This window comes from Burkholderia sp. Bp8963 (assembly GCF_003854275.1).
Classification (GTDB): Bacteria; Pseudomonadota; Gammaproteobacteria; order Burkholderiales; family Burkholderiaceae; genus Burkholderia.
This window is the reverse complement of record NZ_QTQP01000013.1, coordinates 1-55,891: the sequence shown is the minus strand read 5'-3', so window position 1 is coordinate 55,891 and position 55,891 is coordinate 1. Positions and strand designations below refer to the sequence as shown.

At 61.9% G+C, this 55,891-nt stretch carries 58 protein-coding genes and 5 pseudogenes (1 of these 63 cut by a window edge); 27 read left to right on the top strand and 36 right to left on the bottom strand.

The genetic code is table 11. From position 1 onward, the window contains the following. A protein-coding gene (locus DID96_RS13445; protein WP_124599800.1) for an alpha-keto acid decarboxylase family protein crosses the window boundary here: on the bottom strand, positions 1–804 show its beginning. 927 nt of this gene lie to the left of the window's left edge; 804 of the gene's 1,731 nt are visible here — the first part of the coding sequence; the start codon lies at positions 802–804; its stop codon lies off the left edge, out of view. A gap of 255 nt (positions 805–1,059) precedes the next feature. On the opposite strand from DID96_RS13445, the gene DID96_RS13440 reads away from it, so the two are divergent. Beyond that, positions 1,060–1,746 carry a Crp/Fnr family transcriptional regulator gene (locus DID96_RS13440; RefSeq protein ID WP_124599799.1) on the top strand — a complete coding sequence of 229 codons (687 nt, stop codon included), beginning with the start codon at positions 1,060–1,062 and terminating at the stop codon, positions 1,744–1,746. Between the two features lie 495 nt (positions 1,747–2,241). Here the strand turns inward: DID96_RS13440 and DID96_RS13435 are convergent, their stop codons facing one another. From DID96_RS13435 to DID96_RS13420, 4 genes and pseudogenes are all read right to left on the bottom strand, one after another. Continuing rightward, positions 2,242–3,216, bottom strand: a complete 975-nt coding sequence (locus DID96_RS13435) for an alpha/beta fold hydrolase (protein WP_124599798.1) — start codon at positions 3,214–3,216, stop codon at positions 2,242–2,244. 15 nt (positions 3,217–3,231) lie between these two features. Next, the gene (locus DID96_RS13430) at positions 3,232–3,552 is read right to left on the bottom strand and encodes a hypothetical protein (protein WP_124599797.1); all 321 of its coding nucleotides are present in this window, start codon (positions 3,550–3,552) and stop codon (positions 3,232–3,234) included. A gap of 43 nt (positions 3,553–3,595) precedes the next feature. After that, positions 3,596–4,033, bottom strand: a complete 438-nt coding sequence (locus DID96_RS13425) for a hypothetical protein (RefSeq protein WP_124599796.1) — start codon at positions 4,031–4,033, stop codon at positions 3,596–3,598. Positions 4,034–4,121: 88 nt separating this feature from the next. Further along, positions 4,122–4,253 (bottom strand): annotated as a pseudogene (locus DID96_RS13420) (Tautomerase enzyme); the annotation flags it as partial. Positions 4,254–4,359: 106 nt separating this feature from the next. Here DID96_RS13420 and DID96_RS13415 point away from each other — a divergent pair. The 4 genes and pseudogenes from DID96_RS13415 to DID96_RS13405 all read left to right on the top strand — a co-directional run. Next, complete coding sequence (locus tag DID96_RS13415) at positions 4,360–5,397, top strand: GlxA family transcriptional regulator (RefSeq protein ID WP_124599795.1); 1,038 nt, start codon at positions 4,360–4,362, stop codon at positions 5,395–5,397. A gap of 416 nt (positions 5,398–5,813) precedes the next feature. Continuing rightward, positions 5,814–6,806, top strand: coding sequence for a carbon-nitrogen hydrolase family protein (locus tag DID96_RS13410; protein ID WP_124599794.1), 993 nt, complete (start codon positions 5,814–5,816; stop codon positions 6,804–6,806). 46 nt (positions 6,807–6,852) lie between these two features. Next, a complete protein-coding gene (locus DID96_RS38295) occupies positions 6,853–6,993 on the top strand; it encodes a hypothetical protein (RefSeq protein ID WP_185732254.1) in 141 nt (46 codons plus the stop codon). A 21-nt stretch (positions 6,994–7,014) separates the two neighbouring features. Beyond that, positions 7,015–7,278, top strand: a pseudogene (locus tag DID96_RS13405) (epoxide hydrolase); the annotation flags it as partial. Between the two features lie 359 nt (positions 7,279–7,637). On the opposite strand, the gene DID96_RS13400 reads toward DID96_RS13405, so the two are convergent. After that, positions 7,638–8,411 (bottom strand): hypothetical protein, encoded by a 774-nt coding sequence (locus tag DID96_RS13400; protein WP_124599793.1) that lies wholly within the window; start codon positions 8,409–8,411, stop codon positions 7,638–7,640. Positions 8,412–9,216: 805 nt separating this feature from the next. Between DID96_RS13400 and DID96_RS13395 the strand changes: the two genes are divergently transcribed. Both DID96_RS13395 and DID96_RS39555 read left to right on the top strand, forming a co-directional pair. Next, positions 9,217–9,687 (top strand): intradiol ring-cleavage dioxygenase, encoded by a 471-nt coding sequence (locus DID96_RS13395; RefSeq protein WP_260463887.1) that lies wholly within the window; start codon positions 9,217–9,219, stop codon positions 9,685–9,687. A 373-nt stretch (positions 9,688–10,060) separates the two neighbouring features. Then, positions 10,061–10,630, top strand: a complete 570-nt coding sequence (locus DID96_RS39555; protein WP_124599791.1) for a J domain-containing protein — start codon at positions 10,061–10,063, stop codon at positions 10,628–10,630. Between the two features lie 766 nt (positions 10,631–11,396). Here DID96_RS39555 and DID96_RS13385 read toward each other — a convergent pair. Beyond that, complete coding sequence (locus tag DID96_RS13385; RefSeq protein WP_124599790.1) at positions 11,397–12,335, bottom strand: LysR family transcriptional regulator; 939 nt, start codon at positions 12,333–12,335, stop codon at positions 11,397–11,399. Between the two features lie 97 nt (positions 12,336–12,432). Between DID96_RS13385 and DID96_RS13380 the strand changes: the two genes are divergently transcribed. The 6 genes and pseudogenes from DID96_RS13380 (at position 12,433) to DID96_RS13355 (ending at position 19,534) form a co-directional block, all read left to right on the top strand. Then, positions 12,433–13,446, top strand: coding sequence for a zinc-binding alcohol dehydrogenase family protein (locus DID96_RS13380; protein WP_124599789.1), 1,014 nt, complete (start codon positions 12,433–12,435; stop codon positions 13,444–13,446). Between the two features lie 23 nt (positions 13,447–13,469). After that, complete coding sequence (locus tag DID96_RS13375; RefSeq protein ID WP_124599788.1) at positions 13,470–13,895, top strand: heme-binding protein; 426 nt, start codon at positions 13,470–13,472, stop codon at positions 13,893–13,895. A gap of 208 nt (positions 13,896–14,103) precedes the next feature. Further along, positions 14,104–14,729, top strand: a pseudogene (locus tag DID96_RS13370) (tyrosine-type recombinase/integrase). A gap of 849 nt (positions 14,730–15,578) precedes the next feature. Continuing rightward, complete coding sequence (locus tag DID96_RS13365) at positions 15,579–17,087, top strand: DUF4331 domain-containing protein (protein WP_409333776.1); 1,509 nt, start codon at positions 15,579–15,581, stop codon at positions 17,085–17,087. Between the two features lie 186 nt (positions 17,088–17,273). Continuing rightward, entirely contained in the window at positions 17,274–18,404 is a 1,131-nt protein-coding gene (locus DID96_RS13360; protein ID WP_124599787.1) for a hypothetical protein, read from the top strand. 32 nt (positions 18,405–18,436) lie between these two features. After that, positions 18,437–19,534 (top strand): HupE/UreJ family protein, encoded by a 1,098-nt coding sequence (locus DID96_RS13355; protein WP_260463886.1) that lies wholly within the window; start codon positions 18,437–18,439, stop codon positions 19,532–19,534. 32 nt (positions 19,535–19,566) lie between these two features. Here the strand turns inward: DID96_RS13355 and DID96_RS13350 are convergent, their stop codons facing one another. Both DID96_RS13350 and DID96_RS13345 read right to left on the bottom strand, forming a co-directional pair. Next, positions 19,567–20,193, bottom strand: a complete 627-nt coding sequence (locus DID96_RS13350) for a HupE/UreJ family protein (RefSeq protein WP_124599785.1) — start codon at positions 20,191–20,193, stop codon at positions 19,567–19,569. A gap of 3 nt (positions 20,194–20,196) precedes the next feature. Next, a complete protein-coding gene (locus tag DID96_RS13345) occupies positions 20,197–20,814 on the bottom strand; it encodes a HupE/UreJ family protein (protein ID WP_260463885.1) in 618 nt (205 codons plus the stop codon). 299 nt (positions 20,815–21,113) lie between these two features. On the opposite strand from DID96_RS13345, the gene DID96_RS38885 reads away from it, so the two are divergent. Next, positions 21,114–21,365, top strand: a complete 252-nt coding sequence (locus tag DID96_RS38885) for a hypothetical protein (protein ID WP_260463884.1) — start codon at positions 21,114–21,116, stop codon at positions 21,363–21,365. A gap of 64 nt (positions 21,366–21,429) precedes the next feature. Here DID96_RS38885 and DID96_RS38880 read toward each other — a convergent pair. Next, positions 21,430–21,571 (bottom strand): annotated as a pseudogene (locus DID96_RS38880) (integrase); the annotation flags it as partial. A gap of 106 nt (positions 21,572–21,677) precedes the next feature. On the opposite strand from DID96_RS38880, the gene DID96_RS13330 reads away from it, so the two are divergent. From DID96_RS13330 to DID96_RS13320, 3 genes are all read left to right on the top strand, one after another. Beyond that, positions 21,678–22,022 (top strand): cupin domain-containing protein, encoded by a 345-nt coding sequence (locus DID96_RS13330; RefSeq protein WP_024302566.1) that lies wholly within the window; start codon positions 21,678–21,680, stop codon positions 22,020–22,022. Positions 22,023–22,263: 241 nt separating this feature from the next. Further along, a complete protein-coding gene (locus DID96_RS13325) occupies positions 22,264–22,602 on the top strand; it encodes a hypothetical protein (protein WP_260463883.1) in 339 nt (112 codons plus the stop codon). Positions 22,603–22,737: 135 nt separating this feature from the next. Further along, on the top strand, positions 22,738–24,303 hold the full coding sequence (locus tag DID96_RS13320) for a methyl-accepting chemotaxis protein (protein WP_124599784.1): 1,566 nt from the start codon (positions 22,738–22,740) through the stop codon (positions 24,301–24,303). A 246-nt stretch (positions 24,304–24,549) separates the two neighbouring features. On the opposite strand, the gene DID96_RS13315 is transcribed toward DID96_RS13320, so the two are convergent. Both DID96_RS13315 and DID96_RS13310 read right to left on the bottom strand, forming a co-directional pair. After that, on the bottom strand, positions 24,550–25,257 hold the full coding sequence (locus DID96_RS13315; protein WP_124599783.1) for a pirin family protein: 708 nt from the start codon (positions 25,255–25,257) through the stop codon (positions 24,550–24,552). A gap of 84 nt (positions 25,258–25,341) precedes the next feature. Next, entirely contained in the window at positions 25,342–26,106 is a 765-nt protein-coding gene (locus tag DID96_RS13310; protein ID WP_124599884.1) for an SDR family NAD(P)-dependent oxidoreductase, read from the bottom strand. Positions 26,107–26,243: 137 nt separating this feature from the next. Here DID96_RS13310 and DID96_RS13305 point away from each other — a divergent pair, with 137 nt between their 5' ends. The 3 genes from DID96_RS13305 to DID96_RS13295 all read left to right on the top strand — a co-directional run bounded on the left by DID96_RS13305 (position 26,244) and on the right by DID96_RS13295 (position 28,727). Then, complete coding sequence (locus tag DID96_RS13305) at positions 26,244–27,161, top strand: LysR family transcriptional regulator (RefSeq protein WP_124599782.1); 918 nt, start codon at positions 26,244–26,246, stop codon at positions 27,159–27,161. Between the two features lie 162 nt (positions 27,162–27,323). Next, positions 27,324–28,289, top strand: coding sequence for an alpha/beta hydrolase (locus DID96_RS13300; protein ID WP_124599781.1), 966 nt, complete (start codon positions 27,324–27,326; stop codon positions 28,287–28,289). Positions 28,290–28,322: 33 nt separating this feature from the next. After that, complete coding sequence (locus tag DID96_RS13295) at positions 28,323–28,727, top strand: nuclear transport factor 2 family protein (RefSeq protein WP_124599780.1); 405 nt, start codon at positions 28,323–28,325, stop codon at positions 28,725–28,727. Positions 28,728–29,012: 285 nt separating this feature from the next. Here the strand turns inward: DID96_RS13295 and DID96_RS13290 are convergent, their stop codons facing one another. Next, complete coding sequence (locus DID96_RS13290; RefSeq protein WP_124599779.1) at positions 29,013–29,999, bottom strand: GlxA family transcriptional regulator; 987 nt, start codon at positions 29,997–29,999, stop codon at positions 29,013–29,015. 378 nt (positions 30,000–30,377) lie between these two features. Here DID96_RS13290 and DID96_RS38875 point away from each other — a divergent pair, with 378 nt between their 5' ends. Next, complete coding sequence (locus DID96_RS38875) at positions 30,378–30,707, top strand: hypothetical protein (RefSeq protein ID WP_260463882.1); 330 nt, start codon at positions 30,378–30,380, stop codon at positions 30,705–30,707. Positions 30,708–30,782: 75 nt separating this feature from the next. On the opposite strand, the gene DID96_RS38290 is transcribed toward DID96_RS38875, so the two are convergent. From DID96_RS38290 to DID96_RS13260, 5 genes are all read right to left on the bottom strand, one after another. Beyond that, entirely contained in the window at positions 30,783–30,959 is a 177-nt protein-coding gene (locus DID96_RS38290) for a hypothetical protein (RefSeq protein WP_185732246.1), read from the bottom strand. A 151-nt stretch (positions 30,960–31,110) separates the two neighbouring features. Further along, positions 31,111–31,875, bottom strand: coding sequence for a radical SAM protein (locus DID96_RS13275; protein ID WP_124599778.1), 765 nt, complete (start codon positions 31,873–31,875; stop codon positions 31,111–31,113). Positions 31,876–31,899: 24 nt separating this feature from the next. Continuing rightward, on the bottom strand, positions 31,900–32,469 hold the full coding sequence (locus tag DID96_RS13270) for an exonuclease (protein WP_124599777.1): 570 nt from the start codon (positions 32,467–32,469) through the stop codon (positions 31,900–31,902). Further along, the gene (locus DID96_RS13265; RefSeq protein WP_124599776.1) at positions 32,462–33,151 is read right to left on the bottom strand and encodes a toprim domain-containing protein; all 690 of its coding nucleotides are present in this window, start codon (positions 33,149–33,151) and stop codon (positions 32,462–32,464) included. Before DID96_RS13265 ends, DID96_RS13270 begins: the two co-directional genes overlap by 8 nt. A 174-nt stretch (positions 33,152–33,325) precedes the next feature. Beyond that, positions 33,326–33,844 carry a MarR family winged helix-turn-helix transcriptional regulator gene (locus tag DID96_RS13260; RefSeq protein ID WP_185732245.1) on the bottom strand — a complete coding sequence of 173 codons (519 nt, stop codon included), beginning with the start codon at positions 33,842–33,844 and terminating at the stop codon, positions 33,326–33,328. On the opposite strand from DID96_RS13260, the gene DID96_RS13255 reads away from it, so the two are divergent. Both DID96_RS13255 and DID96_RS39550 read left to right on the top strand, forming a co-directional pair. Continuing rightward, complete coding sequence (locus DID96_RS13255; protein ID WP_124599774.1) at positions 33,792–34,832, top strand: DMT family transporter; 1,041 nt, start codon at positions 33,792–33,794, stop codon at positions 34,830–34,832. The two genes, DID96_RS13260 and DID96_RS13255, sit on opposite strands and share 53 nt — an antisense overlap. Before the next feature lie 22 nt (positions 34,833–34,854). Further along, positions 34,855–35,022 (top strand): helix-turn-helix domain-containing protein, encoded by a 168-nt coding sequence (locus DID96_RS39550; protein WP_409333775.1) that lies wholly within the window; start codon positions 34,855–34,857, stop codon positions 35,020–35,022. On the opposite strand, the gene DID96_RS13250 is transcribed toward DID96_RS39550, so the two are convergent. The 6 genes from DID96_RS13250 to DID96_RS13225 all read right to left on the bottom strand — a co-directional run bounded on the left by DID96_RS13250 (position 35,019) and on the right by DID96_RS13225 (position 40,560). After that, complete coding sequence (locus DID96_RS13250) at positions 35,019–35,873, bottom strand: ABC transporter permease (RefSeq protein WP_124599773.1); 855 nt, start codon at positions 35,871–35,873, stop codon at positions 35,019–35,021. The genes DID96_RS39550 and DID96_RS13250 overlap by 4 nt on opposite strands. After that, on the bottom strand, positions 35,839–37,029 hold the full coding sequence (locus DID96_RS13245) for an ABC transporter substrate-binding protein (RefSeq protein WP_124599772.1): 1,191 nt from the start codon (positions 37,027–37,029) through the stop codon (positions 35,839–35,841). The genes DID96_RS13250 and DID96_RS13245 overlap by 35 nt, the downstream gene beginning before the upstream one ends. A 10-nt stretch (positions 37,030–37,039) precedes the next feature. Beyond that, entirely contained in the window at positions 37,040–37,834 is a 795-nt protein-coding gene (locus DID96_RS13240) for an ABC transporter ATP-binding protein (protein WP_124599882.1), read from the bottom strand. After that, positions 37,831–38,955 carry an acyl-CoA dehydrogenase family protein gene (locus tag DID96_RS13235; protein WP_124599771.1) on the bottom strand — a complete coding sequence of 375 codons (1,125 nt, stop codon included), beginning with the start codon at positions 38,953–38,955 and terminating at the stop codon, positions 37,831–37,833. The genes DID96_RS13240 and DID96_RS13235 overlap by 4 nt, the downstream gene beginning before the upstream one ends. Further along, on the bottom strand, positions 38,928–39,494 hold the full coding sequence (locus DID96_RS13230; RefSeq protein WP_124599881.1) for a carboxymuconolactone decarboxylase family protein: 567 nt from the start codon (positions 39,492–39,494) through the stop codon (positions 38,928–38,930). The genes DID96_RS13235 and DID96_RS13230 overlap by 28 nt, the downstream gene beginning before the upstream one ends. Before the next feature lie 106 nt (positions 39,495–39,600). Beyond that, positions 39,601–40,560, bottom strand: a complete 960-nt coding sequence (locus DID96_RS13225) for an AraC family transcriptional regulator (RefSeq protein WP_124599770.1) — start codon at positions 40,558–40,560, stop codon at positions 39,601–39,603. Positions 40,561–40,732: 172 nt separating this feature from the next. Here DID96_RS13225 and DID96_RS13220 point away from each other — a divergent pair. Together DID96_RS13220 and DID96_RS13215 are read left to right on the top strand one after the other, a co-directional pair. Beyond that, positions 40,733–40,930: pseudogene (locus DID96_RS13220) on the top strand (glutathione ABC transporter ATP-binding protein GsiA); the annotation flags it as partial. Positions 40,931–40,988: 58 nt separating this feature from the next. Then, positions 40,989–42,098 (top strand): alpha/beta hydrolase, encoded by a 1,110-nt coding sequence (locus DID96_RS13215; protein WP_124599769.1) that lies wholly within the window; start codon positions 40,989–40,991, stop codon positions 42,096–42,098. A 136-nt stretch (positions 42,099–42,234) separates the two neighbouring features. Here the strand turns inward: DID96_RS13215 and DID96_RS13210 are convergent, their stop codons facing one another. From DID96_RS13210 to phnF, 12 genes are all read right to left on the bottom strand, one after another. Beyond that, positions 42,235–43,242 (bottom strand): helix-turn-helix domain-containing protein, encoded by a 1,008-nt coding sequence (locus DID96_RS13210; protein ID WP_124599768.1) that lies wholly within the window; start codon positions 43,240–43,242, stop codon positions 42,235–42,237. 60 nt (positions 43,243–43,302) lie between these two features. After that, entirely contained in the window at positions 43,303–44,724 is a 1,422-nt protein-coding gene (locus DID96_RS13205) for an MFS transporter (protein WP_124599767.1), read from the bottom strand. Between the two features lie 90 nt (positions 44,725–44,814). Further along, a complete protein-coding gene (phnP, locus tag DID96_RS13200) occupies positions 44,815–45,621 on the bottom strand; it encodes a phosphonate metabolism protein PhnP (protein WP_124599880.1) in 807 nt (268 codons plus the stop codon). Next, positions 45,621–46,178 (bottom strand): phosphonate metabolism protein/1,5-bisphosphokinase (PRPP-forming) PhnN, encoded by a 558-nt coding sequence (gene phnN, locus DID96_RS13195; protein ID WP_124599766.1) that lies wholly within the window; start codon positions 46,176–46,178, stop codon positions 45,621–45,623. Before phnN ends, phnP begins: the two co-directional genes overlap by 1 nt. Before the next feature lie 10 nt (positions 46,179–46,188). After that, on the bottom strand, positions 46,189–47,343 hold the full coding sequence (locus tag DID96_RS13190; protein WP_124599765.1) for an alpha-D-ribose 1-methylphosphonate 5-triphosphate diphosphatase: 1,155 nt from the start codon (positions 47,341–47,343) through the stop codon (positions 46,189–46,191). Next, on the bottom strand, positions 47,340–48,062 hold the full coding sequence (phnL, locus tag DID96_RS13185; protein ID WP_124599764.1) for a phosphonate C-P lyase system protein PhnL: 723 nt from the start codon (positions 48,060–48,062) through the stop codon (positions 47,340–47,342). The genes DID96_RS13190 and phnL overlap by 4 nt, the downstream gene beginning before the upstream one ends. A 9-nt stretch (positions 48,063–48,071) precedes the next feature. Further along, the gene (locus DID96_RS13180) at positions 48,072–48,902 is read right to left on the bottom strand and encodes an ATP-binding cassette domain-containing protein (RefSeq protein ID WP_124599763.1); all 831 of its coding nucleotides are present in this window, start codon (positions 48,900–48,902) and stop codon (positions 48,072–48,074) included. Further along, positions 48,899–49,819: an alpha-D-ribose 1-methylphosphonate 5-phosphate C-P-lyase PhnJ gene (locus tag DID96_RS13175; RefSeq protein WP_124599762.1), complete on the bottom strand. Its 921-nt coding sequence runs from the start codon at positions 49,817–49,819 to the stop codon at positions 48,899–48,901. The genes DID96_RS13180 and DID96_RS13175 overlap by 4 nt, the downstream gene beginning before the upstream one ends. Then, on the bottom strand, positions 49,816–50,943 hold the full coding sequence (locus DID96_RS13170) for a carbon-phosphorus lyase complex subunit PhnI (protein WP_124599761.1): 1,128 nt from the start codon (positions 50,941–50,943) through the stop codon (positions 49,816–49,818). The genes DID96_RS13175 and DID96_RS13170 overlap by 4 nt, the downstream gene beginning before the upstream one ends. Then, complete coding sequence (phnH, locus tag DID96_RS13165) at positions 50,943–51,518, bottom strand: phosphonate C-P lyase system protein PhnH (protein ID WP_124599879.1); 576 nt, start codon at positions 51,516–51,518, stop codon at positions 50,943–50,945. The genes DID96_RS13170 and phnH overlap by 1 nt, the downstream gene beginning before the upstream one ends. Then, a complete protein-coding gene (gene phnG / locus DID96_RS13160) occupies positions 51,511–51,987 on the bottom strand; it encodes a phosphonate C-P lyase system protein PhnG (protein ID WP_260463879.1) in 477 nt (158 codons plus the stop codon). Before phnG ends, phnH begins: the two co-directional genes overlap by 8 nt. Before the next feature lie 122 nt (positions 51,988–52,109). Beyond that, a complete protein-coding gene (gene phnF, locus DID96_RS13155) occupies positions 52,110–52,838 on the bottom strand; it encodes a phosphonate metabolism transcriptional regulator PhnF (protein ID WP_124599760.1) in 729 nt (242 codons plus the stop codon). A 252-nt stretch (positions 52,839–53,090) separates the two neighbouring features. Here phnF and DID96_RS13150 point away from each other — a divergent pair, with 252 nt between their 5' ends. Both DID96_RS13150 and cysS read left to right on the top strand, forming a co-directional pair. After that, entirely contained in the window at positions 53,091–53,924 is an 834-nt protein-coding gene (locus DID96_RS13150; protein ID WP_124599759.1) for a PhzF family phenazine biosynthesis protein, read from the top strand. Positions 53,925–54,197: 273 nt separating this feature from the next. Further along, positions 54,198–55,601, top strand: a complete 1,404-nt coding sequence (gene cysS, locus DID96_RS13145; RefSeq protein ID WP_124599758.1) for a cysteine--tRNA ligase — start codon at positions 54,198–54,200, stop codon at positions 55,599–55,601. Positions 55,602–55,891 lie beyond the last annotated feature (290 nt).

The following is a 55,891-nucleotide window of genomic DNA, read 5'->3' as shown; positions in this document are numbered from 1 at the left end:
GCCAACGTAATACGGGAACGACTCGTCGATCACACTCTTGGCTGCGTTGATCACAGCCACCGGTGCTTGCATCTTCTGGGCCAGTTCCATGAGATCGGGGGCGACGCCGAACCGGGCGGCGTCCGCATCCACCAGGATCGCGGGCTTTGTGGCGGCGGACAGCCGCTCCGCGACCGCGGTGATACAGGAGCGCAGCCGCTCCGGATCACTGGGTGCGTCGGCGAGGACGAGCGGAGCTGCGGGCACCTCGATCTCGAGATACGCGATATCAGACGGGAACTCCATGTACACCGGGAGCTTCTCCCGCCAGGCGGTGAGGATCAGGCGGTCGATCTCAGCGGCCGCGTTGCGCGGGGTGATCCGGGCCTGCGCCGCGGTCACCGGCGCGTAGGCACGCAGGAAATGGTCATAGTTCCCGTCGGCCATGGTGTGGTGCATCCCCAGGCCGCGATCGATGGACCGCAGCGGTATCGAACCGCAGATGCAGATGGTCGGGACGTGCTCGGCGTAGGAGCCGGCGACACCGTTGAGCGCGCTCAGCGCGCCCACGCCATTCGTGACGAGCAGCGCGCCGAGGCCCTTCAGCCGGGCATAGCCGTCCGCTGCATAGGAGGAGGTCAGCTCGCCGGTATTGCCGACCCACTCCAGCGTGCCGCTATCGTGAAGCTGCTGCAACAGCGGGAGATTGTAGTCGCCGGGGACGCCGAACAGATGTCCGATGCCAGCTTCCTCGAGACGGCGAAGCAGAAAGTCGCCGATCGTCATTCTTTGGGTGAGGCTGCCCGTCTGTTGCTTGATTTCCATAGAGGACTCCTGATCTGATTCATCATAGGGATGAGCGCTACTGTGCGCGATCGAACTCCGCGGAGCTGGGTACCGGTTCTGGCCGGCTACACCGTTGTGTTCGTTAGCCTTTCGATTGCTTACAAACCTGATGCATTTTTCGGCACATCGGCTTCTTGCGGAATAACGACATGCTACGATCGTGCGTGTTCCCCGGTCTGTCAGATCTCTTGCTTTTCCACGTTTTCTCAAGCAATTTCGGATGTGGTCTCCGCTATGGGATTGAGCGCCGCAGTAGTTGAAAAGATATCCACCAGCCCCTGGTTTTCCTCGCTGCCGCTAGCGGAACGAAGCAGCCTGGCAGCGGACAGCACGCTGGTTTGCATCGACGTCGACCAACCACTGTGCCGGCGCGGCGATCAGCCGGATGGCTTTTACGGAATCGTCGAAGGACGCTTAAAAGCGTCGAACGTGCGCAGCGACGGCAAAGAAGCCATTCTGTCGATCCTCGAGCCCGGCAACTGGTTCGGACAGATGTCCGCCATTACGGGATGGCCGTATGCTCACGACGTCATTGCGCTAGAAGCCGCGCAGATTGTGAGGCTGCCGCTGGAGGCCTTCCACTCGCGCATGCAGAGCGCCGCATTTGCCAAGTCGATTGCCGAGCTGCTGGCTCAACATACTGGTCTTCTCTACCAGATGCTCGAGGAGGCGACGCTGTATTCCACGCGCGCGAGGATCGCTCGTCGTCTCATGCACCTCGCGCGCGGCGACGCCACCCTCGCTGCCAGCAACCGGTCGAACATTCAGGTCTCACAAGACACGCTTGCGATGATGCTAGGCATTTCACGTCAGACCCTTTCTCTCGAACTCAAGGAAATGGCATCGAAGGGCGCGCTCGCCTTGCGCTACGGCCATGTCGAAATCGTCTCGATGGACGTCCTCAAGTCATTCGATGAGTAGTGCAAGGCAAGCTTGACTGCGCCGTGCTGGACTCGCCCCGCCACGCGAACGCAGCCTTACACGCTCGATGCGAACCGCGCACATTGACCCACATGGTCAAGGGTAAAGGCGGCGAGCGGTGATCTCCGTCCACCAACGAAACGCACTCCGCCATCGGAGTCGACGTCCGGTAACGGAAGCGGAACGGCCGTTGAGCCAGCTCTCATTCTTTCCAGTCGAACGGCCGAAGTTGGCCGACTACCGCCGGATGCAGTCGGCCGAAGCCGACCCTGAACGGTCACTCAGGGCATTCGCACCTCAATGGCGGGTTCCGGAGGCGGTTCGGACGCCTCGACAGCTCCTCACGGACAGTCAGCAACTGGAGGCGAGTAAGCCTTGGTCCTCCCACTGTTTACCGGCGTTTTGTGTCTGCTTTGCCGATGTCCAGAGCGACCCGGATCACTACAAACGAGGCACTTGGGCCTGAGTAACCTCTGCATCGACAGCGCACTCTCTCTAGTCGCTCATTTGATTGCGGAGCGCGTCAAACGCGGCCCGAACCTCGGTCACCGTCTGCTCAGGCGCTTGCAGATGCGGAAAATGGCCGAGTTCAGGGAGAATCGCGAGCTTCATGCCGCTACGGTTCGCGTACTCAACACCCATTTCCTTCTTGATATAGATATCCTGTTCGCCCCACACCAACCTCACGGGGATTTTCAGCTTTGCCATATTGGCTTCAAAGTAGTCCTGGTCGCGAGTGAAGCAGGAGTAGTAGTGGTAGAAGGCGTCAGCCGACGTGATATCACCGTCCCAGCCTTTCGCCATATCCTCCCTGAACTCCCGGGGCAATGCGTAACGCTCCTCCGTCGACATGCCGCGGAAGAATGTGTTGGCGAGAATTTCGTCACGGTTCTTGTTCATCGCGGCATGCACAACGTCAGATGAAGGTTTTGACTTCAGACCCTGCAGGCTTTCGTACATGTATTGCGGGCGGTTGAATGGAGCAAAGTCGCCAACAATGATTTCTCTGGCGATATCCGGTTGCTCCAATGCGGCCAGCAGCGCAGGCAAGGCCCCGATATCGGTCGCATAAATCACCAGGTTCGAACTGTCAATGCCAGACGTGCGGATATAGTCTTCCAGCACATGGGCATAATCCATCGGCGCATACGAGAAACGGTCCGCGGCTGGGCGCGAGGATTGTCCATAGCCCGGCCAGTCAAACGCATGCACTTCATAGTCGCTGGACAGCGATTCGGCAATCGGCTTCCACGCGTACATCGTCTCCGGAAAGCCGTGCAGGAACAATACCGTTCCCTTTGAATGCGCGGGCCGATACACCATATGACGCAGCTTGATGTCGGCATTGACCTGCACCTCGCCGACTTCAACCTTCGGCGCCGATGAGGATGACGCCGGCACAATCGTGCAAGGGGAAATACCCACGGCGACTGCCGAGGAGAGTGGCGCCTTCATTGAAAGTTTGAACATGATCGTGGCTCTCGTTTAGAAAAGCTTGCTCAACGGCTTCAGTGGACCAATTGGGAGCAGCGAGAATGTCATCAGGTGCGCTTTCCCCAAAGGAAGCTCCTCGAGCATTTCATGCGCTTGACTGACGTCGGTCATGTTCAGGATGAACACCACCCCAGGCTGGTCCTGCAGTGAGTACCACTGATCAATCGCGCCCCCGAGGTAAAGCTGCGCCGTCTCGCGGACTTCGGTCGGAAGGATGGATTGGACAAGCTGCATGTCCGTGCCCGGCGGAAAGGTGCCAATCGCCAATATCTTCGTGGTTGGCGTGGCTGGCATCGAAGTGGTGTGCGCCATGGAAACTCCAGCAGAAACGACGAGTACGGAGGCTGTCGTCAGATTAAGAAGAAGCCGTTTCATCGTGCGGCCGTGCTTCCGGTCCCGTCAGATAGCAACCGCGGAAACGCTCGTCGACGCGTTCCGCCATCAGTCTGGAAAACAGCATCGCCGATTCGAGCGGGCGATGGTTAATGACCACGGAATCCGTCTCGCCCTTGTCGTTCAGATGCGCGACGACCACCGTCTCGATCGGCATGCCCTGGATCTGGGAGCGATAGGACTCCAGATACAAACCGTCGCCAATCACGCCCTTGTAGCTGTGATGCTGGAATTCGTAGAGCGAGACCGCGTGTTTGATCACGGAAAGAACGTCGGCTCGTCCTTCGATTGGACGTTTCAGGACGGTGGCTTCGAGCGTGGCGTTTTCAGCGAGGCTCGTCAGCCAGAGCGGCGGACCGCCGGCGGGTGCCATCACGGGGGCTGTGTCGTTGAATTTCATGCTGGTGCTCCTGTTACGGTTTGCTCGTGATGCCTGCGGTAGCGGCATCGCGAGCCGCTTCGAGCGTGATGCACGCATTTTCGCGGCGGCGCCATGCGATCGGACTGGCAGGATCGTAGCCTTCCGCCTCGATGAGAATGTCGGTCAGTCCCTTGACGAGGCGTGCCTCGGCCTCGGGCGTCAAAGCGTTTTCGGGCCACAGTGCATCGATCATTGGCATGGTGTTGCTCCTGCTTTCGATTCGTTGGATGTGGCCATGATCGGGGTTTACTCGCGCGGCCATAAGTGGCAGGATCGCCATTATTCAGGGAATTTCAGACACGCAAATGGCCATCGTCCGCATCTGGGTCTATGACGGCATCCTCGCGTCCGGCGTCGCGGGTCCGGTTGACGTTTTCAGCGCAGCCAATCAGTTCCATATGCGCAAGGCCACACCGGCCGGCACCACATCCGCACCCGTGCTCGCATGGCGTGTGGAATCGCTCGACGGTCAACCCGTCACTGCCGCGTCGGGCCAGACCATTCAGGTCGACGGAAAGATCGACCCGCGCAAGCGGGCGGACGCCGTTCTGCTGACCGCACCGTTTTTCTCGAACATCGACGAGTTCATCGGGCGCCGCGAGCAGTTGAACGAGTTGTCTTCCGCGCTGAGGCGCCAACGCAAGGCCGGCGCCGTGCTGGCAGCATATTGCACCGCCAATTACCTGCTCGCCGAGGCCGGCCTGCTGGATGGCCGCGCCGCTACCACGCACTGGGCGAGAGCCGCGGACTTCGCGCGCCGCTATCCGCGAGTCGAAGTTCGCGCGCAGGAACTGATGATCGCGCAAGACGGCATCATCTCGGGCGGTTCCGTGACGTCGTATCTGAATCTCGCGGTGCAGCTTGTTGAAACACTCGCCGGCGAGGCGCTCGCCACGATGACCGCGAAGGCACTGTTGATCGACATGAATCGGACTTCGCAGGCTTCCTTTGCAACGCTTGTCGAGGAACACGGACATACCGATACCCTCGTCGCCCGTGCCCAGCAGCAGATGGAGGCTACGTTGCAGCAGGGATTCCGGCTGAGTGAGCTGGCAGCATCGCTTGCTGTGAGCGAACGCACGCTCAATCGCCGCTTCAAGGAAGCCGTCGGGCTCGCGCCGCTTACGTATCTGCAGAATCTGCGTATCGAAGTCGCGAAACGCTTACTGGAAACACGGCCAATCGGGCTGGAGGCGCTTAGTCAACGTATCGGTTATGGCGATATCAGTACATTCCGGCAATTGTTCAAGCGCAAAACCGGATTGTCTCCAAGTGAATATCAAATGCGGTTTTCGCGCGCGGCGGCGAAGAATATGGGAGACGAGCCAGGCAGCAATGGCTGAGACCTTGTGACATCACGCCATCGCCCTGGTCGTTTTCCGCCCCATCTCCGTGTATTCCAAAGTATCTACAGGAAAAGCGGATACACGCGCATACATACAGCCCGCTTCCGGACACAAGCGAGATACATTCGTCCGCTCAAATGCACCCATCTTGCAGAAGGCGTCCCGGCAAGCGATGGCCGCAGCCGGCCTTTCTCGCTCACGCTTGAAGGCAAGGTGTTGCTCAAAAGCGCAGCGAGCGGGTGGTCCTCTGCGCAGAGCCTCGTGACACGCCTCCTGGGAGAAACCGGTGCCCATGAGCTTATGAATATCGCGCGCGGTTTGCCGCCGCGTATGGTCTGAAGTTTTTCGGTCGATGTTGCAAATGCAAGTTCGACCCATGCCTGCCACGCCACCCATTTAACTAAGGAATTCTTATGAAAATCGTCAAAGTCGCCGCCGTCCAGTTCAGCCCGGTGCTCTACAGCCGTGAAGCAACCGTCGCCAAGGTCGTGGAAAAGATCCACGAGCTGGGCCAGAAGGGCGTGCAGTTCGCCACTTTCCCCGAGACGGTCGTGCCTTACTATCCGTACTTTGCGGCCGTCCAGACGGGCATCGAACTGCTGTCGGGCAGTGAACACCTGCGCCTGCTCGAACAGGCCGTAACCGTGCCCTCGACCGCCACCGATGCAATCGGAGAAGCCGCGAGAAGGGCCGGCATGGTCGTATCCATCGGCGTCAACGAGCGCGATGGCGGCACGCTCTACAACACGCAACTGCTTTTCGACGCCGACGGGACGTTGATCCAGCGCCGCCGCAAGATCACGCCGACGCATTTCGAGCGCATGATCTGGGGCCAGGGAGACGGCTCGGGCCTGCGTGCCGTCGACAGCGCAGTCGGTCGCATCGGCCAGCTCGCGTGCTTCGAGCACAACAACCCGCTCGTGCGCTACGCGATGATTGCCGACGGCGAGCAGATCCACTCGGCGATGTACCCGGGTTCGGCCTTTGGCGAGGGCTTCGCCCAGCGGATGGAGATCAACATCCGTCAGCATGCGCTCGAGTCCGGTGCTTTCGTCGTCAACGCGACGGCGTGGCTGGACGCCAACCAGCAGGCGCAGATCATGAAGGATACGGGTTGTGGTATCGGTCCGATCACGGGTGGTTGCTTCACCACGATCGTTTCGCCCGACGGCATGCTGATGGCCGAGCCGCTTCGCTCGGGTGAAGGGGAAGTCATCGTAGATCTCGACTTCACGCAAATTGACCGACGCAAGATGCTGATGGACCCGGTCGGCCACTACAACCGCCCGGAATTGCTGAGTCTGATGATCGACCGTACGCCGACCGCGCATGTTCACGAACGCGCAGTGCCCCCGATGATCGTGAACGATCAGAGTCCCGGCGATCTGCGCGCCCAGGCTGCATGATTCCAGAGAAACGCGGCATTGCCGCTCGCGTGGTCGATCATCGGCCGTGATGGCCTACCTGCATGCGCTGGGACGATATGACCGCATGACGAACGACTTTTTCGAACTCACGGGCCACAAGCCCATGCGCATGTATGACTTCGTGATGCTGTACGTCGCCGCTTCTACCCCCAACGCCACGCGCTGATCGAAGCAGGAAACCGATTCCATGTCAAACGACACGCCCCAATCCTCATCTCGCTGGCACTTCGTCGGTTTGGCCGCTGCGGCACTCGCTGCCGGTTCGCTTAGCCGGCTCGCCTTCGCCGATACGAGCACGGTAATCGGCAAGATCACGGAACCCGCTAACGGCGACAAGTCCGCGCTTCGCCCGTTCCGCGTTCACATCCCCGACTCGCGGCTCGTCGAAATGCGGCATCGCATCAAGGCCACGCGCTGGCCCGATCGCGAGACGGTGCCCGACGAATCGCAGTTGACCTGCCTGATTTCGCGAAGTGGCTCCCGACTGATCTCGTGCGGCGAGCAGCGTCGGGCAGGCGAAAACGCCCACGTGATTGAAAGCTGTATTGTTCGAGGATGCGGCGCGCATTTTCGGCATACGAGCGGCGGATTGCGGTGCGGAGCATCCAAATGACTGTCTCGGTGAGTGACGCTTCGTGGCCGATCTCGGAAGTTCGGCGCTGGGTGCCGGTCGTGCGCTGCAGCATCAGCCGCCAACTTCCGTATCCGCCCCATTACTGCCGGTCGACCCGTTGTATCCGCGGCAGCAGTTCTCAAGGTAACAACGGCCATCCGCTCGGACCTTTGATGCCCCGGTGTTTGGAAAGCGAGTCACTCTGACCCAATTTCCGGCCAGCTCGCCTCATTGACCACCAAGGCGCTTCGCATAGACACGTCCACATGAAACGCGGTTTGCTGGTTGTAGAAGACGACGTCGACGCCCTCGACGGGTTCAGAGGCAAGATGCTGGTCTATCTGACTATAATAGTCGGCCTTATATTCGGCGAAGCTGTCATCGAAGTTGATGATCAGGAAGGCGATGCGCCGCGCATTTCCACCGACGTCATAGACTTCCATTTGGCTTTTGGCCTTGCCTAGCGTGCACTTTAGCTTCTTGAGGAACTGCTCATTGAGCGAGTTCGATATGTAATCGGCCCGACCTGTATTCCGGCGATTCGCCTCGTCGTCGGAAATATTGACGGTCTTGACCTCGCACAACACCCTCCGCGTGTTCAACGTCCCTTCGAGATCCGGTGTTTCCCTTTTATTGTTTCGCGGCACGAACTGCACGTCAGAGCAACCGAGCTCGACGAGATAATTGTGCGCACGTGCCTGATTCAAAACATCGATTAACTGCTGCCATCCGCGTCCGTTAGGATCATGCAGCGTCAGGTAGGGGCGCGCCTCGCTCTTCAATGCCTCCCACGACACGGCGTCGAGCCGCTGGAACTCACGTTCACGAGCGAGCCAGATGGCTCTTGCGAGTCTATCGCCGAGGACTGTTTCAAAATCCTGAAAGTACGCGCTTGGGGCCAGTGGCTGCTCGATAAGATCTCGCAGCTCGAATACCCTAGGCATAGATGCTCGGAACATGATCTCGGTCATCAGGTTTCAGCGGAGCCACTAGTCTAACCGACCGCAATGTTTCCGCCACCGCAATCAAATCAAAATGGTCCGCCGAGGCGATCCATCGCATAGACCCGTCACCCTGTGCAGGATTAGTCGCGATGCAGATTGTGGAGGATCTTAGTGCGACCGCCTTGGCGGATGATTTGACGAAGCGGGCCCCTGTCTTGAACGACCGGTCGCAAGGCGGAAGTGACGTACGCACGGCTACGCGACAGCACAGCCCAAGGACCGTTCATGGCCGACTTTTGCCTGACGCGCGCGTTTCGCCATGGCAGCCGTTCGACCAAAGCCTTCGACAATGTTTTTTTCGCTCGGAGGCGCTCCGTCAGCTTCTCGTCGGGACGGGAAAATCCTTGCAAATACTATCGACTGCGGGGATTCAACCGGTCGCTAGCTGGCCGCCGCGCATCAGGGCGCCGCGGGCTCCGTCGCTTAGTCACCCGGCGAGATCCGCCTCTATGACGACGACCGGTCATTCACCGGCTGTGCCCCCGAAGGCTCACCCGACCTGACGTTTCGGCTTACCATGGTTGGCACAGGTGCAGGCTCCGGTAACCGTGACGGCGTCCGCACGACCACTCGTCGGCCCCATAGCGCGCACCGCGCAGCGTGGCGATCGAGCGGGAAGCAACGAGCCTCCACGATGAGGACACGAAGTGTGAGCCGGGGACGGCGCAATTTTCTTCGCAGGTCGGGTGCAGTCCCGTCCACGTTGATCCTTTTGGCCCTCGGAAATGCCAGCTATCGCCAGGCCGGTGCGGTTTCAGCCACGCCCGCCTGCATGGACGATGACCAACCGACACCGCAGCAGACGGCCGGCCCGTTCTTCCAGCCGCACTCGCCGAAACGCGCGTCGCTGCTCGAACCGGGAATCAATGGAACGAAGATCGTCCTGACCGGGAGGGTGCTGTCGACAGAATGCAGGGCAGTGTCCGGGGCATTGCTGGATTTCTGGCACGCCAATGACGCCGGAGAGTACGACGTCGAAGGGTTCCGGCTACGTGGCCACCAATTCGCCGACAGCGAGGGACGCTACCGCCTGGAGACCATCGTGCCGGGTCTCTATCCGGGACGCACGCGACACTTCCATGTGAAGGTGCAGCCGCCGAACGGACCGATCCTCACCACTCAACTGTACTTCCCCGGGGAGCCGCGCAACGCTCGCGATTTCCTGTTCGATCGCCGGCTGCTGATGACGATCGACGACCAAGGCGAGCAAAAGGCGGCCCGGTTCGATTTCGTGCTCGCGTAGTGCAATTCTTCCTGACGGCGGTGGCGCTGACATGGTGGGTGCCCGGAGTCGCGTGTTCCGGATGAGGCAACTTGATGTTGATACGGATGCGCAGTCGCAGCAAGCACGAGCAAGCAGGTCGCTGACCGGTGCGTAGTCAGACAAGCACGCAATCCGCAGTGGTGTCAGCGAGCCATGAGCCCTCATGGGTCACGGCCGACTTGCGCAAGGCAGTCTACGACCACGTGCTTGGGATGAGTCCGTAATTCTTCGAGACTACGCAGAGCGGCGAGGTGCTTTCGTGTGTAACCGCAATCCATAGGGTTTCCATCCTATGTATCGAATGGCCACTACAGGTAAGCTGAATTGAAGCAGAATAAGCAGGGAAAAATTTATGCAGACCCTATACGAATTGCTCGGGGTCCGGGGAACAGCTTCCGCAACAGAACTTAAGGTTGCGTATCGGCGCGCCGCCATGAAGTGGCATCCAGACCGCAATCTGGACCATCCCACTGAAGCTGCTACGCGGTTCATCGAAATCCACGCTGCGTATCAAGTGCTATCGGACACGGCGCGCCGCGACCAGTACGATGCGTCGTTGCGAGAGTCAGCTGCAGCCGGTAACGCCGAGGCCTACCTGCGGGAATCCAGGAGAGCGTACGCGCAGGAAATGCGCGAGGCTCGGGCACGGAAATCCAGGGAGGCTCGGGCTCGACGGCAGCAGGCGTGTGTTGCGGCGTGCGGCGCTGTCGTCGCGTCTGTCATGTTTTTCGCGCCTCGGGGCACGATGGACAGGAGGCCGCAGTGGACGTCGGTAGAGATGGTGCGGCCTGCAGCACAACCGGCCGCAGCGGTGGACGCGTCACTGCGGGGAGCGAGATCGAGAGGTTTATTGAAGCAAGGCGAATTCGTGGATAGCGCTTCCCGTAGCGAGGGGACCCAAAACATCGCGCCCGCGCTGTAGGCCAAGCCTTCGAAAGTATTACACTGAGCTGGCCATTCAGTCAGGCCCCTGCGACGATGGCGCTTGCCAGTGCGTGTGCCGGACGCGCCTGGCCGTCAAGCCGCTTACCGCCACGTCGCGTGCACTACGCGCCAGCACACGCTTGGCAGCCGCGCCGGGGATGGAATTTTCATGGTCGCGAACACCCTGTGTCACTGCCGGCAGATACCTGCTGTCTCGAGAACCTCATGACACCCATGCCATACTCATCGGCATGCCGGTCGCGAGATCTGAGCCCATGAAACACGTCGCCGCTTTGCTGCTATTGACCGCTGCTGTCGAGGTATCCCTCGCGGTGACCTGGGACTACCTCCTGACAGTTGAGGAGACGTGCAACATTGACGCGCCCGGTTTGTGTTTTCAGACGCTGTTCTGGCTGGTTGACTCGGGGGCAAGCTGGCAAGAAAGGGCGGCTCCAGCTCTCCCCCAACGCCCACCGGCCCTCCGTCAGCCATTGGCGACTGTCAGGCGATTGGGACATGAATTGTGACGGAGGCGGAGAACTGGACCGCACGGTCTTCAATTGAATCAGGTCTGCAGTCTACGGGCATCCCGCCGGGTCTGTGAAAAAGGGCACGGGAGCTTCCGTACTTTGGAGTTTGGACAACCCGAGCTTCAGACAAGAGAGCCACGACTCGCTCGTTTGGCCGGTCCCGGCCAACAGGCGACCTTCGTGGGCAACGGGGTTCGGACATTCAGACGTCCGTTGCGCCCTGGATGCGGCCATTTAAATCGCGAGCACAGCCTGAGAGCCACCTGAGGGATGGCTGGCAAGCAATGCAGCGCAGCGCTCCCGTAGAAAGGCATGCAACTCGTTAATCGCCGGCGTTAGTTGCGCGCGGTGCGCACAAATCAAGTGCAACGGCGCAGGCTCGCAATACTCCGGCGGAAATAACTCCATCAGTCGCCCAGCCCTCAGATCGTCGATGAGGTCCAGTCGCGACTTATAGATAAGGCCTTCCCCGGCTATCGCCCAGCGACGAACCGCATCGGCATCGTCGCTGATGCGATTACCAGTGACCGCCACGGTGCGGTCGCCGCCGGGCGGGGTAAAGCGCCAGCGCTCATGTATCTGCTCGCTCCATACGTACCGAAGGCAGTTGTGTCGCCGCAGGTCGTCGACTTTGGCCGGTGCACCATGCCGTTCGAGGTAGGACGGCGCGGCACACAATGCGCGCCGGTTGTTGTCGACCAACTTCATGGCCAGAAGAGACGAATCCGGCAGCGCTCCGTAGCGCACGACTGCATCCAGCGGCTGGCGGATAAGGTCGGCCGCACGGTCGCTCATTTTCAGGTGCAGCGACAAACCAGGGTGCCTGTGCTGAAAATCATCCAGCCACGGCAACAGCAGGTTTCGACCAAAGTCAGACGGAGCGGACAGCCGCAGCGGGCCGGCCAGCACCCCCCGGCCGTTTGCCAGGGCCTGCTGGCCTTGCTCCAGCGCACCAATCATGGCCCGCGCATGCGGCAGGTAACGCTCTCCAGCCTCCGACAGTTGCATGCTTCGCGTGGACCGCGTGAACAGGCGCGTGTCCAACGCCTTCTCGAGCCGCTGCACAGATGCACTCGCGTGTGCCGGCGCGATATTCAGCTGGCGCGCCGCCTCCGAGAAGCTGCCGTAGTCCACCGTGTGCACGAAGATCTGAACGTCATCGAGTCGAATCATTTTCGTTGAAATGCCGAAATTGTTTGGGCTCGGCGGGTATTTATCCGCATACCGACGAAAGATAACATGGTCTCAATCACCCTTGGAGACCATGTGTATGAAAGCCATCGGCTTCTATCAGAACCATCCCATCAGCCACCCGCAGGCGCTGCAGGATATCGAGCTGCCCACGCCGGAACTGCGCGACCATGATCTGCTGGTAGAAGTGAAAGCGGTATCGGTCAACCCGGTCGATACCAAAATCCGGCGCGGTGGCGATATTCCGGAAGTCGGTGCGCGCATCGCCGGCTGGGACGCGGCGGGAATCGTCCGCGCGACCGGTCCGCTGGCCACGCGCTTCAAGGCAGGCGACCGTGTTTGGTACGCGGGCGATATTAAGCGACCCGGCAGCAACAGCGAACTGCACGCCGTGGACGAACGCGTCGTCGGACCCATGCCGACATCACTGGATTTCGCAGAGGCCGCTTCGTTGCCGCTGACCACGATCACCGCGTGGGAGCTGCTGTTCGACCGTCTGCGTGTTCAGGCGGCGGACCCGACCGACAACAACGTGCTGCTCGTGATCGGAGCGGCGGGCGGCGTCGGCTCGATTCTGACCCAACTGGCGCGTGAGCTGACCGGTATGACCGTCATCGGCACGGCCTCGCGACCGGAAACCCGCGAGTGGGTGCTGGCTCATGGCGCGCATTACGTCCTCGATCACCATCAACCCTGGGCAGCCCAGTTGGCCGCGCTCGGTATCGAGCACGTCACCCATGTTGCCGGGTTGAACAACAGCGCTGCCTATGTGACTCAAATCGCGGCCGTGCTGCGCCCGGAAGGCCAGTTCGCCCTCATCGACGACCCGGTGGGTCTGGACATCGGGCCGTTCAAGGGGAAATCCATCTCGATTCACTGGGAGCTGATGTTCACTCGCGCGATGTTCACCACCGACACCCTCGCACGGCAACACGCCTTGCTGCGCCGCGCGGCGCAGCTGGTTGACCAGGGCCGCCTCAAGCACACCCTGACCCGACGCATTGACGGCATCAACGCCGCAGGTCTCATCGAAGCGCATGCGCTGGTCGAGGCCGGCAACATGATCGGCAAGGTCGTCGTCGCCAACCATTGAACCCTTCTGACAAGGACATTAACATGACATCGCCAATCATCAGCACGACAACGATCAGCCTGGAAGCCGCACAAGCGTTGATGGCCGAAGCGCGCCGCGCGTGCGCCGCGCGAGGATTCGCCGCGACAATTGCGATTACCGATGCAGGCGGTCACCTGCGCGCTTTCGAGCGCGCCGATACCGCGCCGTTCCTGACCGTTGACGTCGCCATCGACAAGGCATGGACCGCCGCGTCGTTCGGCATGGCCACGCACCAATGGAATCAGTACATGGCCGAACCTACCGTTGCCCCGCTGGCGCACCATCCGCGGCTGATGCCGGTCGGCGGTGGCGTACCGATCTTTCACGAAGGGCGTCTGATCGGGGGCATCGGTGTTTCTGGCGGAACATCGGCTCAAGACCACGAGGCCGCTGAGGAAGCGCTGCGCCACGCAGGGTTTAACCAGTAAGCCTGGGCCGTTGAGCGATCGCCTTGCCGTCAATCGACAAACGTTCCACAACGGCGGAACCGTTGCTCGCGAGGGACCGGCCCGGACGGCCGGATCTCTCCGATAACTGCCGTTGAAGCTCTGGCGGCTCGAACGGCGGCTGCGGGTCGAGGAGCGACCACCCGACAAAGTGCAAACTTGATCTCCCTTCAAATGAAAGGAGATTGTCATGGAAACGCAAAGAGCACCTGCCGGTCATCGCGTGCCATGGAACAAGGGCAAACTCACTGGACAAAAACCACCGTTGAAGCTCCGGGAGATCTGGGCGATTCGGACACGGCTCCAGATGTCATCAAACGTTCGTGAACTGGCGCTGTTCAACCTCGCGATTGATAGCAAGCTCCGGGCGTGCGACCTGACGCGACTGCAGGTGCAAGACGTCTGTCAAGGAAGTCACGTGGGCTCCCGGGCGACAGTCATGCAGCAGAAAACGCAGCGGCCCGTGCAGTTCGAGATTATGGAGCAGACTCGCCAGAGCCTCGAGGCTTGGATCACGGTGCGCGGATTAAAGCCTGTCGACTATCTGTTTCCAAGTCGGCAGCATGCTTCGCCGCATCTTTCGACTCGGCAATACGCCCGGTTTGTACATCGATGGGTTGCGTCCATTGGACTCGACGACACGGCGTACGGCACGCACACCATGCGGCGCACAAAGGCGTCGTGATCTACCGGCGCACGAAAAATCTTCGGGCGGTGCAGTTGTTACTCGGACACACGAAACTGGAAAGCACGGTCCGATACCTCGGCATCGAGGTAGATGATTCTCTTGAAATGGCGGAACAAACCGAAGTATGAATGCACTGACGGCCGGCGAGCGGTCGCTTGCCGGCCATCTCCGGTCATAGCCAAGGGCAACAAGTTCCCTCCACGAATGGCCGGTCATGCTGCCGAAGGAGACCCTCAGCGCCTGCGGCACGTGGACAGCAGGTCGCCTTGATAGAACGGTCGGGGTTGAGCTCTCGGGCAGTCGAGCTGCTATCCGGTGGCTGATCCAGCGGTGTGCGCACTCCGGTGGCGGATTGCGATCCACCTGGATTATTCTCTTGGTCGCGCCTGGACACGCACGCCCGTTGCCACCAAGCTACCCCAGCGAAAACCCGTTTGGCGAGCTTCTATTCCTATAATAAGAACGTTTATTAATGAGGCGGTAACCTTAGCGACGTAAATCGGCATTTCGTAAGAAATTTAGCTATTTTTTATTGCAAACAAAGCACAGATTCGCCTTGTAATCCGTCAAACGCGTGCCTATGTTAAAACAATAATGAAGAAGTATGCTCACCTACAGTGGTGGGCTTTTTGTGTCCGGGGTAGTCGGTAGTTAACCAAGAGAAGGAAAGCGGCGACTATGGACACTTGCTTCCAGCATGCACTCTAGACACCCCTCAGTAGCGCCATGCGCCTCCATCCCCAAGCGCATCCGCTTGCCTGTACGGCCAATCCTGAGCGCCGGGTGATGTTACGCCTGCGCCTTTGCTTTCCCTTTGGTGAGTCAATGGGCGTTACCCGGCACGTCGTGCGAAGCCAGTCTTCCAACGCCAACAACATTGCGTGAAATCCACATCGCCGCAACGAATTTTTCCTATAGAGGACGGTGTCCTGGTGGGGGGAATAGCGAGTGCGGCATCGTATCGTTGAGGAGCTGCCATGCTTACTTCGAGATTTAAGGATCGGCCGGTCCACTTCGCATCAATGCAGGTACTCACCGCAGCACTACTTTTTTACGCCGCCGTGAGCGGTGCCTATGCTTCGAGCCATCGCGAGGCGCCGCTAATTGCGGAGATGCCGAAGGTAGATGGCACCGACTTCTACATGTTCAACAGCTATGAACCGAACCGACACGGCTATGTGACGTTGATCGCCAACTACTCGCCTTTGGAGGATGCCTACGGCGGCCCTAATTATTTTGCCCTCGACCCTGATGCGCTTTACGAAATTCACATCGACAATGTCGGCGATGCCAGAGCACACCTGACGTTTCAATTTCGTTTCCAGAATACAGTGCGCAATGTCGCACTGAACGTCGGCGGCAAGCAGGTGGCGATTCCCCTCGTTCAGGCGGGCCCGGTGTCAGCGGGCGATTCAGCGAATCTAAACGTCGACGAAACGTACACGCTTAAAGTGTTGCGTGGCACCGGTCACGACCGTTCTGTCGAAGTAGTCACAGGCACCGGCGGCATTACGACGTTCACCAAACCAACGGACTTCATAGGGACCAAGACGTTTGGCAGCGTAAGTGGTTATGCCCTCTACGCACGACAATATGTGTACACGATCAACATTCCGGGGTGTCGAGCTCCGGGTCGCGTCTTTGTGGGCCAGCGAAAGGAATCGTTTGCGGTGGCGCTCGGCAAGACGTTTGACTTGCTCAATCTAAATCCTCTGGGCCCCCGAAACGGTAACCAGAACGATTTGGCCGACAAGAACATCACCTCTCTCGCGCTCGAGGTACCGACCCAATGTCTGATAGGCGAGGGCGGTTCCCCGGTCATCGGCGGCTGGACGACGTCAAGCATTCGCCGGGATAGGCTGCTTGCGTTGAATCCGGGTAGCGCTAACAGCACGCCAGAAAAATCAGAGGGAGGCTGGGCGCAAGTTTCCCGGCTCGGCATGCCACTGGTCAACGAACTCGTGATCGGCCTGAAGGACAAGGACAAATTCAACAATTCAAAGCCCGTGAACGATGGGCAGTTTGCCGAATATGTGACGAATCCCACGCTACCGGCGCTGATCGAGAGTCTTTTTCCCGCGGCCAAAGCGCCAACGAATTTCCCGCGCCTCGATCTGGTTTTCACGTTCCTTACTGGATTTCAGGGACTCAATCAGCTAAGAACGGTCACACCGTCCGAAATGTTGCGTTTAAATACGTCTATTCCACCCACACCCAGAGGCAGCCAGAAGAATCTGGGCGTCCTGGCTGGCGACAACGCTGGCTTTCCAAACGGACGGCGGCCAGGGGACGACGTCGTCACGGCATCACTCAGGGTGGTGATAGGCCTGCTGTGCACATTCAATAAGCCTGGAATTTTCGGCTGCTCGCCGTCCGACGCGCCAGCCGGCACGGCGCCGCTGACAGACGGCGCAGCAATCGACGACAGCGTATTCGACAATTCTTTTCCTTATCTGACCACGCCGATCCCAGGTGCGATCAACTGATGACGACTAGCAAGCGTAACCGGTATGACTTGGATCAAGGTGCTACGGGCCTATCGTTCGAACCTAACCGCGGTCGCTAGAAGGGAGACCAGCGTGCGACGCGTTCTGTGTGGAGCATGTCTCTTCGCTGGGTTGGCGGGCACCTTGACGGACGCCGCTCCCGTGCGGCCACAACAGGACTCACAGGTGCTGGAAACGCTCCCGCCCCGTGCGCACGATGCACTAAATTCGGCGATCGCGAGCCTGCACGCAGCACAGGCTGCGGGCGGCCACAACTTCAACCTTGCGGCCGAGCTTGCGAAGCGCCACCTAGAGCGCTTTCGGCGCGATCAAGACCCGCGAGACCTGGGCCAGGCCGAGGCTGCAATCGAACCGTGGCTGAGACAGCCAAACCCGCCGCCGCGCGCATTGGTGTTGCGTGCCAGCGTTAGACAAAGCAATCATCTTTTCGCGGGCGCGCTCGACGATCTGGAACACGCAATTCGCGAACAGCCCGGTAATCAGGATGCCTGGCTGATTCGTGCGAATATCCTGCAAGTGCAAGGCCGCTACTTGGAGGCCAAGCAGAGTTGCGGTCGGCTCATATTAACCAGTACCGTCATCGCAGGGATCTGCCTCGCCAATGTAGCGGCGGTCAGTGGCATGCCAGAACAGGCTTATTTCCTTCTGCAACGTCTTGCGGCCCAGGTGCCTCCGACAGATTCGATCTATCCCTGGCTGCTGCTGAATCAAGCCGAAACGGCGCTCTGGATAGGCAGGCAGGAAGATGCCGAACGATTCTTTCGCAACGCGCTTGCCGCCAATCCGCGCGACGCGTACCTCAGAGCAGCCTGGGCTGATTTTTTGCTTGAACAGAATCGGCCAAAGGAGGTCGTTGCCTTGTTAGCAGGCGACATTCGCAACGACAATCTACTCCTTCGCCTGGCGCTCGCAGAGAAGCAGATAGGGCTGAATGCAGATTTGGAGCGTCATGTCGAAGACTTGCGGAGCCGGTTCGCGGCGTCCGCCGAGCGGGGGGATCGCGTGCACTTGCGCGAGGAAGCCATTTTTAATCTGAAACTCCTTAACGACCCGGGAAAAGCGCTTAGCCTGGCTGAGGCCGATTGGCAGGTTCAAAAGGAAGTGGCGGATTGCCGGATTTTGATGGAGGCGGCAATTGCCGCCCGGCAGCCCGCCCGTGCCGCTCCCGCGATGAGATGGCTGAAGACTGCACGATTGCGCGCTCCGGCCTTGACGAGACTCGAAGCGCGGTTAGCATGCCTTGTCTTTGGGCCTGGCCTCGCGATGCAGGCGACACGCAGCGGCTCGTCAACATGAAACGGTCAGCGTCCGCGTGGCTTGCGCTCCTCATGCTGTGCTGGGCCGCCGCGGTGCATGCGCACAAGCCAAGTGACAGTTACTTGACGCTAACAGTCAGCGATAAAACGATTGCGGGCCGATGGGATATCGCACTTCGCGACCTGGATAACCCGCTCATTCTCGATGCCGACGGGGACGGCACGCTGACGTGGGGCGAGGTCCGGATCCGCGAGGCAGACATTAAGACGTATGCTTTCACGCGGATCAAGCTTACGGGTGACGGGAGAGCGTGCGTGATTCATCCGGGCGACCTGCTGATCGACCGTCACAGCGACGGCGCGTACGCGGTTCTGGAATTCAATGCCGATTGCCCAGCTCGACCGACCCGGATAGGGATCGACTATCGTCTATTCGCCGACGTGGACACACTGCACAAAGGCCTCGTGCACGTTGTGAGCAACGGCGCCACGACCACGGCTATCCTTGGTCTTAGTCATCCGACCGAGATCCTGGACGCACGTGGGAAGGGGTTAGGGCGCATCTTCATCGATTTCGTCGCGGAGGGCATCTGGCACATCTGGCGCGGCGTCGACCATGCCCTCTTCCTCTTGTCACTGCTGTTGCCGGCAGCTTGCGTCTTGCACGGAAAAAAATGGTACCCTGCCGACTCTCCAGGTGCCGTGGCGATCGAGGTATTGAAGCTCGTCACCGCGTTCACGGCGGCGCATGCAATCACGCTGTCACTTGCCACGCTACACGACATGGCGTTGCCGTCGCGGTGGGTGGAAGTCGCTATCGCTGTGACGATTCTGCTTTCCGCTCTCAACAATATTGTTCCGCTGGTGCGAATGCGCCGCTGGCTGGTCACGTTTGCTTTTGGCTTGATCCACGGCTTCGGCTTCGCAAGCGTGCTCACCAGCATGGCTCTCCCGACATCCCATCTGGCGGTCGCGCTTGCCGGGTTCAATATTGGTGTGGAATTGGGGCAGATCACGATGGTTTTGTTGCTGTTACCCATTCTGTACATCTATCGCTCAAGTCGTTGGTTTCGCGTGGTTACGCTATACGGCGGATCGACCGCCATCACGGCTTTCGCAACAATGTGGATTTATGAACGAACGACCGGACTGGCGGTGCTTGCACTCTAGAGAGACCACCGACGGCCATGGAGATGGTGGCTTCAGGACAGCAGCAAAGACCGTGGACTGAGACTCAGCACGAGAAGACCAATGGCTGCGGCCCAGCTGCCCGCGACGCGCACAGCAATGGCAATCCAGGAGGGACGTAGCCGCAATAGGAACGATGTCGCTGCAACCGTGTAGGCGATCTGGATGAAACTCGCGAACACCAAGCCCGCTATGAAAACGACTGGGCGGATTTGGCCAACGATGACTAACCCGTTTGCGTACCCGTGGGTCAGGCCAACAACGACGGCCAGAATGAAAATCAGCCATGAAGGAAGCCTGAATGCAGCCGCTAGGAGGGAACCCAGCAGCACGGCCGAGAGAATGTTGGATAGAAATATACCGTGCAGATCCGTCATCGAAAGGGCGATGCGCGCACCGGCCGCAAAGGCGGCCGGAAACGCCCAAAGCACGAATTCGCATCGCTTCAGACCGTTCTGTCCCGCGAGAGCGCCGAGTGCCAGCATGGGCAACACATGCTCCGGCGACGTCAGCGGATGCAGCATCCCGGCGTAAAAGTCTCCCGCGCCTTGATATACGGCGTGCGCTTTGGCTGACAGAACAAACGTCAGCAAAAGCAGACCGCAAGCTGCTGGCTGGGCCACCCGGTGCAACGCACGCATGCGTCACGCTCCTCGAATCGCGTTCGTGAGGAAATACACGCCGCAGCCGGAAATGAGGGCTCCGCCAACTCTTAGTACGAAGCTGCCGGCTTTCCAGCGATTGACCGTGCCGATCAGGATGCCAAGGCCGTGAAGTGTGCCAGTGGCGGCGACGAAACCGATCGCATAGGTCATCGGATTCGCGAATCCGGGCAGTTCCGCGCCGTGTGCGTGTCCATGGCAGATGGCAAACAGAGTAACCAGCAGACCCGCGAACCAGAGCGGCGGAGTCAAGGCAAGCGCGACCGCCGCGCCGAGCGACAGTGCTGATAATGCAATGCCGACCTCTATCCCGGGAATCGACACCCCCAGGCCACCGAGAATAGCGCCGAAGGCCATGACGATCGGGAATGTGACCGGGAGCAGCCAGATCGCGGGCCTCCCCAACTGTGCCCCCCACAATCCGACTGCAATCATTGCGACGACATGATCGAGGCCGGAAATCGGATGTTTGAATCCGGCGAGCAAGCCACCGGATATGTCACCTTGCCCAGTATGCGCGAATGCGATGACGGGACCAAGAGACGCGCAGGCAAATATCAGTCCCCCATGGAGCGCACGTCGCATGTCGAAAGTCAGCATGATCCTCTCGCGGGCCCACACGTGAAAAGCACCGGACTCCGCACAGATCGGGGGGGACTTTCCGGCCTCATGTACGCGTCCGTTTGGGCGATTCCCGTCGCCTGTCTCGCGTTCTTCACTATAGGTCGCTTGCAGTGAGTCGCCAACGTCTCCCCGATATATCTGGGTGAGCGGCGAGTGGAGGTGCCGGCTTGGCGCGGGCGACTCGGCCACCCTCGCGCGGCCCTGCACGCATCGAGGTCGAGATCGAGTGCACTGGCCGAGATCGCGATCCCCGACGTCACGCAGGACATCACCAGATGCGCGCACTGTGGCAGGCTACGGTCGCCGTGCAGCTTGATGACGTCGTGCACGTGAAGACCCAGACGCAGCGGGCAATCGCCGCAGCCGACTCCGCACGCACCGATGCCGAGTTACGCGTTGAGTTGCTGCGTCACTTGCGCGCACGCGCGAATCACTCGAATTTCAACGTAGACCATGGCGGACACGCCAACGAGGCAGCTTCGGCCGAGAAGCCGCTGCGATCTCGGTGTAAACGGATGTCCGTTTGACTTTGGAAGCGGCCCTTGCACGCGTTAGATCACGTATGACCGGAGAGGGTCGTCTGCCGTCCTTGCCGTCGATCGCGCGGTTCAGTGAGACGGGTGATGTGCCGTGATCGACCAGATGCAACTGGTAGCGCCGTAGTCCTCGACGGTGGCTGTCCCAGGCGAGCGCTCGAGAAACCGGGCGACTCGCGCACGATGCGCAGATACAGGGGAGTCGGTGTCGAAAATAGATGAGTCGGTGTCGGAAGCGTACAAGCCCCAGCAACGCTTTGGGACTAAGGTGATGAACCCCTTATCCGATCATTTGGAGCTGACATGTCTGATTTCATCACCGTCTTGCGCGAAACCTGCCCGACTCCGGTCGTTGACGCCACCAAGTGGAAGCGCATCGGCGGCGATCCGCACACCGTGAACCTCAACGCTTACCTCTCCAAGGACGGCAGCAAGATCATGGGCACCTGGATCTGCACACCGGGCAAGTTCGAGGTGAACTACGAGAAATGGGAGTACTGCCACTTTCTCGACGGCTACTGCATTATCACGCCGGAAGGCGAGGAGCCGGTGCACCTGAAGGCCGGCGATGTGTTCGTGATTGAACCCGGCATGAAAGGGACCTGGGAGGTGGTGGAGACGGTGCGCAAGTACTTCGTCTTCGCCTGAGCAGGCTTATAGATTCGAAACTCTGCCGACCGAACGTCCGTTGCCGCATAGCTGATACACCAGTGACTCAATGTTCCCGCTGGCGAGTAACACAGGAGGGCGGTGGTGCCGGGCGCTTCGAAGCGGCAGTAGCGACATATTCGGCAGGTAGCTGGGGGCCAGCGCAAACCAGCGCGCTACCCGCCTCGCTGCGCACCCAGCCCCGCCCGCTCCAGGCGGCATGCGACTTTAGGCGCTAGTGATGAGGGCGGGCGATGTCCGCGCCGAGCTCTTCGCCCATATGCGGCGTATCGGCCGCCGTCGTTCAGTCCGGCTCGATGATCTGCGCAGCCAAGGGCACCAGACGGTCCACTACACGCGCACACTCGGCGCCAAACTTGCCGGATGGGAATATCCGGACGGCGACGGCTATGTGTCGCTGCCGTTGCCAGGCGCGATGCAGGTCAACAGTGTGCAGGCCTATCATGCAGCGGGGCTTGCGGGCATCGGGTTGATCCAGGCGGGGTATTCGGCGCTCGCGCATCACATCGAACGCGGCGCGTCTGTCGCAATCAGCCATGTCCGCGTCGCCTGGACATAAAACCTTCACGCCCACTCCGCCGTTAATTCGTTCGTCACCCGGAACCACAACGCGTTGCGACGCAGCGCCCGCCGTTCGTGATCCGGAAACCCTATCCGCCGCTGGCTGCCCCCAGCCTCGGCCAAGAGACCCCTCATGCGAAAACAACTCACTATCCGCGGCGGGCTTGTCGCGACCATCGCCGGCTACACGGTGCTGCTCGTGATGGTGGTCGGTGCGTGCATCGCCGCCCTCTATGTGGGCAATGGTTCGCTCGAAGCCATGTACCGCGACGACACCGCATCGTTGCTGCACCTGAAGACAAGCTCCGAGCGAATGCTCGTCCTGCGCGAACGCATGAGCGATGTCGCACAAATCATCAGTGCCGGCCAGTCCGCCAAGGACGAGATCGCGCAACTCCACACGCTCCTCGCGCAGAGCAATGACGAACTGGCGGCCTACGCGCGCCTGCACCCGCGCGATGCCGACGAGCAGACGCTTTTCGAGACGCTCCAGAACAACCGCCGCGCACTGCTTGACCAGGTCTTCCTGAGGGCGCTGTCGCAGCTCGACCGCGACGATGGTTTCAATTTCCTCGACACGCAGCGCGCCGCGCCGCCGGCGCTGTTCGCTGCCTACCAGCACGCAATCGAGGCGCTGGAAGCATTCCAGGTCGCACGCGAAAAGGCCCGCTACGAGATGGCCACTGCGCATTTCCACCGGGTCGTCTGGGGGATGGCCGCGGTGGCCGCGTTCGCGCTCGCCGTCGGTGTCTTCGCGCAGCGCTCGCTCGCGAAGGCCATCGTCGAGCCAATCAATCTGGCTGTCGACCATTTCGAAAGAATTTCGAAAGGCGATCTGACTGGCACGGTCGTCATTTCCCGCGACAACGAGATGGCCTATCTGCTGAACGCGCTCAAGCAGATGCAGGCCGGCCTCATCGAAACCGTGAACAAGGTGCGCGCGAGCACGGACACGATCGTCGGCGACGTCCGCGCGATCGCCAGCGGCAACGTCGATCTGTCCGCGCGCACCGAGCAGCAGGCCGTGTCGCTGCAGCAGGCCGCGGCGAGCGTCGAGCAACTGACGGCGGCCGTGCGCCAGAATGCGGACAACGCCCGCGACGCACGCACCTATGTCGAGGGCGCCGCCGGCATCGCGTCGCGTGGCGGGGAGGCGATGCGGCGCGTCGTCGAGATGATGTCGGCGATCTCGGAGAGTTCCGCGCGGATCTCGGGCATCGTCGGCGTCATCGAGAGTATTGCGTTCCAGACGAACATCCTCGCGTTGAACGCGGCCGTCGAAGCGGCGCGCGCTGGCGAGCAAGGGCGCGGTTTTGCGGTTGTCGCGACAGAGGTTCGCGGACTCGCGCAGCGATGTGCGTCGGCTGCGAAGGAAATCAAGGAGTTGATTGGTCATTCTGTGCGGCGCGTCGAGGACGGCGGTGGGCTCGTCGCGCTGGCCGGCTCGACGATGGCCGAACTCGTCGCCGCGGTCGAGCGCGTCAATGCAGTCATGAGCGAAATCAGCAACGCGTCTGAGGAACAGTCTTCGGGCATCGAGCAGGTGAATGCGACGGTGACGCAGATGGAGCAGACGATGCAACGCAATGCATCGCTCGTCGAGGAGGCAGCGGCTGTGGCGCTGTCGCTCGAGGAGCAGAGTTCGCGGCTCAACGACGCGGTGGCGCAATTTCGTATTCGCGACGAGGTATTCGCGTGACGGCTGGGTGTCGGGCCGGGAAGCGTCCCTCCCCGGACGATCGGGCGTGGCCTCTACAGCCGTGAACGTCCGGTTTCGCCGTAAGCGGAGGCGTGCTTTCGACCCATCTGCGCCATGGGCGACGTCAGTATCAACGTCTGCAGTTCGCCCCAAAACGGCCACCTAACTCTCGTAAGCGCGCTTTCTCGAAGTCGGAAACAGCAATGAAAGAGCCGCGGTACGCCCTAATGGAGGAGCCTGTGTGTCCTAGCGTAAGAGCTCGACTATCACGACATCAGTGTCGTCTCGCGCCCTCAGCACGAGCCGAGCTTCATCGCGAATGGCAATGCCATCGCGTCGCGCCAGCCTGATCGGTCCTACGTCCAGTTGCCCATGATCCGCTACCAGATAAGCCGAACCGGGCATCGGCAAAACGTGCTGCATCGCCGTGCCTTCGCGTAGCGTCGCGATACGCACACGTGCGTCGGCGTGAATGGGCAACGCGCCGGCGCGGACATCCGCCGGATCGCCGCTCGCCAGCGTAACGAATCGGCCCTCGCGACATCCGGGCGAACATACTCGCGTCGCGCAGCGCGGTGTACTCGCAGGTGTGTGCGGACGGAGCCAGATCTGGAACTGCCGCGCGGGTAGATTTTCCTCGTTGCGCTCGGCGTGATGGATCGCTGCGCCGGCACTTATCACATGGACGGAGTCGGCGACCAGACGGGCGCGATTGCCCGTGTCGTCTTCGTAGGTGATGGCGCCCGAACGCACCCACGTGACGATCTCGACGTGACGGTGAGCACGCGGGCCGAGGCCCGAGTGCGGCGCGAATTCAACGTCGCTCCACATATAGAGTGGACCGAGCGGCGCATGGTCGGCGTGCCCGGAGTCGCCCGCGCGGAAATGCTGGCGGACATCAACCGAGCCGCGCCGGATTGCGCCAAGCGCAAGAAACGGCCGATGTTCAATCATGACGGCGCTCGATTCGAGGGCGCCGGGCGTGGGTCGCGATCCTCGAAGACCGCGTCCACAGCACCCCGCGCGCCCGAGCCACGCTCAGATCTGCTGCTGGCCGCCATCGACGAACAATTCGATGCCATTCACGAAGCTCGCGTCGTCCGAGGCCAGGAACAGCGCCGCGCTCGCGATCTCGCCCGGCTCGCCAAGGCGCCCCATCGGAATCAGTGCCGCCAGATAATCGGCAAGCCCCTGCCGCTGAGCCGCATCGTCACCGGCGAGATCGAGCAGGCCCGGCGTGCGGGTCGCGCCCGGGCTGATCGTGTTCACGCGGATGCGTCGCTCCTTGAGGTCGAGAATCCAGCTGCGCGCGAAGGCGCGCACCGCCGCCTTCGAAGCCGAGTACACGCTGAACGCAGCGGTACCCGCGCTACCGGCTGTCGAGCCGGTAAGAATCACCGATGCACCATCGGCCAGCAGCGGCAGCGCCTTCTGCACGGTGAACAGCACGCCCTTCACGTTTCGGTCGAAGGTGTCGTCGTAGTGCGCTTCGGTGATGCTGCCAAGCGGCAGCATCGAACCGCCGCCGGCGTTCACGAACAGCACGTCCAGGCGCCCCTGTTCTTCCTTGATTTGCGCATACAGCGCATCGAGTTCGTCGAGCTTCGTGGAGTCGGAACGCACGCCGGTTGCCTTGCCGCCGGCTGCGCGAATCCCTTCCACGGCGGCATCGAGTTCGGCCTGCCGGCGGCCCGTGAGATAGACGTGCGCACCGTCAGCCGCGAAGCGTTGGGCGGTGGCCAGGCCGATGCCGCTGGTTGCGCCGGTGACGAGTGCGATCTTGTTGTCGAGTTTGCGTGCCATGGTATTGCTCCTTTCGTTGGTCAGGTGTTTGCGTTGGGTGTTACGTGCTGCGATGTGAGGAGAATATCGACGGCTCGATATTTTCGAAATAGAATCAATCACAATCAAACGTTGCATAAATGCAAAGATGAGGGGAAATGGCGCAGCTACCTGATTTCGAAGGGCTCGCGATGTTCGCGAAGGTGGCCGAGCACGGATCGTTTGCGGCTGCGGCGCGCGCGACCGGGGTGTCGGTCGCTACCGTCTCGCGCGGTGTGGCGCGTCTGGAGGAGCGGCTCGGCGCGCGGCTGTTCAATCGCACGTCGCGCCAGCTCTCGTTGACCGAGTTCGGCCGGACGATCAGCGAGAAAGCCGGCGAGATCTATCGCCAGGCCGAGGAGGCGGAAAGCTCGGCGCGCGAGATGTCGGTGCAGCCCCGCGGGCTGGTGCGTCTGGCCGTGCCGATGTCGTTCGGGCTGCGCTGGGTTGCGCCGCTGCTGCCGGGTTTCTTTCGCGCGTATCCGGAGGTGTCGATCGACCTGCATTTATCGGATGCATCGGTCGATCTGATCGCCGACGGGTTCGACGCGGCATTGCGGATCGCCGCGCTGCCGGATTCGTCGCTGGTCGCGCGTCGGCTGTGCGCGGTCACGCAATTCGTGGTGGCGTCGCCGGAATATCTGAGGCGCGAAGGACGGCCCACGCATCCGCGCGAGTTGGCGGATCGCTCCTGTCTCTCGTACGCGTACCGCGCGCGTAGCGCTGTATGGCGCTTCACGAACGACGCAGGTGAGGAGGAGCCGGTGATGCCGACAGGCCCGCTACGCGTGACGAACTCCGATGCGCTGTTGCCCACGCTACTCGACGGCCTTGCGATCGCCGAACTGCCTGAATTCATCGCAGGCGAATATCTGGCCGATGGTCGTCTCGAAGCGATCCTCACCGACTGGTCGCTGACGAAGGGCGGTCTTTACTTCGTCACGCCATCGGCACGCGCGCGGCCCGCGAAAGTCGCGGCGCTGTCGGAGTACTTTGCCGAGCACCTTTCCGAGCCGACATGGCGATGGCCGAAATGATGCATCGGCGTAGTTGATCAGCCGGCGCCCATCATTGCATTCATGCAATGATGGGTTTCGAACGATTCTATTTCGCAAACACTGTCCGATCCGTATTCTCCTTTCCACCGGCTGCCCGACATCGCATCGCAAGCCACTCAACCAAACGAAAGGAGAATCACGATGAACACGCAAGCCACCCCAAACACGCCCGATACCGAGACTGTCGCCTTCCTCGACGCGCTGACCAGCACCTCCGGCCCGGCAATCGAGACGCTCACGCCCGCCGAAGCGCGCGAAGTCCTGGCAGGCGCCCAGCGCAGCGCGCCGGTTGACATCTCGGGCATCGACGTCACGCGCCGTACGATCGAGCAGGACGGTCTGGCCGTGTCGCTTGTCGTCGTCAAGCCGCAGGATTCACGCGGTGCGCTGCCCGTGTTCATGTTCTTCCACGGCGGTGGCTGGATTCTCGGCGACTATCCGACGCATGAGCGTCTCGTGCGGGACCTCGTTGTCCAGTCGGGTTCGGCGGCGGTGTTCGTCGAATACACGCCTTCGCCCGAAGCACGCTACCCCGTCGCGATCAACGAAGCCTATGCCGCGACGAAGTGGGTTGCCGCACATGGCGCGGAGATCGGCGTCGATGGTGCGCGGCTGGCAGTCGTCGGTAACAGCGTGGGTGGCAACATGGCCGCGGTCGTCAGCCAGATGGCGAAGGACCGTCAAGGTCCGGCAATTCGCTTCCAGGGCCTCATGTGGCCGGTGACTAACCACGTGTTCGACAATGCCTCGTACGACGCCTTCGCAAATGGCTACTTCCTGAGCCGCGACATGATGAAGTGGTTCTGGAATGCCTATACGACGGACGAAAGCGAGCGCAACGAACGCTACGCATCGCCGCTGCGCGCTTCGCTCGACGCATTGAAGGGCTTGCCGCCGGCGCTCATCCAGACGGCACAGTTCGACGTGCTGCGCGATGAAGGTGAGGCATACGGATATCGGCTCGACCAGGCGGGCAACGACGTGACGACGACCCAGTACAAAGGCACGATTCACGACTTCGGCCTGCTCAACGTGCTTGCTGCCGACGCACCGACGCGTGCCGCGATGCAACAGATGGCGACTGCCTTGAAGACGCATCTGCAATGAATCGCATCCTCTAATACCTTTATCGAGCCGATCATGAACAACGCTAAACAATTGCTTTCCGCTTATCTCGAATCGATTCGTGACCCACGCGCGGCCGCCGCGCTGTTTGCCGAAGATGGCGTGCTGGAGCTCCCTTATCTGAAGTCGCTTGGCATTGACGGGCGTGCACAGGGGCCAAAAGCGATCGAAGGCTTCATCGCCTCGCTGCTCGCGAAAGTACCGGATTTTTCGTTCAGAAATACGAGCCTGCTGATCGAAACGCCTGAGCAAGTATTCGCCGAATATGAAGTCGAAGCGCTCGTGCCATCGACGGGGAAAATCTATCGACAGATGTACGCAGGCCGGCTGGTGGCGAGCAACGGCAAGATCCTGCTGTTGCGCGAAGCACTGGATACGATGGCTGCGGCACACGCATTCTCGATGGCGCAGCCCATTTGAAGACATGACGATGAAAGGCCGCTCTATTAATCCAAGCGGCCTGACAACGTTTCGTCCGGACTGGCCGCAATTGGCCGACTCCTGCCGAAACAGAAGATCGCCAGTTAGCTGCCATTTGAGAAAATTAACAGGGCCACCCGATCGTCCGCAAAGGCCGACGACCCGTCCGACCTGAATTGCGCAAGCAGCAACGCATTGCCCAACGCGAAGGAAGGAAGACAATGCAATGGTCTCCCGCTCCCGCGGCACCGAAACCGAGCACACATCGCCTCACGCGCACCGCGCTTACGCAACGCAATCATTCGCTTCATTCCGCGCGCGGTATTCGGTCGGCGTCGTGGACAGGTACTTCCGAAACAGTCTCGCCAGTTGCGCGCCACCATTGATGCCACAGCGACGCGCGACCTTGTCGACCGGCAAGCTCGATTCCAGCAGCATCCTGCAACACATGTTCAGCCGGGCGCGCTGCAGATAGTCCGATGGCGTCATGCCGATCTCGCTCTTGAACCGTCGCAGGAAGTTGCGCTCGCTCATGGCCGCGACTTGCGCCGCATCGTCGATCGAGACGGGCCGGTCGACGTTCGCGTCCAGCCAACGCGCGGATGCCGTGATCTGCTCGCTCACGCGTGCCCCCGTGCTTGCCGCAACGGACGGACCGGACGAACCGGACGGCCCGGACTGTGCAGGCGCCGGTAGCGACAGAGACCCGGACACCTGCCGCGCGACGACGCTGCCCGAGTCATCTCCGACAATGCGCAACGCGATGCGAACTGCATCAGGCTCGTCGCTCGGCGATCCGTCAGCATTCACGGTGGGCGTTTCGTTGCCGGCACGAAATCCACCCGGAATACCCGCCGCATCCAGAAGATGCTTTCCTTCAGCGATCGGATGAACGGTGTCGCAGAGCGGATGCTGGTGGCGTAGCCAATCGATCAGCCGCGTATCCCGGCAGGCCAGATGAGCGGCTGCACCGCCCGCGACGAAAATGATGTGCTTGCCGTTCACGCGCCGTCGCGAATCGACGCTGTCCGTCCATACGAACACGGATGAAGAAGTGGCAATGCGGCCGCCGGCGGCAGACACCAGCGAGACGTTGTAGCGCGCCTCGCCGGAGGGACGAGATGCAGTCAGCGCACTTGTCTTATGAAAAATCTCGATGATCGCCGCGACGTCGTGCAGTGCGAAACCATTGAACAGCACAATGTCGACTTGCGTCGGTGCCCGTGCAGCGTGCTTTCCCGAACTGGACAGTATGGAATGTGTGAATTCCATGGCGATTCCCAAGGATGTTGTTGACCGGCATAGGCCCGCTCCGGGCCCAGCCACTCGAACCCGGCGACGCATGCCATCCACGCGGCTCTTGCAGCCATCTCGTGTGCGAATCGGACAGCCAGTGGCAGCCTGAAGCGGGCAAACACCGATGTACATGCAGCCCTGAGAATTCTACGAGGGTGGGGCGGTTCGGCTTGACACTCCGTCTCAAAAAAATGAACTTCACGGGATTCCTGAAATTCACGCGTGAAGACGTTCCTGGCGATATATGGCCAACTTCGGCCAGAATGCATCGATAATCCGCCACGGAAACGTATGCGGAATCGGATTCTGTAGAATCGTGACGCACCGGGCGGAATGGGCTTCCGGCCAGACGCAGTGCGGTCCGCATTTTCAGACGCGCAGGGCCTGGTCGAATTGCTGAGAGAGCGATCCGGTCCACCTTTGCGCATCACGTTGAACCGCGTTTGCAAACGATTGCGCGAGACTCAAGAAGCCGGAAAAACAGCCGATATCGTGTTCATGCAAAAACAGGTCAATCAGAACATCGTTGACGCGGCTCGCGAGACCGCGGACACGATCGTTGGAGCCCGGGCGTGGACGACCGCCGCAGAGGCCACCGCAATGCACGACATCATCTTCTGGGACATGCTCGCCAGGCACTTGCCGGATGCGGCCATCGCCGATCTGCGAACAATCCTCGACTGAACTGAACTGAACTGAACGCATCGCGATGCCCGGACGACGACCTGACGACTCGATGCTTCGATTGCGGACCTCGATTCAATCGCGATAGCAAGAGAGGGTGCGCAGCTTACCGCGGGCCGCGTTGCTGACGATCGCCTGCGCCTGATCCAGAGCGTGGTCCCACAGCGACGCGTCCAGTTCGCAACAGTCGAGCAGGAATCGTATGAGCCGGAGCTGATGTTTAGCGACAAGCCAGCGCATGAACAGGCGCACGCTTCCGCTTTCGGCGAGGCCATACCCGTCGAGGTAAATTCGTAAACAAAAAAGCACCGTCTCCGGTGCTTTCTGGGTACTGCATCACTCGTAGTGGTACCGACACTGCATCACGTAGATGATGCCGTCCTGGACGATATATACCAGGCGGTCAGCTTTCGTCCGGAATCGTGCACAGGAATGTGTCCATCGATTCACTTGCGCCTTCGAGCACGACACGCCCATCGGCTTCAACCACATGCAGCGGTCGAGCCGAAAAATCGAGCCAGCGTACATCCACGCGGCCTTGAAGCGATCTACGCTTGCGCCGAACGCGTTCGCGAAGTGCGCTCCGCTGCATGGGCGTCAGCCCGTATTCCCCCTGAGTGCGATAGCCGTTTCCACGTGGAATGAACGGCAGAATGCTCAGTTGCCGCACATGTTCGTTGACGCAGAAATCGACCATCCAGTCGAGCATCCAGTCGCCGTCGGCGACGATCGTCGTTTGAACTGCCGTCGGAATTCCAGCCCCGATCAAACGGCGAAGGTGTTCCGTTGCAAGATCGAACGCCGCGCGCCCGACCAGCGCGTCGTGACGCGCGCGGTCGCCATGCAGACTCACCTTGACTTGCGTTCCTGCCGAGCGCAATGCAGGCAACAAGTGCTCGGGCAGGGCGATGCCGTTTGTCGTAAGCCGCGAGCGACCGCCGCGCGTCGCGACATGTAATAGCAGTTCCGGTAAGGCTGGATGAATCGTCGGCTCACCGCCACAGAAGTGGATGACCCGCACGCCCTGGTCAGCCAGCCAGTCGAGGCGTCGCATCAGCACCGGGGCGGGCGGATGCGCACCGTCGGGCGGCGCGAGACAGAAGCCGCAACGCGCATTGCAGTAGCGCGTCACCCTGAAGCAGATCATCGGCGGCAAGTTCAGGTCCATGGCAACGGTGAATCGTGTCGGCAGTCAGCGTTTGCGGCTCTCGCTCAGCATGTTGCAAAACAATGCACCCTGCTCGATCGCATCATCAAGGGCCACGTGGCTATGCGGTAAATCGTCGAACCAGCGCTTCGGCATCGCGCTCTTCGTGCTGCGACGATAGTCCTTGCGCAGAAGCACCATTGCCATCGTCTTGATGTCGAGCGCCGAGTGGCTGAACGGGCTCCTGCCCACGAAGCGCATCAGATACCAGTACACGAACATGAAGTCGAAGGCCGCAGGATAGCCAACGAATACCGGCAACCCAGGCAGCGCCTCCAGCCACGCGACGTAATCGGTCATCGCCGCCTGCGGCGCCTGCAGATTCGCACGCGCCGCTTCCCACGCCTCGGGATGTTGGAGCCACCACTCCTGCGTGTCGGGGTGACCGCTCGCGCCGGGCAGTAATTCGAGGTTGGCGGAAAACGTGCCATGCAGCACCTTGTCCGCACCGTATGCCGCTGACGCGAAGCTCAGCATCGAATGGGGACCGGGAATCGGACCATCGACCTCGACGTCCGTGCTGACATAGATTTCGGTTCTGCCTTTGTCACTCATCGGTTGCTCTTTTATCGGTTGCTCTTTTCTCGGCGTCTCCTGCGTCCCCTAGCTGGTTGCGTAGCCAGCGGGCCACCGCGGCAGGTCCGCGCTTGACGAGTGCCGTGTTCCAGTCTTTGCAGCGCGGCGGGGGCAGCAGACGCAACATGGTTGCCTCCGGCAGCAGTTGCGTATATTGCGCCGCCATGCGATCGCCGGGTGCGTTCGCATCGAAACCGAGCCACACCGCACGTCGCGCGCACACCTGCGGCAACCAGGGCGCCCAGCGTCCGATAGTGGCAACGCCGTGCCAGCCGCATACAGCCAACGAGAGTGCATCGAAGATGCCCTCCACCAGTATCAGGTGTTCAGCATGCCAGCCGTCGCCGACACTCGCTACTCCGCCGCCGCGGCCGACGGTCAGCATTTTGTTCTGGCCGCGCACGGTGGTCAGATAGCGACCGTGTACCGACACCAGTGCGCCCTCGCGGTCATACAAGCCGATCAGCACGGCGGGACGTCCGCCCCATTCCGGGTCGAAGCGCATCCCGGCGGCGTCCGCAATCGCGACAGGGATGCCGCGGCGCTCGACGTACGCCTGACCGGCAGTCCCGGCGAGCCGAATGGCGTGCGCAATTCGCTCGTCCGGCAATTCGCCGGACAGCGGCAATCGCAAGTGATCAACGCTTTCGAACCGAGCCATGCGAGTAGGTCACCCCGTCTGCATGTGTGCGCCGCAGGCGACAACGGCCATTTGAGTCTAGTCGAAATCTGGTCACTTTCCGCACGTTCCAGCGGAGCGATGCATTAGCGTTACGGTGCGCGGATTTCTCGATCGAACGCTATCGATCGCACCGCAGGCAGCCTTGCAAGCCCGTCACGAAACCTGAATCCTGTACCGCTTCTCGACGGGGCAACGCTCGAGATCGCATGCCTCCTCGTCGCAAAGCCGGCAATTCCGAACCGAGGTTAGCGCGTCAACGGACATGCGCTCGAGGAGTTGCTCGCAGATTGTGATCAACGCAGCTTGCATGGTCTCGGGCAACTGATCGGTCAGCGGCTCGATTGCTTTTCGACGCGCGTCAAGGACGATGTTCGCGAGATCTTTCCCGGCCGGTGTAAGCGACAAGAACACCGCGCGTCGATCGGCACCCGAGTTTCGCTCGACGTACCCATCCTCGACCAACCGCTCAACGAGTCGCACCACCGTGGAGTGGGCGAGCGCGAGCTGCTTCGCCAGTACGTCGATCGTCACGACAGGACGCTGGCTTAAGAGCACCAGCGCAAACACCGCCGTCTCGTTCAATGCGGACGCAGACGATATCGCCTCCCGCAGTCGGTCCATGAGCGCCAGCGAAAGCGCGCCCAGCAAATTGTCGAGTCGTTGCTTTTCCATAGCGTCCAATTTAGCATATGTATGTGCGACGCACATAAATATCGCGTCGTGTGAGAGTGAACTCGCCGGACCTGATCTACCGAGGGCTCTGAACGTGCGCACAAGTGAACGAAAGGGTGTCGCGTTGACGGTACTGGCAACGCTTTGCTGGGGAGGGGGGATGGTCCTCAGCAAGCGTAGCCTGCGCGACGTCGACGAGACGACGCTGTTCGCGATTCAGCTGCTGGCCGCATGGGGATGTATCTTCCTGCTCGTCGTGTTCGGTCAAAAGCTGTCGATGCGCGAATGGAAACACGGCTGGCTTGGCGTCCTCGAGCCCGGTGTGGCGTTCTACCTCGTCCTGATCGGGTTGAGCAGGACGAGCGCGATCAACGCCACGATCCTTCAGGCGATGGAAGGCCTGATGATTATCGGGCTTGCCTTCGCCATATTCCGTGACCGGGTGTCGTCGACGGTATTGCTCTGGGGTGGGCTGTCGACACTCGGCGCGGTGCTTGTGACGACCAAGGAGAGTATCTTCTCCGGGATATCGATCAATTCCGGGGATTGGCTGGTGCTGCTCGGTACGCTCTTCGCGGCGGCGTACGTCACGTTGTCGTCGCGAATCATTGTCGGAAAGAACAGCCCCGAGTCGCTCCTATTCTGGCAGTTGAGCTTCTGTCTGGTGCTGGTACTGAGCTATCTCACGGTAACCGGCAATCTGTCGTTCAAGCCGGCACAGTTCACCGTTTACTCGCTGTCGTCTGGTGCGCTGTCGTATGGGCTCTCATTCTATTTCTATCTGTTGGGGATGCGATATATCCCAACAAGCTTGTCGGCCATCCTGTTGTGCCTCACACCCATTTTCGGCGTGTCGATGTCGGTACTGTTTCTCTCGGAGAGCATCAATTCCCAGAATTTTATCGGTTTCCTGATGATTATCGCCTCTTCGATCGCTGTCACGCGGCGTTCCGGCGCAGCCGATTCCTGTCCGATAAAGGCATCGTAGACAACAGGTCTTCGCAGCGTTCGTGATCGAATGTCAGCGCGGAGCCTGCATACGAGAGATTGCGCGGCGATTGGGGCACAGCGCTTTGACGGTTTCACGCGAACCGGCACGCAACCGGAACACGGCGGCGCCGCGCGACGACGCGGCCGAGGCGGCCGCGTCTTTCACCGGTCTGCACGGATTTCGCTAGCGATCCGCCCGAAGCAGCGCGCGCGTGAGCAGCCGGGCGACGCCGTCGAGCACGAACCCCAGCGCGCCGATGACGAGAATGACCGCGACGAGTTCGGAGTAGGCGAGCCGGTCGCGTGTATCGAGAATCAGGTAGCCGAGCCCGGCGTTGACGCCGAGCATTTCGGCCGGCACGAGCACGATCCACAGAATGCCGATCGCGAGCCGGATGCCGTTGAGAAGCGGGCCGGCGATCGCAGGCAGGATGATGTGCAGCAGCAGTTCGCTGCGCGTTGCGGCCAGGCTTTCGCCAAGCCGCAGCCACCGCCGGTCGATCTGCATGACGCCGGCGGATGTGCTCATCAGGACCGGCCATAGCGCGGCGAAGCCAAGCAGGAAGTAGACCGCACGATCGCCGATGCCGAACGACATGACCGCGAGCGGCATCCATGACAGCGGTGACACCATGCGCAGGAACTGGAACGTCGGCGACAGCGCGCGCTCGACCCATCGCACCCGACCGATCAGCAGCCCGAGCGGCACGCCGATCAGCAGCGCCGATCCAAGTCCCACGCCGATGCGCCGCAGGCTGACGAGCGCGTGTTCGACCAGATGACCGTCCGAGAGCAGCGACGGCAGGCTCGCGAACGCGCTATCCGGTGCAAACTGCCGGCCGAGCGAGTCGGGCGCGGTCAGCGCGTGAGCGGCGGCCCACCATAGGCCGACCGTCGCGACGAGGCCCGCCGCACCGAGCCACCCCGCCCGAGGGCGGACGGTGCGCCTGGCGGCGTGCGCGCGGGGCGTCGCGCTTGCGGATGAACCGCGGTCCGTGATCACGTCAGACAACGATAGTCTCCTCACGGCTGAAGGCATCGCGTTGACCGAACGCCGAGAGGCCGCCGACCGCGTCGATGCTTCGGCGAACGAATCGATCGTCGACGAGATCGCGCGCCGCGAACGCCGGATCCAGCGATGCAAGGAATTTGCTGTCGCCGTCGACAACGGTGGTCTTCAGTCGGCGCACGAGCGCCTCGGTGTAGCTCGGGAACGGATACGGCTGGAAATCGACGCGCTTCTCGTGCCAGTCGATGTGGCGGATCGCACCGCTCGCCCGATACGTGTCGGCGAGCGACGCGGACGGAACCAGCACGCGGTCCAGCGCCGCAAACGTATGCGGCGTGTAGCGGTGCGTACCATCCTTCGACAGCAATTGCGCGGTTTCCTGCGGGTGCGTGCGCGCCCACAATTGCGCTTTCACGATTGCGTTGACGACCTTTTGCGACCAGCCGGGGCGTTGTGTCAGGTCGGCCTCGTGCATGAATACGACGCAGCACGCGTGATTTTTCCAGACGTCGCCGGTGAAGCGCAGTATCTTGCCGATTTTCAGCAGTTCCGCCATCGCGTTAAACGGCTCGGCGACGATATACCCGGCGATCTGGCGCGACGCCAGTGCGGGCGGCATGTCCGACGGCGCCATCACGACCAGGTTGACCTCGTTCGCGGCGGGCGCGCCGCGTCGCTTGAGAACGGGCACGAGCCCCTGATGACGGAGCATGTCCTGCAGCACGACGTTGTGGATCGAATACCAGAAGGGGATGGCAACGGTCTTGCCGCCGAGATCGCGCAGCGAATCGACCTCGGGCGCGACCGTCAGCCCGGAACCGTTGACGTGATTCCATGCGACGACCTTCGCCGGCGCGCGGCTGCCGTAGCGCGCCCAGACGGTCATGGGCGAGAGCAGGTGCACGACGTTGACCTGGCCGGACAGGAAGGCTTCGACGAGCTGCGCCCAGCTGCGCAACAGCTTCGGTTGCTCGACCGTCAGCCCTTCGGACGCAAAATAGCCGTTGTTGTGCGCGATCAGCAACGGCGCGGCATCGGTGATCGGCAGGTAGCCGATGCGAACGGGCGCGTCCGGCTCCGTCGCGGCTTGCGCGCGCGACATCGAGACCAGCGGGGCTGCGCCCGTCGTGGTGAACAGGGCCGCGAGTTTCAGCCATTCGCGGCGTGACATCGGAATCTGGCACATGGGCGGGCGCTCAGGTAACGGAGGGTTGTTCGGATGCATGCGAGCGCTTCATCGCGGCGTGCAATGACTTCAGGATGTCGATGCGCAGCATGCCGAGCTCACCGACGAAATCGTCGCGTGGATGCGGGAGATCCACGTGCCATGTATCGATGAAGCGGCCTCGCGCGCCGAGCAGCAGGATGCGGTCGGCCGTGAGCAGCGCCTCGTCGATATCGTGGGTCACAAGCACCGTTGCGCATCGCGTCGTCGAGACGACGCGCACCAGCAACTGCTGCATGGCGCCGCGCGTGACCTCGTCGAGTGCCGAGAACGGCTCGTCGAGCAGCAGCACTTGCGGCTGACGCGCGAGCGAACGCGCCAACGCCACACGCTGCGCCATGCCGCCGGAGAGTTGCCACGGACGCAGCGTCGCGGCGGTTTCGAGCCCGACTGCCCGCAGTGCCGACCGGATGCGATCGCTTCGCTCGTCATGCGTGAGGCGATCCTGATGCGCGAAGGTGAGCCCGAAGGCGACGTTCTTCTCTGCCGACAGCCACGGCAGCAGACAGGGATCCTGAAATGCGAGCGCGACCTTGGGATGCGGGCCGTTCAGCACCGTGCCATTGACCGACACAGAGCCGGATCCCGGGCGCTCCAGGCCTGCCAGCACCCGCAGGAGCGTCGATTTGCCGGTGCCGCTCGGGCCGAGCAATGCGACGATTTCTCCCGCGGCGACCTCGAGCGAAACATCGGCAAGCACGGTGCTGCGTTCCTGATCGCCATAGCCGAGCGTCAAGCCGTGCGCATGCAGTAGCGGGTGCGTCATGCGGCCACGCTCCGTGTCTGCCCGGCGAGTTGCGCCTTCAGCTGGACCACGCTCGGGGTGACGATCGGAATGAACGCCGCTTCGCGCCACCGCCGATCAAAACCGAGCCCGGCATTGTGCAGATAGCCGCGTCCGCCGCTCGCTTCCAGCTCGAGGTTCACCGCGTTTGCGACCTGGGTGGCAAGCGCGATGCGAAGCTCGAACAGGCGGTTCGGTCGCGCGTGCAGACTGCCGTCGGCAATGCCGGACGAAAGCTGCGCGCATGCGGTGGCCAGCTCGGCCGCGCATGATTCGATTTCCTCGCCGAGAATGCTGCGCGTCGTCTCCGATGCGCGCCGCGCTTCGGCAAGCGAGCGTCGCGCGAGCCCGATGGAGAGTCCGCACTGCAGGCCGAGGAATGCCGGCCGCACCGCCGGCAGGAACGTCTGCGCATCCGGATGGATCAACCACGCGGCATCGTGACGAACGCCATCGAGTTGCAATGCCGCGGTGTTGCTGCCACGCAGTGCGATCAGGTCGAGATCGGCGCTGCGCGTCAATCCGGGCGCGTCGTGCGGAATGGCGGCGATCGCGGACGGCCGACCGTCGCGATACGAGACGGCTGCGGCCACGACGAACTGCTCGGCGCGCAGGTTTGTCACCCATGCCATCCTGCCCGTCAGACGCCAGTCGTTGGTGGCATCGGCGGCATCGGCGTGCTGCGCGGCCTCTATCTGGAGGGACTCGATCCCGCACAGGTACTTCATTGCGTTCGACAGGCCGCTTGCGCCGGCGAGCTTGCCGTCGAGCAGCGTGGGCAGCAGGCGCTCGCGTAGTGCGGCGTTGGGGCTTTGCAGCAGGTACTCGATGAAACTGCGCTGGCCCCAGAAGACGAACGCTGCTGCCAGCGAATGCTCGGCCACCGACGCGATGCCGGCAATGGCGTCCAGGGTCGTGCCGCCCGCGCCGCCGAGGCCGGCCGGAACGCCGATCCGGAACAACCCGGCGGACGCAAGGCGCGGCACGACATCGGCTTTCAGACTGGTGTCCGTATCGAGCCGCGTCGCGTTCGCGTCGAGCCAGTCGACCAGCGACGCGTCGAGTTCGGGCGCCGTCAGGCGGCCTGCGTTTGAGGTTCCCATCGGTATGCGGCCAGTTCCGGGTTGAGTTCGTTGCGCGACAGGTTGTTTGCGAAGTTGCACAGTGTCGCGAGGCTGACGCCGAGCACCACCTCGAGCGCGTTGGCTTCGGTGAAGCCGGCTGCGATGAAGGCGTCGAGCGCGTCGTCGGCAACCGCACCGCGCGTGGCGATCACCGCGCGCGTGAATTCGGCGACAGCGGCCAGCCGTGTATCGGGGGCGGGCGTGCCGTTGCGCAACGCGTCGACGTCGGCACGATCGATGTTGGCCTTCTTGAGCGCCGCGGCGGTGTGTCCGGCCACGCAGAAACCGCAGCCGTGAACGGCCGCCGCGGTGATCTGCACAGCCTCGCGCTCGGCGAACGTGAGGCCCGCGCGGCTGTTGATCTCGGAGACGGTCAGGTAGGTTTCGAGGGCGACGGGCGCATTGGCGAGCGAGCGAACGAGGTTCGGCAGGAAGCCGTTCGCGCGCAGCGACTTTTCCAGGAACGGCTGGCTTGCAGCGGGGGCGCTGTCGACGGTTGGCAGGGGCAGGCGGCTCACAGGTTTCTCCAGGGAAGCGGTGAGATCATTGTCGAGGCTGGCCTGCTGCCGGACAATGCGCGAACGTTCGCGATTCCTGTGCGTTTGTCCCGCGACGCGGTTTTTGCTAGTGCAGGCGCGCCGCCGATTTCGACAGACTGTCGCGCTCACGGCGCCATGCGCCGGGCTGCATGCCCATCGTGCGTTTGAACGCATGGGCAAACGCGGATTCCGACTGGTAACCGACCTGTTCGCTGGCACGCGAGATGGGCAAACCCTGCTGCAGCAGGTCTGCCGCGAGCCGCATGCGAAGCAGCGTCACGAACTGCATCGGCGGATGGCCCGACGCCTCGCTGAAGTGCTTGTGGAACGCCGTGCGCGACATATGGGTGAACGCGGCCATCGAATCGGTTGTCCACGCATCGCCGGGCGCGTCGATGATGGCGGCCACGAGCGTGCTGAAGCCGGTTCGTTGCATGAGCGACGCGAGTCCGCTGGCGACGGTGTCGTGCTGCGCGGCGTCCCGGACCGCGTAGAACAGCAGCAGTTCGACCAGTCGGTCGATCAACGGCGACGGCGCGTCGATACCATGCTTGCCTTCGTCGCGAATGAGATCGAACAGGCCGTGGATACTTTGATATGCGGCGTCGCCGTGCCGGACGATCAGGAATTCCGGGAAGAGCGACACAATCGTGCGCGAGACGGCGGACTGGAATTCAATGAAACCGCAAGCGAGGCCGACGCTATCGCTTGCCGGTTCATCGAGCGGTTGCATCGTCCCGCGACGCTCGATCGGCTGGTCGTCGGCGATAGTGCGGACGTCCGGGTGGACTGCGGTCGGCGAGAGCCAGTGCGGCACGTCACGCAGCAGAAATACCGCTTCTCCTTCGGAAACAGGCAGGCTCTTGCGGCCATCGGCGAAGTGAAGCCACGCCGTACCGTGCAGGATCACGTGGAAGCTTGCCTTCGCGCGACCGGCGGTCGATGCCTGCCAGTCGCCGCAATACTGGCCGACATGAAAAAGCTGGCTCCTGGGCTCGAGGCTGGATAACAGCCAATGCACGACTTTGTCTGTATGCGCGGACATTCCGACACTGGACGGAGTTTGATCCGGTCATGCTACGGGCTGCGCCGCGCCGCTCAAAAGAACAAAACATGGAAAGCATATTCCCGTGCAGGCGTGCCGGCCGCTGCCCCGGCACGGCCGGGCACGTGGCTGCTGCTGCGCAATCCGTCCGCATGCGCTGCCGGTGGCGTTCGTCGGCCTCGCACTCCTGTTCATGTCGCACGACCTGTCAGTCGTCCGCTATATCGCGGACCGCGTGCACGTGATGCAGCGCGGCCGGATCGTAGAAAGCGGCGACCATCGCGACCTGTGGCGCGCGCCGCAGCATCCGTACACGCGCATGTTGCTCGACGCGATACCGGGGCGCACACTCGACGTGCAGGCGGCCTGAAGCGCGACGGCGACGGCTGGCCTGCAACCCGTCGACGATGATGTGGAGGGGGCTCGCCGTGCGTCCGTTCTGCCGTTTCATCTGCGCGTTGCTTGCCGCGTTGGCCGCGTCCACAGCGGCCGTCGCCGGCGGCGGGGGCGACGCCGCCAGCGCCCCCGGGCATCCGGGTACGCGCTTCACGCCGGAGCGCGAAGTCGCCGACAGTCCCGTTCCCGTCGTGCAGAGCGGGCGCCTCGCCGTGCCGTCCCCGGCGGGACCTGTCGAGATACCCATTGCGGTATCGCGGGACTGGACGCGCCCGCAGGCCGACGTGACGCGCGCGATCGTCGTGATCCCCGGCTGGCCTCGGCGCGACCTGCGTTCCGGTGAGCATGCCGCGAAGGTCGCCGGCACGGCGGCAGACGGCGCGCTTGTGATCACCCCGCAGTTCCTGACTGCGAAAGACGTCGCCGCCCATCATCTGCCGGCCAGCATCGCGCGCTGGCGCCAGAACGACTGGCACCAGGGCCGTCCGTCCAATGACGGCGCGGCAATCAGCTCGTTTCAGGTCGTCGACGAGATCTTCAGGCGCCTGGCCGATCGCATGATCTTTCCGAACCTCGACACGATCGTGCTGGCCGGACATTCCGCGGGCGGACAGTTCGTCCAGCGCTACGCAGTCGTCGGCCACGGCGAAGCGGTGCTCGGGCACGCGCCCATCCATGTCCGCTATGTCGTCGCGAACCCGTCGACCTACCTCTACTTCACGGACGCGCGCCCCGATTCGAGCGGGGCGTTCGTGCCGTTCGACGCGCGACGATGTCCGTCATTCGAGCGGTGGAACTACGGGCTCGGAAGCGGCGTGCCCGCCTACGTCTCCGCAGAGGCTTCCGTCGCCGAACTGCAAGCGGACTACCTGCGGCGCGATGTCGTCTATCTGCTGGGTACGGACGACGCCGTGCCCGACGCGGACGGGCTCGACCGGTCCTGCGGCGCCGAGGCACAGGGGGCGACGCGCTACGCGCGCGGACAGGCGTTCGCCGCGTATGTCCGCACGCTCGACCCGCGCACGCCCCATCGCGTGCTCGAGGCGCGCGGTGTCGCGCACTCGAGCTACCGGATCTACTCGTCGGCTTGCGGGCTCGCAGCGTTGTTCGACACGGCAGGGTGCGGATCGGGCGCGCAATAGCCGTTCGATCACGACATGACCCGAAGCGCCGGGGGGCGCCCGGGGGCGGCGACGCGTGCCGGTGACGGCTCGGCGGTACATGCGGGCTGAGCAGATTCCGTTCCTGCCGGCGCGCGGGCTTCGTCGAAGGCGCGTGTCAGCGCGTCGGAAGCGCGAAGTAGCGGAATTCGAGTGGCGGCATGTCATACGCGCGCCGGAACGCGCGATTGAATTCGCTCGCGCTCTTGAAGCCGAGGCTGTATGCGATCTCGACGACGCGTTTATCCGGAAAGTTGCGCAGGTCGGCGGCGGCCTGCATCAAGCGGCGGTTGCGGATATAGGCGGCAAGCCCCCCTTCGTGCTCGAACATCCGGTACAGCGTTGGGCGCGACAACTGCGAAACGCGCAGCACGCGCTCGGGCGTGAGATCGGAGTCGTGCAGGTTGGCGTCCACGTACCGTCGCAGCGTGCCGATGACCGCAGCGCGCGCGGCAGCGCGTGCGTTTCCGGTCAGTTGTGCCTCTTGGCCGAAGGCCGCCGCGATAAGCAGCGCGCAATTGTGCATCGCGTTGTAAGCGTCGCTTGCGCTCATCCGGGGCAGGTTCCGCTGCAGATCGCTCAGTTGCCCGGGAATCAGGCGCGCGAGCGGCGAACGATATTCGATGACACGGCCATGAATCGACTCGGGCTCCGGAATGACCGACTCGATGAGCGCGCGGGGGACGAATAGCGCGAGCAGATGGCATCGTGCGCGCGTCATCGACATGGGCTGGCCCATGTCGAGCGCGAGCACGCCTGGCGCCGATTGCGTTGCAATCCGTTTCGGATACAAGCCGGTCGAGGTTTCGATCATGCCTTCCACGGCCACATGAAAGACATACCGGCGAACGGCATCGGTCGATATGCGCGAGGCCGAGCGTGTCTGGGAAACGGCGTCGGTGCGGCACGCCATGAAAGTCAGATCCGCGCTGCTGTAGCTGTCGATCGAACCCTGAAAGCCGTTGTCGAGTTCGGCAACGGAAATCGGTACGTCGAGGAAGTGCCCGATCCGCTCGCGCCAGGCCGGCAGCTGTTGCCGGCGCTGCGTGTGGTGCGTGCTGAAGAAATCATGGGCACATCGAACGAGTGTCGGTTCGTCAGCCGTGAAATCGGTTGTCGCGTTCACTTGTGGCGCGGGATTGAGATCTTCGGCCAACACTTTGCTATGTGAGGCGTCGCTCAGGCTTTACTGCGCTACTGCGCCCGTCAATGCGTCGTCGCTACCTTCTTCGAGCGAAATATTCCGGGTCTCGCGTCCCTTGATCCACCAGATTGCTGCGGCGAGCGGGCCGGGCAGCGCAAGTGCCAGCAGTACGAGCAACGGCGCGGAAGGCGTGCCCGTCGAGCTGAAGGCGCTGGTCAGCAGAAGCGGTGTAATCATCGCGCCCACTCGACCGAAAGCAACGGATACGCCCAAACCCGACGCGCGCAGCCTTGTCGGCAGGATTTCAGCCGAAACCACGTAAGCCGATATGTACCCCCACGTCACGCCAAACTGGATGAGGCAGTAGCCGAACACCATGGAAGGCAAGGATTTTGCAAAGAACACCAGCAGAATGGCAAGCACGGTGAACGTGTAGCTCGTGAACAGCGACGCGCGACGCCCCCACGACTCAAGCACAAGTGACGCCAGCAGGCCGCCGAGCAGTGCCGCCAGGTTGCCGAAAATATAGTAGATCGGCATGGCAGCAGTCGGTACTTTCATGTACGGCAGAATAACGAGCGCCATCAACGACAGTACGCCATATACAACCGCGGCCTGCGAGAAGTTCAGCGCACTGGCGAGGCTGCACGGACCGCAATAGCGTCCAGCCAGTTCACCAACGTTGCGCCAGAACGTCGGGTGTACCGGCACGATCACGGTGGGTTCATAGCGTTTCTGCGCCGCGGTCGCCGCGCTGTTCCCCGCGCCCTTTGCGTATGCAGCAATTTCATCGACGATTGCTTCAGCTTCGGCCACGCGACCTTGCTGCAGAAGCCAGCGAGGCGATTCGGGAATCACGCGGCGAATCCAGAAGAAGATCAGGGCCATCGTGGTACCCAGGCCAAAGCCTACCCGCCACGCCAGGTCGGGCGACAGGTGGTTGAGCGCGTAGTACGAAACAATGGCCGAGAGCACGGCGCCGAGCGGAAAACCGGACAGGATCAGCGAGTCGGTACGGCCGCGATTGCGGCGCGGAATGAATTCCCCCATGGTGGCCGTTACCGCCGAGTATTCGCCGCCCACGGCGAGCGCAGTCAGCGCGCGGAATACGAGGAAGGAGTGGTAATCCCACGCGAAGATGGTTGCCACGCTGAACGCGGCATACCAGAGGAGCGTGGCCAGAAACAGGCGTTTGCGGCCGTAACGATCCGCCAGGTAGCCGAACGCGATCGCGCCGACCAGAATGCCGAGCACCCACACGCTCACTGCCAGCGAGCTTTGGGCCGCATCCAGGTGCCAAAGGGCCTTGATCGTGCCGAACACGCTGCCGATGATATTGGTTTCAAACGAGTCAAGCGTCCAGCCCACTCCCAACGCGACGGTCAGCAGGGTGTGGAAGCGGGTCCACGGCATGTGATCGAGCCGGGTCAAGGCGTCGGTCTTGATGGTGGTTCGGGATGTCATGTCGATATGCTCCTTTCCTGATTCTATTTGTGATTCGTAGTGCGAATTAAAATGAAATATTGACGACACATTCGAGCTATGCCGCGCGGGTTAATTGGCCATGGCCCCCCCGTGGGACGGCGGACCATTCCGCGCATCAGCGAGAAGCACGTGGACCATGCCGTCCCGAGCGATCGAAACGCCTTCTGGCATGACGTTTTCCACTCGTTCCATCAGCCATGTATCGAGCGTGTGGGATGCATGAGTCATCCAGGTGCGTACTGGCCGAAGCTGCTCGACCAGCGCACATGCGGTATCCCAGTCGTTGTGGTTGCCTGGCTGCGCGCTTGGCGGGAACGAACAGTCGAGTGCCAGGGAAAACGGTCCCCACGCCTGCAGCCAGTCCAGCGTGGAAGGCGGTATTCCGACCGTGTCCGTCAGATAGGCAAAACGCTCGCCGTCAGGCCCTTCGATCGCATAGCCGAACGTCGGTTTGGAATGGATCAGCGGCAGCGCCGTGAAACTCAGGCCGCCAATATCAAACGAGCCGAATTTTTGTGCCTGATTGAATATGAGCAGGCCAGGGTTGCGATACAGGTCGGCGCAGCCGTTGCTGTCCGGCGGAGCCCAGGTCGGGACGGGTTGTCCGACGCCCCAGCGTAGATGGAACAGCCCTTGCACATGGTCAGGATGAAAATGCGTGAGCACGATCGCATCCAGACTGCCCGCAGGAAAACGCTCGGTCAGATCCATCAACCCGGCATCGACCAGAACGCGTGTCGTGTCCGTTTCGATCAGCGCGCTGCACGGACGACGTACGCAAGCCGGCAAGGCTCGCGCTCGCGTACATGCCGGGCAGTCGCAGCCGTAAAGTGGTACGCCACCGGCCGCTCCCGTGCCGAGGAAGGTGACTCGCATCATGCTTGCCCCGCGTAACGGAGAATCAGTGAAGTCAGTGCCTGCCCGCCAAGCTCGAGATCACCGTCATTGCGGATGATTGCGGCTTGACCGGACAAGTGTTCGAGCAAGCGGTTGCGCGTCAAGCGCTGCTCCACTTGCTCGATGGATTCGCGGCCGCGCGCCAGAAGGCGTTCACGCAGCATCGAATCCTGCACCGTGATTTCGACCTGCACAATGCGCGGATAGCGCATGCGTGCCTGCGGCAGGTACTCGCGGGATCCGTTCATCACGACGGTCAGCCCCTTGTCCAGCCAGAGATCGATCTCGACTCCGATGCCGTATCGCAATCCATTGCTCGCCCATTGCAGCGCAAACAGATCCTCGTTGCTACGTGCCGCGAACTCTTCCTGGCTCAAGGCGATGTGATTCTCGCCGCCGGCATCGGCCGCGCGCGTGATGTATCGGTGAGCGAAACAGATCCCGACGTGGACGGACAGCTGTTCACGCGCATAGCGCAACAGGCTGTCCTTGCCGCTGCCGGACGGGCCGCTTACATAGATCAGGTTGCCGGGCATCGGACTGGCCTCAGTGATGCACGCGGCTCGCGCCGAGTACGAGCTTTCCGCGCGACCATACCTGATCGGCATGCGGCAAGCCGCCCACACGCTGTACGGCGACCAGATCGGCACGCTGGCCCACCGCGATTTCGCCGCGATCCTTCAGCCCGGCGGCCCGCGCGGGATTGCGTGTCACAAGCGCTACTGCGTGCGCGAGCGAGATATCTGCAAGTTCCGGCAGTTTGAATGTCGCCGGCAGCAGCGAGGCGGGCGAGTAGTCGCCGCAAAGGCAATCCGCCACGCCTGCCAGCACCGCGTCGAGCGCTCGCATATTGCCCGACTGCGACTTGCCGCGCAGGATGTTCGGTGCCCCGAACAGCGTGGCAATGCCGCTGTCGCGTGCGGCCTGCGCCGCTTCCAGATTGATCGGGAACTCCGAGATGGATGCGCCGAGATCGCGCACCACCTTGACCTTGGCGGCCGAGTCGTCGTCGTGGCTCGCAATCGCCACGCCCGACTTGCGCGCCAACGCGGCTAGCTGCTGCATGCGCTCGATCGCGCCCTTCGCGGCCTCGGCCTTCTGCTTCATGATGTCGTCGAGCGTGGCGTCGTCGGCGTTGTACACGCTCGCAAGGTACTTGCGGAACGACTCGATGTCGCGAAACTGACCCTGTCCGGGGCTATGGTCCATGAACGAGATCAGGTCGATCACGCCTTCTTCTGTCAGTGCGGCAAGAATCGGCAGGGCGGTGACGTCGGTTACCTCGAAGCGCGCGTGGAACTTGTTGTCGATCAGCGCATGCGCTTGCCAGGCGTGGATCGAGCGACCGATTTGCGCGGCCGTTTCGTTGTTGCGCACGCCAAATTCGCGGTTCGCGAAGGACAGCGCATGAAAAACCGTGGTGATGCCTGCAGATGCGTTGCGCTTGTCGGCCTGCGCGCAAGCAAAGTCGAACGGAAAATGCACGCCCGGACGCGGTTCAACCTCCTTTTCGAGCGAGTCGCAGTGCAGGTCGATCATGCCCGGCATCAGGACATGTTCATCCAGGTCGATCACGGTCGCCCCGGCGGTATGTTCGGGGTCGAGAGCGCCGATCTTGCCGTCCTCGATGAGCACGGCGAGTTTTTGGCGCACTTCGTCGGCGAGAACGACGGTGGCGTTCGTCAGGAGTTGGCGGCTCATTGTGTGGTCGCTTCAGAATGAGATTGGCAGACAGCCGGCGGTGCCAGTTCGATCACCTGGTCGGCGAGGCGCGTCACCAGGTCGGGATGGTGGAAGATCGCGAGCATCGCCACGCCTTCCGCCTTGATCCCCTGCAGGATTTCCACAACCTTGTCGGTCGTGCCCGGATCGAGGCTGGCGGTCGGTTCGTCAAGCAGCAGCAGGCGTGGACGCGCAATCAGGCCGCGCGCGAGGTTGACGCGCTGCTTTTCGCCACCCGAGAAGGTCGCGGGCGGCACTTGCCAAAGACGCTCGGGCACGTTCAGCGCATCGAGCAGTGCACGCGCGTTGTCGCGCGCTTCGACTCGCGTCGCGCCGCGCACGAGCAACGGCTCGGCCACGACATCGACGGCGGCCTTGCGCGGCAGGCAGTGCAGGAACTGCGTGACGAAGCCGATCTCGTGCTTGCGCAGCGCGAGCACGTCGTGCTCGGATGCTTGCGCGAGATCGACCGTCTCGCCAGTCGCGGTACGGAACGTCAGGCGCCCTGCACTCGGCAGGTAGGTACGGTAGATGCACTTGAGCACTGACGACTTGCCTGCGCCAGTCGGGCCGATCAGCGCGGACAGGCTGCCCGGCTCGACGGCAAAGGAGACATTCGCGCAGGACGGGATGGTCTTGCGCTGGTCGTGCAGCGTGAAGTGCTTGCTCAGTTTTTCAACAGTCAGGATCGCGGACATCGGTTCACCTCAGAGCGCGGAGGCCACAAGCCGCTGCGTGTATGCATGCTGCGGGTCTTCGAGGATCTGGTCGGTCAGCCCCGACTCGATGATCCGGCCATACTTCATCACGATTGTGCGGCCCGCCAGCAGGCGGATCACGCCGAGATCGTGCGTGACGGCGATCATCGCGGTGCCGAGTTCCTGCTGGATTTCGAGGATCAGATCGAGGATGCGTGCCTGCACGGAGAGATCGAGGCCGGTGGTCACTTCATCGAGGAACAGCAGCGGCGGACGGGTCGCGAGTGCCTTTGCGATCTGCACGCGCTGTTGCATGCCGCCCGAAAACGTCTTCGGCGATTCGTCCATGCGCTCAGGCAGTACCTCGGTGCGCAAGAGCAGGCTGCGTGCGCGTTCGCGGATCTCGCCGAACAGCGTCACGTCGTTCATCAACAGACGCTCGGCGATGTTGCCGCCCGCCGACACGTTGAAGTTCAGGCCGAGGTGCGGGTTCTGGTACACCATGCCGAAACGATGATTGCGCAACCAGCGCTGCTCGGCGGCGTTCGCTGCGAACAGGTTGCAGGCGTTCCCGTTATCGAAGAAGCGCGCTGTACCGGCGGTCGGCTTTTCGTCGAAGTACAGCGTCTTGACCACCGTAGACTTGCCCGAGCCCGATTCACCCATGATGCCGAGGATCTCGCCAGGCTGCAGGTCGAAGCTGACGTCGTGGGCGGCCACCACCGAACCGCAATGCGGGCAGATGTTGGTGTCTTGCTCAGGCCCGGTGCTCTCGACGCAGCGCTCGCAGCCTGTGCCGTGAATCCTGGTCAAGCCGCGCACTTGAAGAATGGGGTTCACTGCGCAGCTCCTCCGGTCGTTGCATTGGCCTGCTCGTGGGTGTGACCGTTGCGATAGTGGTTGCAATAGTCCGAATCCGAGCATTGGTAGGACTTGCCGCCGTCGTCGCCGATGATCTCGTCAAGAAAGCTCTCGGTCGAACCGCAGCGCAAACAGGCACGCCGTTGGCCGTGCACATCGCGGAAGTCCTCGATGCGGAAGGGCACGTCGTCGAACGCGAGCGGATCCGCGTGCGTATAGGGCGGCACCGCGTAGATCTTCTTTTCGCGGCCCGCGCCGAGCAGCACCAGCGCGGCCGACATATGCAGTTGCGGCACGTCATAGCGCGGAATCGGGCTCGGGTCGATCACGTAATGACCATTGATGCGCGTCGGATAGCGGTGCGAAATCGTGATCTCGTCGAATTGCACGATGTCCTCGTAAAGCTTGGTCAACAGGCGCGAATAATCGCCCTCGCCATGCATGGTCTTGCGACGCGCCTCGGACGGCTCCACCACGACCAGCGGATCGGGATACGGCACCTGCAGGACGAGAATCTGCGCTTCTGTCAACGCGACTTCGGGTATCCGGTGGCGCGACTGGATCAGCGTAGCTTCACGGGTGTGCTCGGTGGTCTGCACACCCTCGCAGGTGAGTTCGACGAAGTGACGCAGATTGACCGCGTTGACCGAGTCGTCGGAACCCTGGTCGATCACCTTGAGCGTGTCGTCAGGACCGACGAGGGACAGCGTGAGCTGCAGACCTCCGGTACCGAAACCACGCCCCATCGGCATTTCGCGTGACGCGTACGGCGTCTGGTAGCCCGGTATGCAGATCGCCTTCAGAACCGCGCGGCGGATTTCGCGCTTCGCGTATTCGTCGAGAAAGCCAAAGCTGTAACCCGCTTCGTCGAGCGGCAGTTCGTAGAGGTCGTTCATCGCTCGACTCCTTGTGCAGCCTGTTCGGTCCGCTTGTTCGCGGCCTTTTCACGGGTCGTGCGCAGCCGATCCATGTCCGACTGGAACGTGACGTAGTGCGGCATCTTGTAGTGGCTCGCGAAACCCATCGAATCCACACCGTCAATATGCAGCAGCACGAACTCGGGATCCTCCGACGGATTGGTCGGACCGTTACGCATCCCGTTCTGCAGCGAACGGTCGAGCACGGCCATCGAGATCGCCTTGACTTCGTTGTGGCCGAAACATGCGCCATAGCCGAGCGTGAAGACGGGCGGGCCGTCGCCGTCGTCTTCATACATCGCCACCATCTCGCACTCGGTCATCAGGACCTCGCCGGCCTCGACCAGTTCGCCCGTGACCGGGTGGGGGATCCGCATCGGCACATAGCCCACGCGCAGCTCAGCGACCGTCGGGTGGACATCGCCATAGCCGCGCATGTTCGAGTACGCGATCGCGAGCAACGAGCCGGTTTCGGCACGCGCCATCGTCGCGAGCGCGGCGGAACGCGGCACCGGAAAGATCAGCGGATCGCGCGTGACATCGAACGGCTCAGCCTGCGATGGCTGGAGAGCGGGGAGCAGCCCTTCCGCGCGCAATGCATCCACGACCTTCGGGAAGGTGTCCGGCAGATCGCTTTCGTCGATCGAGTCGAGGAAGGTGCGTGCAACCGAGCGGAACGCTTCGGGCGATTCGTTGGCGAGATCGACGCGCATCAGGCGCAGCGCGTAGTCGTTGGTCGGGCCAAGCATCTGGCCGCCGGGAATATCCTTGAACGCGCTCGAAATACGGCGGATCACACGCATGTCTCCCGTATGCTGTACGGGCGCCTCCAGCAGTCGGGGCTTGGTCGAGCGATAGGCCCGCAGCGCAAACGCTGCTTCGAGCGTATCGCCTTGCATCTGCTTGATCGCGAGCGCGGCGAGCCGCGGGTGATACAACCCGCCTTCGGAAACCACGCGCGAGGTCAGCGAGCGGAGCTGGTGCTCGATCGTCTGCAGGGGCAGCGGTGTGCCGTATTCGCCCTCGGCCGTGCGCAGCGCCTCGACGGCACGCTCGGCGCCGTGGATTGCCTGGCCGCCACCCTTGATAGCGACATAACCCATTACCGGCCTCCCTCTACATCAATCCTGATCGTGCGGGGAAGGGCGACCAGGCTGCAGTCGCCCAGCAGCACCACATCGACGCCGAGCGGGAACGCGCTGTTCCACTGCTTGCGCAACTCCCACCACTGCGAGTCGACACCTGTCACCTGAAGCGGATTGCTGCCCTGGATGCCGGGGCCGCCGAGAAGCAGTCCGGAACCATGCTTGATCTCATCCACCACCAGCACGACGGTTGCGCCGTTCTCCGGGCTGTCGAGCGTACCCAAGGCAGGCTCGAAATCGGGTACCTGGCTGCCCGGCATCACCACGAACCGGGCGGCAGTTGCACTGGCAGTCTTTGCACCCAGGCGCTGGCGGTCTGCCGCGTCAATCAGCTCGCAGGGGTCGGCCAGCGTGGTCGCGGGATCGACCAAGGTGGCAAGCACGAGGGGTAGCACATGCGTGGCCTGCGTTTCGAGTTCGGCGATACGGCCGGGATAGGAAAACGCGTCCAGGATCCGGCGAAACGCACGCTGCTGGGCAAGTGGCGTCCAATCGGCCGGATGCGAGGCGATGCGCGTCTGCAGCTTATTCATCATCGTCCTCCTGTGCGGCGAGCAGCGAGAAATCCACGCGCGTTGCCGCCAGCAGCTTCTTGCGGTCGGCTGCGATAGCTTCGACGACCTGCTTGCCTTCATGAAGCAGCGCCACGGCGGCGTCATGGCCAGGCCAGGCGGCAGCCGTTACCGCGTCGAGAATCGCGAGCGCGCGAATCAGGCTGGTGCGGTCGTCCATGACGATCGCGGCGCCTTCAGCGTTGCCGCCTTGCGGGTCGGTCAGGCGCACATGCGCGTTGGCGAGCGGAATCTCGCCGAGGTAATAGGTCTCGCCCATGGCAGCGTCGGTGAGCGGCACCAAAGCGAGGCCCGATTGCGGGATTTCCAGGTCTTCCACCTGGTATCGCTCACAGAGGCGACGCGCGAGTTCGCGAATGTGCTCTGCAGGTACGTGCGTCCAGTAGCGCATCCAGTCACCGCGCGCGAGCGGCGGCGCACTTGAGTTCATGAGGAATCCTTCAAAATATCCGGATATCTAGACAAGTTGGTAAAGTTAATGAGGCATCTTGCCGGATCGCATGCGACCCGGAGGCCGGAACGCTTGGCCGTGGCGATGCCCCGATGCCGTGACTACAGCGAAATGCGCAACTGCACGCGGTCTGCCCTGAACCGGGAAATCACATACTCGACCGGGCGGTTGTCGCGCTCATCCACGTTCACGCTCTTGACCCGCAAGATCGGCCGGTTTTGCGGCATGCCAAGGATTCGCGCATCGTCTCCCTGAGGTAAGACTGCCGTTACGGCGCTATCAACGCGACTGAGTTGGCAGCCATACTCCGCGCTCAGAAAACCGTGCAAGGAGTCGCCTTGATAGCGGACCAGCAGATCGGGGAAGAGGTGTACCGGCAAGAAATGTGAAGTGACACACATCGGCTTGCCGTCCACGCTGCGTAACGTTTCCATCCAATGCACAGGTTCGCCTTCCACGATGGCAAGGCGCTCGGCAACGCGCATACTGGCGGGCAAGGTCTGCTTGCGAAGGATGCGGTTTCCGGCCAGCAAACCTTGGGCGTTCAGGTTTTCGCTGAAACGGGTCGTTTTGCCGATCTGGTAGTCAACCTGATTGTCGAGTACCAGGATGCCACGGCCATGGCGGCGCTCCACCAGACCTGCTTCGACCAGCTCATCGATCGCGTGCCGGAGCGTATGTCGGTTCACACCAAAGCGGGAGGCAAGGTCGGCTTCGGATGGCAGGTAATCGCCAGGGGAATAGAGATTGGCCACCTCCTGCTCCAGTTGCCGCGCAATTTGGGCATACAGGGACTCCCCATGCACTCGGCTGACAGCGTACAAGCTCATATGTGGTTATCTAGATATGTGACGTGCCAGAATTTACGCCGGCTCCATGACAATTGCGTGATGAGCTGGCCAACGGGGCGCGCATGTGGATCCCGCTCTCCTGCATGACGCCGCAACCGCCGGGCAGGAAAGCCGCCCCGGCGCGAACGCACACGCCCTCGAGTGCGGCCACGGTCTCGATTTCCAGACGGCGCATCGGTCGATACAAATTGAGGCACTTGCAACGTACTACTGTTTAGTCAAGGAGAAGAAGTGAACGTCCTCAGAATTGCTGCATTCTCCGACGGGGATGCCGGAGGTAATCCCGCGGGAGTCGTCATCGTCGATGAACTCCCGACGAGTACCGAAATGCAGGGGATCGCAGCCGAAGTGGGTTTCTCGGAGACGGCCTTTGCCGCTCGAGCGGGTAGCGGTTGGCGGGTTCGCTATTTCTCACCGACATCAGAAGTGCCGTTCTGCGGACATGCAACGATCGCCCTTGGCGCGGCGCTAGCGCTCAAGCACGGCGACGGTGTATTCGCCCTGGTCCTGAACCAGGCCGAGATTACGGTCGAAGCGTCGCGCACCGGCGACCTCGTTACCGCTGCGCTGCAATCTCCACGCACGCGCAGCGCCTCGGTTCCGGCCCCGCTCGTCTCTGCGGCGCTGGATATGTTCGGCTACACGGACGAGGACCTGGACGTCAGCATCCCACCCGCACTCATTCATGCAGGTGCAGATCATCTGCTGCTGATGCTGAAAAGCCGCCCGAGCCTGGCGGCGATGAAGTACGACTTCGATGCTGGCCGAGCGCTGATGATTCAGGAAGGATGGACAACCATTCTGCTAGGGCACGCCGAGACGCCGCAGCGCTTCAACACGCGCAACGCATTTGCCTATGGCGGCGTGTACGAAGATCCTGCGACCGGTGCGGCGACCGCTGCCCTTGCCGGGTACCTGCGGGACATCCGGTGGCCGCATGCAGGTGCCATTGAAGTCGTTCAGGGCGAGGACATGGGCATGCGCTCATGCCTGCGAGCCGACATCACGCCGGACTCCGGAAGTTCGATCCGCGTCTCTGGTACTGCGCGGCTCATGCAGTCCTGAATGGTCATGTTTTGAAAGGTGACGTGATGCCCAATAAGACCGGTGCTTCGACAGTCTTGACCTGCGCCGCCAACAGGCGCTAGCATCGTTCGCATGTTGAAATACGCCAATCTCCTCTCTTCGTCGATCTGCGCATGTTGTCACAATGTGCCAGGGGAAATTTGCGTCTAGCGAAATCGCTAAACATTGAAGCAATAGCCTTCTGGCCGCCTGTTATACGAAACAGGCGGCCTTTTTGTTTTTGAGCCGACACTTTCGGGACGGAGAAACTCGATGCCGCTTGCGTTGTATGACACCTGGTCGCGGACCATGCGCCCGTTCACGCCAATCCACGCCGGCCAGGTCGGCATGTATTGCTGCGGCCCCACGGTCTATGACGACGCGCATATTGGCAATCTGAGAACCTATGTGTTCGAGGACATTCTGCGTCGCGTATTGATGCGCAACGGATACGAAGTCCGGCACGTCGTCAATATCACTGACGTTGGGCATCTGACTTCGGATGCAGACGAAGGCGAAGACAAGATGGAAAAAGGTAGCCGGCGGACCGGGGAATCGGCGTGGGCCATCGCTCAGCGCTATACCGATGCCTTTATCAGGGACTGGCGCGCGCTCCACCTGCTCGAACCAACGATATGGTGCCGTGCGACCGATCACATCGACGAACAGATCGCGTTCATCGAAAAGCTCGAGCGAGCTGGCTACGTGTATCGGACGGCCGACGGCCTCTACTTCGACACCAGTAAGCAGGACGACTACGGCCATCTCGCGCGGCTGGACCGCGCAGGGTTGCAGGCGGGCAAGCGGGTCGCATTGGGCGAGAAGAAGAGCATGACTGACTTTGCGTTGTGGAAGTTCAGCCCGGCCAGTGTCAAGCGGCAAATGGAATGGGACAGCCCATGGGGTCGCGGCTTTCCGGGCTGGCATATCGAGTGCTCGGCGATGTCCGCAAAGTACCTCGGGACGTTGTTTGATATTCACTGCGGCGGCGAGGACCATATCGCGGTGCATCACAGTAACGAGATTGCGCAGACCCAGGCGGCCCACGGCACGCGTCTTGCGAATTTTTGGGTGCACGGGCACTTTCTGACGCTCGATGCCGACACGAAGATGTCAAAGTCGAGCGGCGATTTCGTTCGCCTGGAGACTTTGCAGGGCAGAAACGTCGATCCGGTTGCGTACCGTTACCTGTGCCTGACTGCCCATTATCGAAGCAAGCTGCATTTCACGTGGGCGTCTCTCGACGCAGCACGGACTGCCCTGAACCGACTTCGGCATCTCTATTCCGATTGGCCGAAAGGAGGCCGAGTCGATCCGGATTTCGCTGCACGGTTCGACGCTGAAGTGAACGAGGACTTGAATCTGCCACGGGCGCTCGCCGTGCTTTGGGATTTGGTGAAGAGTGACCTGCCGCCCTCGACCTTGAGAGCGACAGTGGACAACTTTGATACCGTGCTTGGTCTCGGTTTGCGCGACTGGACACCGGTTTCGTTTGACGTCCCGGAAGACGTCCGGGTGTTACTAAACGAGCGTGAGCGGGCCAGAGCGGAAAGGGACTGGGCAAAAGCCGATCAGATTCGCGAAACATTAGGTGCGCAGGGCTGGCGAGTCGAGGACACCAAAGAGGGTCAACGTCTGTTTGGAAGCGCTATGAACTCGACAGATGTCGGGGGGTGACAACTGGATCCGCGCCAGCCCGAGTGTGTTGCATTGACGGGTTGAATCTGCAGACGTAACCGGCCATCGAATTGTCAAAGATGAGCGTACCGTCATCGGCCATAGCTGCCACTCGTTGCCCCTACTCGCACGAGCACTTGATCGCGCGAAACCGGTCAATGCCCGATCGGAAGCGGCGAAGGTTGGCTTTCGATATCGAAGGTACCTCGGCCACCGGTGCGCGCGTCGCGCCGGACCGCCTGGGGCGCAAGGCCAATCCTGCGCATGAAGGCTTCGCGCATATGGCTGCA

Bases quoted from the DNA above. Each gene is read 5' to 3' on its own strand.
- phnP (WP_124599880.1), bottom strand. From the start codon at position 45,621: ATGCGAGTCACCTTCCTCGGCACGGGAGCGGCCGGTGGCGTACCACTT.
- DID96_RS13235 (WP_124599771.1), bottom strand. From the start codon at position 38,955: ATGGGAACCTCAAACGCAGGCCGCCTGACGGCGCCCGAACTCGACGCG.
- DID96_RS13380 (WP_124599789.1), top strand. From the start codon at position 12,433: ATGAAAGCCATCGGCTTCTATCAGAACCATCCCATCAGCCACCCGCAG.
- DID96_RS13415 (WP_124599795.1), top strand. From the start codon at position 4,360: ATGGCCATCGTCCGCATCTGGGTCTATGACGGCATCCTCGCGTCCGGC.
- DID96_RS13410 (WP_124599794.1), top strand. From the start codon at position 5,814: ATGAAAATCGTCAAAGTCGCCGCCGTCCAGTTCAGCCCGGTGCTCTAC.
- cysS (WP_124599758.1), top strand. From the start codon at position 54,198: ATGCCGCTTGCGTTGTATGACACCTGGTCGCGGACCATGCGCCCGTTC.
- DID96_RS13275 (WP_124599778.1), bottom strand. From the start codon at position 31,875: ATGGACCTGAACTTGCCGCCGATGATCTGCTTCAGGGTGACGCGCTAC.
- phnF (WP_124599760.1), bottom strand. From the start codon at position 52,838: ATGAGCTTGTACGCTGTCAGCCGAGTGCATGGGGAGTCCCTGTATGCC.
- DID96_RS13290 (WP_124599779.1), bottom strand. From the start codon at position 29,999: ATGGAATTCACACATTCCATACTGTCCAGTTCGGGAAAGCACGCTGCA.
- DID96_RS13190 (WP_124599765.1), bottom strand. From the start codon at position 47,343: ATGAGCCGCCAACTCCTGACGAACGCCACCGTCGTTCTCGCCGACGAA.
- DID96_RS39555 (WP_124599791.1), top strand. From the start codon at position 10,061: ATGCAGACCCTATACGAATTGCTCGGGGTCCGGGGAACAGCTTCCGCA.
- DID96_RS13270 (WP_124599777.1), bottom strand. From the start codon at position 32,469: ATGAGTGACAAAGGCAGAACCGAAATCTATGTCAGCACGGACGTCGAG.
- DID96_RS13245 (WP_124599772.1), bottom strand. From the start codon at position 37,029: ATGTGCCAGATTCCGATGTCACGCCGCGAATGGCTGAAACTCGCGGCC.
- DID96_RS13325 (WP_260463883.1), top strand. From the start codon at position 22,264: ATGAGGGCGGGCGATGTCCGCGCCGAGCTCTTCGCCCATATGCGGCGT.
- DID96_RS13435 (WP_124599798.1), bottom strand. From the start codon at position 3,216: ATGTTCAAACTTTCAATGAAGGCGCCACTCTCCTCGGCAGTCGCCGTG.
- DID96_RS13355 (WP_260463886.1), top strand. From the start codon at position 18,437: ATGCTGTGCTGGGCCGCCGCGGTGCATGCGCACAAGCCAAGTGACAGT.
- DID96_RS13425 (WP_124599796.1), bottom strand. From the start codon at position 4,033: ATGAAATTCAACGACACAGCCCCCGTGATGGCACCCGCCGGCGGTCCG.
- DID96_RS13430 (WP_124599797.1), bottom strand. From the start codon at position 3,552: ATGGCGCACACCACTTCGATGCCAGCCACGCCAACCACGAAGATATTG.
- DID96_RS13310 (WP_124599884.1), bottom strand. From the start codon at position 26,106: ATGGCACGCAAACTCGACAACAAGATCGCACTCGTCACCGGCGCAACC.
- DID96_RS13395 (WP_260463887.1), top strand. From the start codon at position 9,217: ATGGACGATGACCAACCGACACCGCAGCAGACGGCCGGCCCGTTCTTC.
- DID96_RS13375 (WP_124599788.1), top strand. From the start codon at position 13,470: ATGACATCGCCAATCATCAGCACGACAACGATCAGCCTGGAAGCCGCA.
- DID96_RS13240 (WP_124599882.1), bottom strand. From the start codon at position 37,834: ATGACGCACCCGCTACTGCATGCGCACGGCTTGACGCTCGGCTATGGC.
- phnG (WP_260463879.1), bottom strand. From the start codon at position 51,987: ATGAACTCAAGTGCGCCGCCGCTCGCGCGCGGTGACTGGATGCGCTAC.
- DID96_RS38885 (WP_260463884.1), top strand. From the start codon at position 21,114: ATGCGCGCACTGTGGCAGGCTACGGTCGCCGTGCAGCTTGATGACGTC.
- DID96_RS13260 (WP_185732245.1), bottom strand. From the start codon at position 33,844: ATGGAAAAGCAACGACTCGACAATTTGCTGGGCGCGCTTTCGCTGGCG.
- DID96_RS13300 (WP_124599781.1), top strand. From the start codon at position 27,324: ATGAACACGCAAGCCACCCCAAACACGCCCGATACCGAGACTGTCGCC.
- DID96_RS13250 (WP_124599773.1), bottom strand. From the start codon at position 35,873: ATGCCTTCAGCCGTGAGGAGACTATCGTTGTCTGACGTGATCACGGAC.
- DID96_RS13255 (WP_124599774.1), top strand. From the start codon at position 33,792: ATGAGCGCCAGCGAAAGCGCGCCCAGCAAATTGTCGAGTCGTTGCTTT.
- DID96_RS13175 (WP_124599762.1), bottom strand. From the start codon at position 49,819: ATGAACGACCTCTACGAACTGCCGCTCGACGAAGCGGGTTACAGCTTT.
- phnL (WP_124599764.1), bottom strand. From the start codon at position 48,062: ATGTCCGCGATCCTGACTGTTGAAAAACTGAGCAAGCACTTCACGCTG.
- DID96_RS13350 (WP_124599785.1), bottom strand. From the start codon at position 20,193: ATGCGTGCGTTGCACCGGGTGGCCCAGCCAGCAGCTTGCGGTCTGCTT.
- DID96_RS13265 (WP_124599776.1), bottom strand. From the start codon at position 33,151: ATGGCTCGGTTCGAAAGCGTTGATCACTTGCGATTGCCGCTGTCCGGC.
- DID96_RS13205 (WP_124599767.1), bottom strand. From the start codon at position 44,724: ATGACATCCCGAACCACCATCAAGACCGACGCCTTGACCCGGCTCGAT.
- DID96_RS13225 (WP_124599770.1), bottom strand. From the start codon at position 40,560: ATGTCCGCGCATACAGACAAAGTCGTGCATTGGCTGTTATCCAGCCTC.
- phnN (WP_124599766.1), bottom strand. From the start codon at position 46,178: ATGCCCGGCAACCTGATCTATGTAAGCGGCCCGTCCGGCAGCGGCAAG.
- DID96_RS13400 (WP_124599793.1), bottom strand. From the start codon at position 8,411: ATGACCGAGATCATGTTCCGAGCATCTATGCCTAGGGTATTCGAGCTG.
- DID96_RS13315 (WP_124599783.1), bottom strand. From the start codon at position 25,257: ATGATTGAACATCGGCCGTTTCTTGCGCTTGGCGCAATCCGGCGCGGC.
- DID96_RS13345 (WP_260463885.1), bottom strand. From the start codon at position 20,814: ATGCTGACTTTCGACATGCGACGTGCGCTCCATGGGGGACTGATATTT.
- DID96_RS13440 (WP_124599799.1), top strand. From the start codon at position 1,060: ATGGGATTGAGCGCCGCAGTAGTTGAAAAGATATCCACCAGCCCCTGG.
- DID96_RS13320 (WP_124599784.1), top strand. From the start codon at position 22,738: ATGCGAAAACAACTCACTATCCGCGGCGGGCTTGTCGCGACCATCGCC.
- DID96_RS13170 (WP_124599761.1), bottom strand. From the start codon at position 50,943: ATGGGTTATGTCGCTATCAAGGGTGGCGGCCAGGCAATCCACGGCGCC.
- phnH (WP_124599879.1), bottom strand. From the start codon at position 51,518: ATGAATAAGCTGCAGACGCGCATCGCCTCGCATCCGGCCGATTGGACG.
- DID96_RS13330 (WP_024302566.1), top strand. From the start codon at position 21,678: ATGTCTGATTTCATCACCGTCTTGCGCGAAACCTGCCCGACTCCGGTC.
- DID96_RS13365 (WP_409333776.1), top strand. From the start codon at position 15,579: ATGCTTACTTCGAGATTTAAGGATCGGCCGGTCCACTTCGCATCAATG.
- DID96_RS13305 (WP_124599782.1), top strand. From the start codon at position 26,244: ATGGCGCAGCTACCTGATTTCGAAGGGCTCGCGATGTTCGCGAAGGTG.
- DID96_RS13385 (WP_124599790.1), bottom strand. From the start codon at position 12,335: ATGATTCGACTCGATGACGTTCAGATCTTCGTGCACACGGTGGACTAC.
- DID96_RS13295 (WP_124599780.1), top strand. From the start codon at position 28,323: ATGAACAACGCTAAACAATTGCTTTCCGCTTATCTCGAATCGATTCGT.